The organism is Fibrobacter sp. UWB4 (genome assembly GCF_002210345.1).
Classification (GTDB): Bacteria; Fibrobacterota; Fibrobacteria; order Fibrobacterales; family Fibrobacteraceae; genus Fibrobacter.
On sequence record NZ_MWQI01000004.1, the window covers coordinates 1 to 57,671 of the forward strand.

Genomic DNA, 57,671 nt, shown 5'->3' on the forward strand with positions numbered 1-57,671 from the left:
AAGTTGCTGCACCCGTTTGCCCCGCACATCGCCGAAGAAATGTGGAGCATCCTCGGTCACGAAGGCTCGCTCACGAACGTTGCCTGGCCGGAAGCCGACCACTCCAAGGCTGTGGAAAACACCGTGGAAGTCGTGTTCCAGGTGAACGGCAAGGTCCGCGCGAAGGCCTCTGTCGCGAAGGATATGGACAAGGCTGAACTTGAGAAACTCGCACTTGACAACGATCGTGTCAAGGAGTTTACCAAGGGCATGCAGGTTGTCAAGATAATTGCTGTGCCGGGGAAATTGGTTAACGTCGTTGTCAAGCCTGCGTAATGAACGCATGAAAGATTGCCCCTGAGCCGAGTGAAGCGACCACGCTTGCGTGGGCATTTCCGAGGCGATTGGGCAAGGGTTCGAAGAGCCCAGTTCATGGCAGGTAAGACTGTTGTGAAGTCCATCGTGGTTCCCGGCAAGCTCGTGAACATCGTGGTGAAGTAAGTTGTTGGGAGGGGAAAGCCTTCCCCTCGCTTCAGCCCCGCCCCGCCCTTATAATCACGCCCACTCATTGAGTGGGCGTCTTTTGTTATAACCCCCCCCCCCGGTCGGGTCTTTCGCTACCCTTTCTAACGGGCGCTCAGTCGCCGCGCCCGTAACGCCCGGGCTTTAAAACTTTGAGTAGTGCTTAAACAGGATAAAAGTTGTGATCTGGGTCGAGGAATACAACATAGAATGTATTGCGGTCGTAGTAATACTCTCTTCCGTTTGCTTTGTAAGGACATTTATCTAAAGAATCAGGAATGAAGAAACCTACTAATCTAAAACGACCTTCAAGTCTGAATCTTGCCCATGAGACATCGCTAGGAACATTCTTTGGGTGTTTTGCTTTTGATTTGCCTGGTATGTTGTCATACACGACCAGTAGAGGCCGTTCTCCTCTGCCTGTTGGTTTTGTCTCCCATGTGAATCTGGATTCGGTTGAAAACCATTTCATTTTATCTAGCAGCATTTCACGATCGGAATCAGTAAGATCTTCGAGCGCACAAAATCCAGCGTCTTTTTGATTGACTTCTAAAAATTTCAGATTAAATTTTAATAACGGTGCAATTCCTGCCGTTTCAACGATTGTCTCTGGATAGTCGTTGATATACTGAAGCGTTCGTGAGTTTTGATACTTTTGTTTATTCTTCGTCATACTTTAGGAACTCCCCCGACCTTACCATTTCTGTATGGAGATGAAACTGGTCTATCATTTCTAAGAATGTCGCCAGGGATTTCGTCTAGTCTGTATCCAAAGCTTTCGTTGTTTTCTTTGTTAACCAAATATGTACGATATTTACCTAAACGATCCATGATTGCAGTGTCATGTGTAGAGAAAATCATTTGAGCATTATTTAGATTCTTTTCAGAATCATCAAAGAGATCAATTAACATTGGCAAAAGATTAGGATGTAAATTGATATCAAATTCATCTAGCAGAAGTGTTCCGCCATGATCTAAAACGTCATAATAAAGGGCTAAATCATAGAATAGTTTTCTTGTCCCGCTAGATTCGTGCCAAAAGGGGACTGCATAATCTTTTCCATTGAAATTGTGATAAAAGACTGGGTAATATTGAGTCTCTCCTTTAAGTGACAAGGATCTTGCTATTTTTACATCAACAACGCCTGTATCGGCTCTTTTTAAAATATTTTTCACATTAGCGAATCGTTCGGGATAATTTTTTTTGTAGTTTTCGCAAATTAGCGATTTGTCCAAATGGTAATTACTTAAACCAGAATCCGTTACATTTGTTAAAATATTGTCAAAGAATGCAAAAAAAGGTTCCAGCGAGTCGAACTCGCCTTGCTTTGCCAAATGAATGATAGAAACATTGTTTCTAATTCTTATTTGATTAAGTTCTTCATATTCTTTGTCGACAGAAACAAGTTTGTCTAATTGTCTTTTGAAAATAAAATGCTCCGTTTCGTCGAAGGACAACTCTTCAGATGTAATTTCATTTTTGTTTAGGCTGACTTCGTACAAATAATTTTTTCCATTAATGGTAAAGCGGCAAAAAAGATCTGTAGGGTCGTTATTCCCGAAAAAATTGTCAAAGGGAATTTCTGATTTAGGAGCCGAATTGTAGGAATCTGTGCAAAGATATTTTATAAAGGAAAGTGCTCTGAGCACATTTGTTTTGCCAGATGCGTTGGCTCCTTTTATGCCCATAATGTTGGCTGTTTTTCTTCCTTTTGAAATGCTGTTGGGACAGTTCCCGTTTAATTCAAGGGAAAAGGTGAAGCCTTCTTTAAAAGAAAAGAAATTTCGAGCGCCAAATTCTAAAAGCATGAACTTACTCCGTCAAATTTGTCTAATTTAATGCCAAATATACAATGTTTCGGAATAAAAAACAATGATTTTCGACAATTTTGACGAATATTTATTTTTCGAACTGCTTTTTTTGCCCCAAAAAGGGGTTTTGCCGCTACAAAACATAAGTGATGCCACTATTCCTACGATAATCAAGAAGGGCAAAATAGGCCCCCAATCCCGAGGATGGCAATTTTAGCCAAAATTCAGCATTTTTTGCTGATTATGCCCTTTTTATCCCCTTTTTTAGGCTAAGACATTCTTTGTCATGTACTTTTATTTAAATTAAAAGCACATAGGGTTTTTACTCTTGTTCCTGTAATCGAAATCGGCAAAATTTCAAGTTCAATAGGAACAGGGTGAACGCTCGCGCACATTTGTGCGCGAGCTGTTTGCACTTGTCATTGAACAGGCTTTGCGGAGCCTCGATTACGACATGCAGATGGCTCGCGCTTTTTCTTTTCCCGAAAATCGCAAAATCTGCTGTCGGCATAAGAGTGAAATCTAGTCGAGGTTTTATTGATTGGGCCGACGTTTGTATTGAAATATCAGGTCGAGGTTTTCTTTGCCTCGCGTTTAAGCATATTCGTTCAAAAATACAACGGCTCATATTTCCAGAACATTTCTTATTTCACGTAACGGAGTTCCCATGGCTAAGCGTTCACCAGAACCAGAAACTACCGAAGAAATCGTCTTGAACGATGATCAACTGATTTGCATCCTGATAAACAAGATTGTCAAGGCGACCGAAAAAGAGCGGAACTTGCAATACATGATTCAGATGATGTCAGAAGAATATGGCTTTGACATGTCTGACTTGCAAAGGGATTTCCAGATAGCGTTTGAAAACGATGAAGGAAAGAAACGCCGTGTTAAGATTGACTTGGCCGTTTTTGAGTCGGGTCGTGAACACGATCAGGCGAATTTGATTCGTGCCGTCGTCGTTGCGAAGGATGCTAAAGTAAAATCGAATGATTCTAAAGCCGGAGTCCATGCTGTATTGGACGATATTCTTTCCTATACGAATTGTGACTTTGGGTGCTGGACGAATGGCGAGGATTTGGCGTTTGTCTCAAAGACGGAGGACGCTTTCGGTCAAGTCGAAATCGAGGACATTTCTGATTTCCCGGCGGCAGGGCAAACTCTGGAAGATTTGGAAAAAGCGGGTGACCACGCGATGCCGCGAAAACCCGCCAACGAATCTTTAGTGAAGGCTTTCAAGCGTTGCCACGATTACATCTATGGTAACGAAGGAATGAAGAAGACTGCTTTCTGGGAATTGCTGAATTTGATATTCTGCAAACTCTATGATGAAAAGAGACGCTTTACGGATGCTCGTGAAGGGAAATCTTATCGTCGCCAGTTTTGGGTGGGCGTCAAGGAGCAGAATACCCCTGAAGGGCAAAAGGCTGTCGCGGATAGAATTAAAGGCATTTTCCGCAAATTGAAAGAAGATGGCTTGTATAGCGATGTCTTTGATGGAAACGAGTCTATCAACTTGTCTGATCGTGGCTTGGCCTTTGTTGCGGCGGAACTTTCCAAGTATTCTTTTTTGGACGCAACTGTCGATGTCAAGGGAACCGCTTACGAAACCATCGTTTCGAATACATTAAAGCAAGAAGCGGGGCAGTTCTTTACTCCAAGAAACATCATCAAGTGCATGGTGGAAATGCTTGACCCAGATGAGAACACTCGTGTTCTGGACCCAGCATGCGGCTCTGGTGGATTTATCGTGATGGTGCTGGATCATGTTCGTCACAAGATTGCGAAAAATATTTGGCCGGAATTAGATGATGTTCGCCTGGAAGCGAAATGCAATTCGGAAAAGGTTGAAGAGAAAGTTCGCGAATATGCGCAGAACATGATTTTCGGTTTTGACTTTGACCCCGATTTGAAGAAGGCGGCAAGGATGAACATGGTGATGGCTGGCGACGGTCACGCCAATGTGTTCAATATTAATTCTCTTGACTATCCGAAAGGCTCAAAACCCGATGTTCCTAAGGTTGCAGAAAAAGTTAACGAAAGTATTGCTGTAAGTAAGGATAAAAAGTTCAAGTTTGAAACGGCTGATGATAACGCTCAGGGTAAATTCGATATGATTTTCACAAATCCGCCGTTTGGTTCCAAGGTGGAAGTCGATAAGGAAATCGCCGAACGTTACTATTTAGGCCGTGAATTGGGGAGTAACGCTCCTGAAGTTCTTTTTATCGAAGCCTGTTATAATTTCTTGAAGCCTGGTGGAAAAATGGCGATTGTCTTGCCGGATGGCATTCTTGGCAATCCGAATATGGAAGAAACGCGAATTTGGATTTTGAAACATTTCAAGTTGTTAGCGTCTGTAGATTTGCCGGTGGAGACATTCTTGCCGCAGGTCGGTGTGCAGGCTTCGCTGTTGTTCTTGCAAAAGAAAACTGCTAAGGAACAATTGATTTCTATCGATGATGAAGATTACGATGTGTTTATGGCAATTGTGGAACATGTCGGCAAGGACCGTCGCGGTGTTCCTATTTACAAGAGGGATGATGACGGAGCAGAACTGCTTTTTGACAATGTAAAAAAATGGCTGACTCGCGACGAACGCGGTCGAGAAGTAGTCCGTGAGCGTAAGGAAAGAATCAAAAAACTTGATGACGACCTTCCTGAAGTTGTAAATGCGTATGCAAAATTTAAGGAAGCGCATAAATGAAAATTTCCAAGATAAAAACACGAGTATTCAAATCGAATGGCTTTCGTATTGATGCCTCTTTCCATTTGAGTGATGGTGTTGTTGTTCGCAGAAAGATTGCTGCTTCGCCATACAAAATTATGAAAGTTGGCGATGCTGCTAACCAAATATTCTACGGCAATAGAGCGAAACGTGTATATGTCCAAAAACGTGAAAATGGGATTCCGTTTTTGAGTAGTTCTGATATTTTACAGGCCGATCTTGAAAATGTCAAACTAGCGTCAAAGAAATACACTCCGTGTATTGAACAGATGCGACTGCAAGAAGGGTGGATTCTGATATCTCGTTCTGGAACTATAGGTAATACGGCCTGGGCTACTAAGCAACATGCTCAGAAGCTAGCTTCTGAGGATGTTATTAGGATAGATCCTAATAACATCCTCAGGGCGGGTTTTGTCTATGCGTATCTATCGAGTTCTTATGGACATTCCTTGTTGACGCAGGGAACCTTTGGTGCGGTTATTCAGCATATAGAGCCTGATTTTGTTGCATCTTTGCCTATACCACAGTTTCCTGCAAAGTTTCAAGAAAAAGTAGATAATTTAATTAAGGAAAGTGCCCGTCTCCGCGAAGAAGCGAATAGATTCTTAAACGAGGCTGTATCTGAATTTGAAAAGTGCTTAAATCCTGAATGTTATAAGAGAGAATTTTGCACATCTACTGTTTCTACAAAGCAGATCTTGAAAAAATTTAATCGATTAGATTCACATTATCAAATTGCACAAAAGGAATTTGTTAAAAGACGTAAAAGAGGTCTGAGATACGAAAAAATAGGCCCGAAGGCTGAAAAAATATTTGTAGGCAATCGGGGAAAAAGACTTTATTCTAAAGAGGGGGTTCCTTTTTTGTCTTCGTCTGATATGATGTTGTTTAACGCTTTGCGTTACTCCAAAAATATTAGCGTAAATACCCCTTCACTAAAAATGATGCAAGTTCATAAGAATGAAATATTAATTTCTCGATCTGGAACCGTTGGAAATAGTGTTTTAATTGGTGATTTGTTAAATAAGAAGGCCGTTTCAGAACATGCATTGCGATTGCTGCTAGATGAACAAAAGATAAAGCCATCGTATGTTTTTGCTTATTTGAATACTGAAGAAGGTCGAGAATTGTTGCAATCTCTTGCTTATGGTTCGGTAATCGTTACTTTGGGTGAAGATTTTGTTGCTGATATTGATTTGCCCATTTTAGATGAACAAATTCAAAGAAAAATTATCCAAAAAATTAACGAATATGTTTGGGCTAGTGATTCTGCAGCTGAAAAAGAATCTTTGGCTATTTCTCTAGTTGAAAAAGAAATTGATGGTTGGAAAGTATAACTTCTGTTAGAAAAGGTTTTTATATGGCTCAAGTAAAATTCCCTGTTCATAGCGATGGTTTTGTCAATGCAGGCGAAAAACGCCTGATTGATTATTTGCAGAACAATCTTCCTGCCGATTACTGGATTGTTCCTAACGGAGAATATGCCAATAAAAATCCGCAGGGTCTTGTGGCTAGCAGTGAATACGATTGCATTGTGGTTGCTCCCCATGCCATTTACCATATTGAAAATAAGGATTGGGGTGGCAATCTTCAAGGTGATGATTATGCGTGGTTTGTAAATGGGGCCGAACGAAAAAATCCGTTTGTGGCTGCAGAACGCAAAACACGCATCTTGGCTTCTATGTTAAGGTCTCATAACCATTTGTGGGGCGGGGCCTTCGTACAGACTGCGGTAACGCTGAGTTTTCCGGGTCAGTCAAAAACAGGTATTGACCATTACAGCAAATCGTATGACCAGATTTTTTTGCTAGAAAAACCGCTTATTGATTTTATTAAAGATAACGCAAAAGTCCGTAAGGCTCCAGATGCTATAAAAGCATATCAGAAAGACATTGTCGATTTTTTAACTGGTAGTGCATCGGTTGCACAATATCGTCGAAGAAGAAAAGTCCTTCTGGACTATCAAATCATCGAGGTTTTGCAAGAGACAGATTCGTTTACGGAATACTTGTGTAAGGCAAAGTTCTTTGCAGATAGAAAGTATAAAATTAGAGAGTATCCGCTGGATTACGCGGAAAAGTCCAAACAAGAACTTGATACTATTCGCAGAAAGGCCGAAAATGCCAAGTATGTTCATGAAAAACTTGGTTTCCGCGGAAACATTATTCCGTGTGAAAGTATTCTAAGCGAAGACGGTTGTTTTTATTATGAAAAAAGCCTGTACATGGAAGAATCTACATTACGGGCTCATATAAAAAAGAAGACTTTGACCGACTTGGAAAAAATCCAGATTGTCCTTGATATTGCAAATGCCTTGAAAGAGGCTCATTCTGAAGGAATATTCCATCGTGATGTTTGCCCAGAGAATATCTATGTAACAAACTCTGGGGCAGCCCTTGCGAATTTCAGACTTTCGTGGTTTACCGAACATCAGACAATGGGTTACACTGTCGCAACCGAACTTGTGCCGACGAAAGATTCTCCCTATGTTTCTCCTGAACAAGATGACAATGATGTCTGTGCATCTAGCGACTTGTTCTCTTTAGGAGTAGTCTTTTACGAACTGATGACGGGTAAGTTGCCATTTAATGATTCACAGTCTTTCAGGGTGCATGGAGGAAAACTAGATGAATCGCTGATGCCATCCAAGGTGATTTCTCAATTGCCTCCTTGGTTCGATGAACTGGTGCGAAAGACTGTTGTTGTTGATGTCAATAATCGTTTTGCCTCCGCTGAGGAAATGATTGAGTTTATCAACATCAACTTAAAGCCTGCTGCCCAGGAATCTATTCGCAAAAAACAGGCCGAGTCTCCCATTGCTAATCAAACGCAAAAGAAAATTGAGGATTTGAAACCAGGTGATCAGGTAACTCCGGAGATTGTCTTGTATGAACCGCTGGGGAAAGGTGGTTTTGGCCGTGTTTTTAAGGCTAAGCAGACGTTACAGAACAAATTTTACGCCATCAAAATTTTTGACAGAGATTCTTCTGCACAAGAAACGATAAATGAATATCAGACACTCAATAAATTGTCTCACGATAATATCGTAAAGTTCATTTACAACGGAATAACAACTCAGGGTTTCTTCTATACTTTAATGGAGCTGCTTGAGGGCGACAACTTGAATAAGTTTGTCGAAGGTGATTTGAAGATGACCATGAACGAACTATATAAAATGGTTCGTCAAATCCTTTATGCTCTCAAGTACATGCAGGAACAAAATCCGCCGATGTACCATCGTGATGTCAAGCCCAATAATATTATTTGGGACAAGTCTTCTCGATATGTGCTGATCGACTTTAATATATCATCCCAAATAGACGATAAGGCTTTTGCAGGAACATATCCTTATCTAGCTCCAGACTTGATTCAGGGAAGTTCTGTTATCAACTGGGATTGCTCTGCAGATACTTTTGCTCTTGGAGTATCAATTTATCAGTTAATTGCTCATACATATCCCTGGCTAGGAAAAAATAATCAGCCTATCGTTGGCGTAGAGCCTGCAGATATTGCGCAATATGCAGAAAGACTTTCTCCAGAATTTGCAGCATTTGTCATGCGTTCTATCAAGACTGACAAAGCGGAAAGATTTGCGAATGCGGCGGAAATGCTTGCCGCTCTTGAAAAAATTGGGCTGAACGGAATGCTTAAGGAAACGGAAAAAATAATCCGTTTAGATTCCGATGGCAAAAGAACCGATTATGTAGATTATCTTAATACCCTTTATAGCCAGAGTAGTCATGGCAATAGTGGTGTTGTCGCCAAATCAAAAACGACTAATAGTTTTGATGATTTGACCTATATCGAGACAAAGTTGGATAAACGCCTCATTGACGATATCACGAACTTGAAATACAAACTGGTTGTAATTACCGGTAATGCAGGTGATGGTAAGACTGCGTTTATCAAGCAAATAGAAAGCCGTAATGCTCCCGTGCAGGCTAAAACCGTCGGTAATGGCAGCACGTTCACCATCAATGGCGTGAAGTTTGAAACCAACTATGATGGCTCACAGGATGAAGATACAAAGCTGAACAATGATGTTTTGAATTCTTTCTTTGAGCCGTTCTTTGATTTGGATGATTATACCAAGGCTTCGGAAGGTCGCATTATTGCTATTAATGAAGGCAGACTTGTAGATTTCCTCAGCCAACAACCAAGATTAAAGAAGTTTGAAACAAACATTGAGGAATTCTTCTTCAACGAAGGCCATGTAGAGTTGCTCCCCGGATTAATTGTAATTAATCTCAATTTGAGGTCGATTACAGCAAGAGAAGGTGATTCTCAGAGCTTGTTGGGACAGCAAATTCAAAAGATGGTTGCAAGCGAATTGTGGACAAAATGCGAAGGTTGCCCTGTTGCAGAAAAATGCTTTATCAAGTATAATGCAGACACTTTCAGGGATAGTAGTGTTGGTCTTGAAGTGACGAACCGTCTGGAATGGTTGCTACGCACAATAGTCTATAAGCGCGAATTGCATGTGACAATGCGTGATTTACGTTCAATGATTGCTTATATGCTTACACGTGATTATTCGTGTGAACAAGTGAAAAAGCTTATCGATATTGTGCAAACGGAAGGATTGCGGAGCTATTATTGGCAATACTATTATTTCAATATTACAGCACCGGCAATAAAGCCGAATGTTGCCTCCTTTGATTTACCGACATTGGATTCTAATGACCGTTTAATTCGCATGCTGCGAGAAACGGATATTGCCGAAGTGGCTTGGCCTGCAGTTGACCGCGATTTGTATTATAAGGAGAAAACTCCGGAAAATTACTTACTGTTTAGTGATAGGAAACAGAACCTTATTGATGACTTTAATGGGGTAGGGATGAAGCCGATTTGGCAAATGGATGATGAAAATGAACGTAATGAAATTGAATGCGTACAGAAGGTTTTTGTTCGACATCAATATTTTGAAGGCAACCTCAAATTCAAACGTCGCTTGCCGTATCGCTACATTACAGATTTTTACGAATCTCTACGTGATGAAAGTGCTGACAAGTTGGCTGAATCTAAACTGAATTTGGCAAAGGCTATTTCCATTAGCGAAGGTTGCGAAAATGCGGAATTGTCAAAGGCTCATCTTCTTTTGGCCAGCTCGCAGTCGAATGATCCGATATCAAAAAGTTATCGAAGATTCCCGATTGATGAATTTGAATTGTTTGTGAATAAAACAGACCATTTGACACAATATGTTGAATATGAAAGTGACAGCTTTATTTTTAGGCATAAAGCTGAGAAACATATTCAATTGACGGTTTCACTTGACTTGTACGAAATGCTCAAGTTTATCCAGAATGGTTTTAGCCCGTCTGTAAACGACCTGCAAGGGCGATTTATTGAATTGCAGGTGTTCAAGAATCTGTTGCAGAGTAAGACTTACAAGGAAATTATTGTCACCAAGAATAATCAGAAGTTTACCGTTATTCGTCTTGACGAGAATAAACATATTGTGTTCGAATCCTTAAAGCAGGAGAATAACTAGTATGATGTTGAAATTGAAAAAAGGTACAGTGATATTCCGTAATCCTCAAATTTTTGCTGTTGATACTAAGTTGGTTGTTCTAGAGCGTGTTTTGACAAAATTGTTCATGCTTATTTATACAGATGGAGTTTCTCTAACGCTGAAGGTTAAAAAGGAGCATGATGTAAAAACATTAACTGAATATGTTGAATTGCTGGAAAAAGATGGGTTAGTTTCTAATGCCGAAAAAAATTTTGACGCAGTTGAAGACTGGCTACGTAGCAATCTACTTGAAATGGTTTTCCGAGGCAACGTCATTAAGGAAAAAGTTTGTAGTCTTAAACCAATGCATTTGCTGAGTTTTAGAATTCAAAATCTAAAGTATTGCCGCGACTATAATACATCGGACCAGTTGTATCTTATGTTACGAAGCTGTCCAGAGGTTCTTGCTGGTTTAAAGCAGTATCTTTGTAAAGGGTGGGATGTAAATAGTAATTCTCTTGTAAAATCTGCGGATCTTGATGTGGACACCGCAGGAATTCTTTATCTAGTTAAAGAACTGAAGGAAACGAAAACTCTTAATACAAAGGACACTCCTGAACCATTGCTGAAAAAGCAATCTGATTTATTCAATGATGATGTTCGCCGTCTTCTTGTTTATCAAGAAAAATTGCCAAGATCCGTATTTATTGAATACTTCAAGATTCTTTGTGGATTTCATCTCGCTTTATATACGATGAAATTGGTCTATCTATTGCCTCAAATGGTTGACCAGGGAAGAATCGATGTTGAAGATGATTGGACGATGATTGTTGATGTAACGGATGATTTGAATAGTAGGATTTCAAAATATGCTAAGGATGATTTTGAAAAGAACGAAAATAATTATCGTCGGTATATTAGAGCGACATACTCCATAGATGTTGTTCAAAATTGGCTTTCGAGAAATAATACAAAGGTGACTATCGCTCAGGTTCTTCAAAAGATTAAAGATGGGTTGAGTGAAGAATATTTTAATATCCGATTACAGGATGTGTTGAGCGATTTGCCTGATGTAAGCGAAAAGGAATTTGATAAAAAAGACTATGAAGAACAATTCAAATATTTTAAGGATTACTCTTCTTTCCAGAAATTTGTTTATTTATTAGAGTCTTCGAATTTAGGTTTTTCTCAATACAAATATCTTAGACAGTTTATTGATGCAGCAACAATGAAAAATTCGCCATCAAAATTACTTGCGGATGGCCGTTCCAGAAAATATCCGAGACGTGGAGCCTTAGGTTCAAAACTACTGGAAACGCTGGTTCAAATTTTGGTTCTGGAACCTATTGATGGTGGAAATTATCAGTCCAAATCGTTGTCTATTGATGAATTGGCTCAACTGATTCGTTCTCGGTATGGCTTGATTATCAATGGCGTTGGCGATTCTCGATTCAAGAATGCAGACGTGGAAACATGTTCAGCATTTAAGGAAAATATGGATGCGTTCAAGAATAAGTTGCGGCAAATCGGTTTCTATACAGATTTGAGCGATGCTTGCTTATTGCAAAAAATTCGTCCCCGTTACAATTTTAACTAAGGTGTTGTCATGAGTATTCAGGAATTGTATTACGACAAGTTTCTCAGATTCGTTGTTTCTCGTTATGAGAAGACTATTAAAGAAGTTAAGCCGGGACACCGAATGAAAATTACAGGTTTGTCGCTTGACAAACTTCAAAGGATAATTGCTCCGCTGCGAAAAATAAATCCGTCTGTCAAGACGTTTATTCTTTCGGATTCACTTTCGGGTGATGATTATGTCCATGCTTCGAAATTGATTGAACTCAGAAATGAAAGCCCTGATGCAATTCTTGCCTTGATTCCATCGGATAGTTCAACATCTGCTGAAGATTCCTATGGTGCTGCATTTCAGGAATTGTCTGTGTCGGATTTACAGAAAGAGTTCTTTGCCTTTTTGCTTTCCAAAATTCCCCAAGATAAATCGCATCTCTTCCAGATATTTTATAACGCATTTGCAGAGTTTAAACTATTTGCATCAGATGATTTGAGCAATCTAGTAAACTATTTGCTTTTTGTTGATGCTGAAAATTATTCTTTGGAATCGTGGGGCGATGGTCTCCAATTTATGGGGATGATCCCTGATTCGGATTTGGCGAAAAATGAACAGGACTTAAAACGTTATTTCAAGTTGAATTTTGAGATGTGTACATCTCTGCTCTGTGATTTTTCACTAACAGAGCTCGATCGTGTCAATAAGCTTCCTTTAAGCCCGGATTCCATTCAAAATGAAGTTATTGATTTCTTGACAAAGGAGAAAGATGTTCGTGACAGCATTGAGCTTTGCAAAAGAATTTATGAGAAATACCCTAAGCTTAATTTCTCTAGATGGAAAAGCTATCTCACGGTTGCCGTAAACAAGAAAAATGTTAAGGTCTATGCAGACTTGACACCTGGCAAAAAGGATGGTGAAGAATTAATAAAGGATCCCTCTGGAAATTTAGTGCTAAACATTAAGGATGGAAAGAAAAAAGGGAAAATCTCTTTTACAGTTATTGTTGATCCGGCTCCAGCGCAAAACCCGGATATTATGGCGTTTGAAATATGCTTGATAAGGCGTGAAGACTTTACGTTGGTGGATACGCTAAAGAAAGCGAAACTTGGTGCCAATCGAAAAAGTGCCAAACGCAAAATGTCCGTTAATATTGAAAACGAAGCATACGAATCCGGTGATTATATGCTTCGTGTCAATGCTATTGACGAAAATGATGTCGTGCTTAATGTGGATAACGATTTTAAGGACGAAGAAAAACAAAGTAAATGGGAGGAAGAAAAGGCTGAAAATCCGGAAAAGTCCAAAGAACAATTTCGATTGGATAATCAGGCTGCCTATTGTAATGAAACCGTTGTGTTTACAATAAACAATGCCGTATCTTCTGACGAACTTGAAGAGTCTGAAGAAGTTGAAAAAAGAGCGAAGGTCAATACATTTTTGCAGGGGTTCATCCGTCAACGAGTATCGCTGTTAGTGAGCGATAAAGAAATTGAACTGGATGAATACGATGAACCCAAAAATGGTTGGCAGCATGGTTCCTTGAATGACATTTTCCAGTTTGATTTGTCGTCTAAATTTGCGTTCCAAATACAGTTGCCAAAGAAACTTATTGCCCTAGAAACATCCTTCTTAAAAAATCGAGATACGTTTGGATATATCAATGCTACAGTTGGTGCGAATATAACTGATGTAAATTTGCAAAGTTTACGATTTAGCGCTTTGTCTCAAGATAAAATTCCAGTCGAATTAAAAAAATTAAGGTCTGAATTGTTTGAGGTTATTTCGCAGTCGGCAAAAGAAGATTCTGGCTTGCTTGAAACATTTGATATTGCAAATAACCAAGACTTGATTATAAATTATTTGGCGGAATATAATTCCTGGTTGGCTGATTTGTCGGCTCAGAATCTTTCGGAAAGTGACTCTGTTGCCGTTCAGTTTATTGATATGGTTAAATTGGAGGTGGAACTTCCTAACGGGACTTACACCGATGTTTGCCTTATTTCGCCTTTGCATCCACTTCGTTTGGGTTGGATGGTAAATCTATGGGGTTTGTTCCAAAATTGGGAAAACAGTACAAAAGAGTTTGATGCATACCGGAAATCTTGGACAAAAAAACTGGACCAGCTTTTCTATGGCAAACTGAAAATGGATGTAGCTCCATTAATCTTGGCTGATGAAAAGTTGCAAGACCCGTATCAATATATTGGTGAAATAACATTTGGATGGGGAATTTATTCTCGCCCCGCAATAAGCAAGGATAAGTCTTTGTCTTCTGATGCAAGGCAAATAAAGGCTTATACATCGTCCTTGCTCAATATCTCCAGCGATAAGATTATTGACAGCGATGTTAGTGCTGAATTGGTGGAAAAATACATCAACCGATTTGCCAAATCGCATCCTTATGCGAAAAAATTAGTTCTGAACTTGTTCAATGCGGGTGATGCGATTTCTTTTGTAAATGCCTTGAAGTCAATTGAATTGAAAAACTCTGCATTGACTTATGAAATAAGAATCTTTTCAGAGTCGAATTTGATAAAATCTGGAAGTGCTCTTCGAGAACTTATAAATCCGGAATCCAATGTCGCCGAAGGTGCGGAGGCCTTTTCGCAAGCATCGCGTAATCGACTTTTTCCAAAAATACGTTTCTCCTTGAATGATACGCAGCAATTTATTCAAGACCCAAACCATTATCAAGCCCATATTTCGTTCTTGATAAATCCGTTCCAGATTCAATCATCTTTGGTGCGACCCAATAAATTAGATCGATCTTTCTACTTGAATTCCTTGATTTGCCGTAGCGTAATTGCGTATGAGGAAAATGGTGGCGACTCCACGTGGTATCGCTATATATCTGAAAAAATCTTGCCGAATCCTGTAGAGGAATTTGCTAACACAGAAGTTGATTTGTTAAAAAACATTCAAAATTTGGTGGGTAAGATAATGTCTAATACCATAGACAGTTCGTTGCCTACGACAACATTAGTTTTGAAGGAATCCGACCGTGTTCTCCTTAATTTGGTTCACGATGTTTCTGATTGGGTGGTGACATTCGATAAGAACATGGGGCCTGAATTCTTCGACCTTCCGGCGAGTTCGGGTGAAAACCAAAAGATTCCTTATTTGCTGGATTATATTCCAGGACAAGAATCTGCGGGAACATCGGCTTTCTTGACTTCTAAGCCCACAAGTGAAATTGAGGGGCTAATGAAGCCGATGTTTAGCGAGTATGGAATTGATTTGTCTGGTAATGAGCAGTTCTTAGAATTACTTGAAGATGTGAGAACTGTTAGTAGTTCTCTCATTATGCAAGCTGGAACCACAAGAAACAAGGCTTTTGAAGTTTTAGGGACGACCCTGACAAAGCGGTTCCTGAAGAAGAAAGGTTTGTTAAACGAGGCTTTTATTATCCCTATCGATTTGCATCAAGAACTGTTTGCGGATCTTGATACGGGCGATCGTGAACGTGCTGACAATTTGCTTGTAAATATTGATGTTGAATCCAAGGAAATTGTATTTACCGTTGTTGAAATAAAGTGCAGAAAATCTCTGAGTGAAAGCGAAGAAAATGACTTGAAATGTAAAATACAGGCTCAACTTATCAATACTGTGTCTGCTTTGCAACAACGATTTGGTAAACCGTTAGATGGTAGTCCAGAGAGATTGGATAGAGAACTCCAGATTTTGGAATTAGTTGATTTGTTGAGTTTCTATATCAAGAGGTCTCAGCGCTATGCACAATTAGACCCGATTGTTGCTGAAGAATATTTGGTATTCTTGTCAGAATTGGAAAAGTTGGATTATAACCTAAAGTTCAAGCAAATTGGTGTGATATATAACTTTAGCCAACATGAACGCCAAAAGAAATGTTTTGAAGGCGATAGTTGCATTTTTACGATGGGCGAATCCGTCATTAGTGAAATTCTGGGTGATAATGCGACATTGAATACGGAACGCCTGAAACAACTTGACAATGATAAGGATTTCTGTAACGCTTTTGAACCAAATCGCAAAGAAAGCATTGTGCGGATTAGAACTTTGCGAGATGGTGGTGTTTTGCCTGAAGAACGTCAAGAAGAACCTGAATCTGATGATGTTGAAAATGCCGATAGAAAAGATGTGAATGCTAGTACGGCTGTAACTGAAGTACCTGCAGATTTCATTCCGAAAGAAACAGAATCGGCGACTTTAGAGGAAGAACCGATTCAACCAGAAACCCCTTCAAAGGAAACTCAGGAAAAAACTACTTCGGAATCAAAACCTGTTGTTGATAATTCACCTAAGGATGAAAGATCTAGTGATGTGAAAGTTCTGGAGAATGTAGATAGTGTTTTTGTTCCCCCTGTTTACGATGTTCTTATTGGGAAAACAGATGCTGAAACTCCGCAATATGGCATTATTGGAAAAACTGTAGATAACAAACGATTAATCGGTATTGATTTGAACGAATGCAATACTGTCAGTTTGTTCGGTGTTCAAGGGGCTGGGAAGAGTTATACAATTGGAACTGTTGCAGAAATGACTTTGAAACAGTTTAGTAAAGTGAATAAGTTGCCAGCACCTCTTGCTAGTGTCATTTTCCATTATAGCGAGAGCATGGATTATGCCCCTGAGTTCACATCAATGGTTTATCCAAATGATGACGAAAGACAGCTTGCTCGTTTGAAACAAGAATATGGTGCCGAAGCTGGATCTGTAAAAGATGTTTTGCTCCTTACTCCCAATAGTCAAGTTGAAAAGAGAAAGAGTGAATATCCTGATATTGAAATTGCTCCCATTGGATTTGCTGCCTCGGAATTAAATGTTGCCGATTGGATGTTCCTGCTTGGCGCTATAGGTAATGAATCTACGTATGTGAAAGAATTGAAGCAGATAATGAAAGCGTGTCGCTATGATATGACTCTAACAAACATTAGGATGGGTGTTAATCAGAATGCATTCCTGTCAAATTCTCAAAAGAATTTGGCTTTGCAAAAATTGAAATTTGCAGAAGATTATATTTTGAATGATTGCTCTCTAAAAAAATATATGCGTCCTGGTCGCTTGATTATTGTGGATTTGCGTGATGAATTTATTGAAAAAAATGAAGCGTTAGGATTGTTTGTTGTGATGCTCAATATTTTTGCAAGTGTTAAAGATATTGACGGCAAACAGTTTAACAAGTTCATTGTTTTTGATGAAGCTCATAAATACATGAACGATAAAGATCTTGTCGGTTCTATTACTACCGCAATTCGTGAAATGAGGCATAAAGGCGTTTCGATTATGATTGCTAGCCAGGATCCGATGAGCTTGCCAAGCGAAATTATTGAACTGAGCTCTATTGTCATAATGCACAAGTTTAGTTCGCCTGCGTGGGTAAAACATGTTCAAAAAGCTATTACCGCTTTGCAAACTTTGACGCCTATGGCAATGTCTTCGCTTACATCTGGTGAAGCTTTCTTGTGGGCGAATAAGGCTACGGATAGAATGTTTACGCAAAGACCTGTGAAAATATCGATTCGCCCACGTGTCACCAAGCATGGCGGCGATACGATAAATGCGGTAAAGTAAAGAATTTATGAAAAAAGAGAAAGCCTATGTCTAAATCCCTAGAAAAATTTAATGTATCCATCCAAGATTCAAAGAATCTTTTAGATATGTTTGACAAACAGAGTAAATCAAATCCTGAAAATGCTGAGGTGTTGAAACGTGCCGGACTTGTTATGGCTTTTACGGCATGGGAAACATACGTGGAGGATCGCTTGACGGAGTCCTTGTCGCTGCAGATGAAGTTGATAAAAGGATGCTCGCTAGGAGATTTTTTCCAAAAGAAACTAGATGAAGAATTAAAACGATTCAATACGCCGACATCCGACAAAACAAAGAAATTATACAAGGATTTCTTGGGAATTGAAGATGTTACGGAAGGCTGGAAATGGAGTAATTATGAACCAGCTAAATCGCGAGAACAATTGAACAAATGGATTGCCTTGCGTGGTGAGATTGTGCACCATGCAAAAGGTGTTTCGACAAATCCGCAACCTCACATTGTAAAGAAAGATGATTTGTCCAAATGCATTACCTTTTTAGAAGGACTTGTAAAAACTTTTGATGCATATGTAGAAAAGGTCCTTTGATATATATGGATAAAGAAAAACTTATAAAGGCAATCAATCAAAAGGGTCTCCACAATAGCCTAATCTCTATCTATTACAACATAGGAAGAGCATTGCCGTTTCGTGCACAGAGATTTCCTGATGGGCGTATTTCTGATTGGTACCGCTCACAGTTTGTAGAAGTTCATGTGGTAAAGCCTGGTGGTAAAGGCGGAAAGTACGGTTACGCCTATGGATTCTATTTCAGGAATGGAGAACGTGCGGATGCCACGGAAAATAACCCCGAGCAAAGTTGGTGCAAAATGAGTGATACCGAGCCGCAGGGGATTCCGTGTGCTGCTTGTGGTTCATGGGTGCTTCTAGACATTCTGGGAGAATCGACGGCGGAGCCGACAAAAATTTATGGTGTAAACGATGTCTTGGAGGTCGGCAAGCATAAGGGAAAGACTTTGGCCGAAGTTATCCGCTCTGATTGGGGGTGGGTAAAGTGGGCTAAAGAAAATGCGGAGCATATCTTTTTTGATATGGATGAAGTGATGGAGGAAAGAAATAAGAGCATTAAGCCTCTTCATCCAAACGATGTGTTGACCTATGGAAAATATAAAGGGCAAAGCATTAAAGAAATCGCAGAGATTGATATGAACTATCTTAGATGGCTTTCTGCGAATAATGATGATTTTGTCTTTGATTTTAAGGAATTGTCGTAATACATTTTGATGTTCGCTTCTGCGTTAGGGATAGTGACCCCTTGGGGAGGCACTGTGGTGCCGTTTTAGGAGGTGGGCGGCGAGCAAAGCGGAGACGATTGCCCCTAAAATATAGCCCGACCCACGCCAGTGGGCGGACAGCACTTAACGATTTGTTGTTTAGTGCGCATGGCCACCAAGGTGGGGAACGCCCAAATGCAAAGGGGCGAACCGTGCGAAACCTTCGTCAAGTTGCTGCACCCGTTTGCCCCGCACATCGCCGAAGAAATGTGGAGCATCCTCGGTCACGAAGGTTCTCTCACGAACGTCGCCTGGCCGGAAGCCGACCACTCCAAGGCCGTGGAAAACACCGTGGAAGTCGTATTCCAGGTGAACGGCAAGGTCCGCGCGAAGGCATCCGTCGCTAAGGATATGGACAAGGCCGCCCTCGAAAAGCTCGCCATGGAAAATGACAGAATGAAGGAGTTCATGGCAGGTAAGACTGTTGTGAAGTCCATTGTCGTTCCGGGCAAGCTCGTGAACATCGTGGTGAAGTGACGCGACCAAGGGTCGCGTCATCCTGAGCGGAGCCCGTAAGGGCGAAGTCGAAGGATCTAGACCTGAACGTCATCCTGACGCCGAAGGCGGAAGGATCCAGTGATTTAAAAAATCCTAAATATTAGAAAAAGCTCTGAAGTCCATCTTCAGGGCTTTCTTTTTGCTGTTTTTATATATTTTGTAAAACGAAAAATATTGTCACTTAATGGATTTGCCTTATGGAATGGAATGCTTCGGTCAAGAAAGAAATTGAATCCCGCTTGATGGAAAAGGAAAACTCGCTTGCTGAATACGCCTGCAAGTCTGCGGCTGCGATTCGCTATCACGAAGCGCAAGAAGATATCCGTCCGAACTTTTCTCGTGATGCAGACCGGATTATCAATTCCTATTGCTATAGCCGATACATTGACAAGACTCAGGCTTTTTACCTTGTTGAAAATGACCACATTACGCATCGTGTGTTGCACGTGCAGCTGGTCGCGAAAATTGCAAGGACCATTGGGCGTTTTTTGAACCTGAACGAAGACTTGATAGAGGCGATTTCGCTAGGGCACGATGTGGGCCATACGCCTTTTGGACACGATGGTGAAAGGATTGTCTCGGAGTTTTTGCAAGAGAATGGTGAAGGAATTTTTGAACACAATGTTCAAAGCTTTAGGCTGTTCCATGACCTTGAAGCGCACGGCAAAGGGCTGAACCTTACCGCACAAGTGCTCGATGGAATCATTTGTCACAACGGCGAAATCCTGAAAAACGAATATGGCTGCAATCGTAGCAAGACTCCAGAAAAACTGCTGGAAGAATACAGAAACAGCTTGAATGGAACGCTGAAATCGAAAGAGATGGTTCCGATGACATTGGAAGGATGCGTCATGCGAATCTCGGACGTGATTGCGTACGTTGGCCGTGATATCGAAGACGCCATCATCTTGAAATTGGTGAAACGCGAAGACATCCCCCAAGAAATCACAAAAATTCTCGGTAACAAAAACAGCGAAATTGTAAACACGCTTATTACAGACCTTGTCAACAATAGTCTAGACAAAGAAACGCTCGTCTTTTCGCCGGAAGTTTTCGATGCGCTTAACCAACTGAAAAACTGGAACTACAAAAACATCTATTTGAACCCGAAAAAGTCAACCCAGGACGAAAAAATCAGGATGATGTTCCGTACCGTCTTGGAAGAATGCCTTGATGAACTCCAGTCTGGCGTGAAAAAGGCAACAGGAATCAATCACTGGTGCGAATCGCTGGGCGAAAAGTACAGAGAAACGACACCCCTCCCGCGCATTGTCGCCGACTACGTCTCTGGAATGACCGATGACTACCTGATGAGCGCCTATAAGGAAATCGTGCTGCCGAAATCGTTTGGCGTGAGCTTTGGGGAAAAGTAATGTGCAAAAAAATACCCAGCCGGCTTGGCTGGGTTTTTAATTAAAATTTGTTTAATGGTTATTTCGCTTCTGCGGCTTTTTCTTCCTTGTCCTTGGGCAATACCAGGTTCAAAAGGACGGCGAGGATGAATACAACGGCGACGCAGTTTTCAGCGAAAATGGTCTGGATAATCTGCGGGAAGATTTTGAACATCTGCGATGCGGATGTGAATCCGAGACCGGTGCTTAAGGACAAGCTAACGATAATCATGTTGCGCTGCGAGAAGCCGCTTTTTGCGATCATGCCGAAGCCTGCGAAGAGGATGGAGCCGAACATCATGATGGTGCAGCCTCCGAGAACGGCTTGCGGGATGGTTGTGAGGAGGGTGCCTACGGGCGGGAAGAGACCGCCGAGGAGCATGATGCCTGCGCTTGTCGCGATGGCGAAGCGGTTCACGACGCCGGAGAGCGAGGCGAGTCCGACGTTCTGGCTGAACGATGTAATCGGGGTGCAGCCGAAAAGCCCGGAAATGGAACTCACAAAGCCGTCGCAGCTGATGGCTCCGCCCATTTCGGCTTTGTGGATTTGGCGTTTGAGGGCGCCGCTGCAAAGGGCGCTGGAGTCACCGACGGTTTCCGTGGCGGACACGAGATAGATGGCGATGACGGAGAGGATGGCGCCCAAGTTAAATTCAGGAGTGAACGGGAGAAGCTTGGGGAGTGCGAAAAAGCCATTGCTTGAAATGCCCGAGAAATCGACCATGCCCATGAAGAGCGCGAGGATGTAACCGACGATGAGGCCGACGAGTACGGAGAGCGAGCGGAGGAATCCCTTGGCGAAAACTTGCGTGAGCAAGCAGGTGAGGAGCGTGACGCTTCCGACAATCCAGTTCTGTGCAGAACCAAAGTCAGCGGCGCCTTGACCGCCCGCGAATGAATTCGCGCCAATGGGCAAAAGCGAAAATCCGATGGAGGTCACGACGGTAGCCGCGACGATGTGCGGGATGAGTTTGAGCCAGTATTTGGCGCAGAGACCGAGAAGTCCTTCGACGATGCCGCCAACGATGACGGCGCCCATGAGCGTTCCCATGCCTTGCGATGCTCCGATTGAAATGGAGACGGAGAGGAATGTGAAGCTGATGCCCATGACAATGGGGAGGCGGGAGCCGATTTTCCAGACGGGGTAGAGCTGGATGAGTGTGCCGATGCTTGCGATAATCATGCAATTCTGGATGAGCGAGGCGGTGAGGCCTTTTTCAATCCCGACGACGTTTGCAAGGATGATGATCGGCGTAATGTTACTCACGAACATGGCGAGCACATGCTGCAAACCGAATGGAATTGCCTGTAAAAGCGGAACGCGTCCGTCAAGCTGGTAGATGTTGTCCGAAGTCTTCATGCTTTACCTTAGATGCTGTGTTTCGTCATTGCGAACTTTGAATGTTTTATTACGTCATTGCGAGTCCCGCAAGGGGCGAAGCAATCTATGATTATTGTTCGCGGAACTTGATGAATCCGGTTTCGGGGTCCATGCTATCGACGATGGCGATGGATTCCAGGCGTACGCCTGCAGCGCGGAGCTTTGCGCCACCGGGCTGCATGCCCTTTTCGATGGCGATGCCGACACCGACGAGTTCAGCGCCTGCTTGCTTCACGAGGTCGATGAGCGCCTTGCTGGCTTCACCGTCGGCGAGGAAGTCGTCCACGATGAGGATCTTGTCGGTCGGCTTGAGGTAGGGGCGTGAAACGAAAATATCGTTGAACTTTTTGTGCGTGAAGGAATATGCCTTGGCGACGTACTTGTCGTCGGTGCTGTTGACGGTCTGGCCCTTCTTGGCAAAAACTACAGGCACGTCGTTCAGGTAGGCGATGAATGCCGCGATGGCAATGCCGCTTGCCTCGATGGTGAGCACCTTATTGAACTGGACGTCGGCAAAACGGCGTTTGAACTCTTCGCCGATTTTTTGCATCAGGCGGATGTCAATCTGGTGGTTTAGGAAACTGTCAACTTTAAGGACGTTGCCGGGTTTGACTACGCCATCGGCAAGGATTTTTTGCTCAAGGAAGTTCATATATGAAATCTAGCAAAAGGCAAAATTTTTGCAAAGACCGCGTGTTCAGAAGGGTATGCCCAAATTTCCTTAGAAATGGTCAAATTCTCTATATATATGTAAAAGATAAGGATTTGCTTAAAATACGGAGATGCCCTCCCCATACGCGGATCATGCTCACATAAGTGCTAAAGCACTAAGTGATCAAAGAGCTCGGGGGCGGGCATGACAAGAGTGGTATTTTACTGTTATAGCGGTGCTTTTGCTAGGGTAATAGTAAAAAAGTATAAAAGTTTAGCCTTGACTAATTAGCCTGGGCTTATTAAATTTAGTCATGTCTAATTAAATTAGACGACGTTAACGTAAAAGGATCATCATATGGAACACAATCACGTGAAGCTCAGCCAGAGTCTCGAAGACTATCTTGAGATGGTGCACATGCTTCGTTTAGCGAACGGAATTGCCCGTGTCAAGGACATTGCGGCGGCACTATCCGTCAAGATGCCTTCTGTGGCTAAGGCAATTCTCGAACTCAAGAAACTCGGGCTTGTGACGCAGGAACCTTATAGCGGTGTGGAACTCACGGAAGAGGGCCGAAAGGCTGCCGCCGATGTGTTGAACCGCCACATTCTCCTCAAGGGGTTTTTGATTCGTCTGGGGGTTTCCGAAGCGATTGCGGACAAAGATGCTTGCAGTATGGAACACATTCTTTCGGCTGAAACGCTTGCAACTATTGAAGAATTCATGAAGAAGAATAACGCAAGTGCTGTCGTGAAGAAGGCTCCCAAAAGTGAAAAAAGGAAATAACAATGGGTTGTAATTGCGGTTGCGGCGGCAAGTCGCAAACTAAAAAGTGGGATTTGGAACCGAAATTTTCGGATCTCAAGAAGGGCGACAAGGTTGAAATTGTCGGCTACAATGAGGGCGATGCCCGCTATAAGTCCAAGCTTTTGTCGATGGGACTTGTTCGTGGTGTGACGCTTGAAGTCTTGCAGATTGCACCTCTCGGGGATCCGATTGAGGTGAGTGTTCTTTCTTACCGTTTGTCGCTTCGCAAGCAAGAAGCGAACGTTCTTAAATTGAAGAGGGTCTAATGGCTCCGAAGCTTTTTACTATTGCTATTGCCGGTAACCCGAACTGCGGTAAAACGGCTCTTTTTAATGCTCTTACGGGTGCTCGCCAGCATGTTGGTAACTGGCCGGGCGTGACTGTCGAAAAGAAGGAAGGCTATTTCGAACTCGGTGATCAGCACATCCGCGTGGTGGACTTGCCGGGTACTTACGCTCTCTTTGCCAATGCCGAAGACGAACGCGCCGCTGTGGACTACTTGCTCACTCGCGAAGCGGACCTCATCATCAATATTATTGATGCCTCGAACATCGAACGTAACTTGTTCTTGACCTCTCAGCTTGTCGATATGCAAATCCCGATGGTGATTGCTGCAAATATGATCGACATTGCTGAACAGCGTGGTTTGCACTTGGATTTGGATATCATTGCCGAACGCTTTGGTGTGCCGGTGATTCCTCTTTCTGCCGTGAGCGACAAGAGCATCACGAATTTCATTAGCCAAATGGCTCATGTTATCGCTGGCAAGAAGATGACTCCCAAGGCCATTGACTATGGTGAAAATGTCGAAAAGACCGTGAAGTACTTGGAACCACAGGTTGAACCGGTTGCTAAAATTCTGGGAACGGATGCCCGCTGGGTTTCGCTCATGTACTTGGGCAACGAAAAGAGCTATGCAGACAAGTTTGCAGAAGCGAAGGTCCAGATCAACAAGGCCGAAGTGACCAAGATGCTGAACGAAGAAAGCGAATTTGCGATGGCTGACGTGCGCTACAGCTTGGCTCACGATATTGCAAACAAAACGATCCTTTCGAACCGTTCCAAGAGAACCTGGTCTGATAAGCTCGACTCCGTGCTTTTGAACCGCTGGGCTTCGCTCCCGATTTTCCTCTTGGTCATGTACCTGGTCTTCTGGGTTGCAGTGACGATCGGTTCTGCTTTCATTGATTTCTTTGACGTGCTGTTTGGCGCTATCTTTGTGGATGGCCTTGGCTACTTGCTCACGGATGTGTTCCATGCGCCGGGCTTTGTGTCTGCAATCCTCGCCGATGGTATCGGTGCCGGTATCCAGACGGTCTCGACTTTCATTCCGGTCATCTTCTTCATGTTCCTCTGCCTTTCTTTCTTGGAAGACTCTGGTTACATGGCTCGTGCCGCTTTTGTCGCGGACCGCTTTATGCGATTCCTCGGACTCCCGGGCCGTGCATTTGTGCCGATGATGGTTGGCTTTGGTTGCGGGGTGCCGGGCATTATGGGTTCTCGTGTGCTCGAATCCAAGCGTGAACGTTTCCTTACGATTTTCCTTGTACCGTTCATGAGCTGCGGCGCTCGCCTTCCGGTGTATGCGTTGTTTGCGGCTGCATTCTTCGGAACGCAGGCAGGGACAGTCGTGTTTGCCCTCTACCTTGCGGGCGTTCTCTTTGCGATCGTGTACGGCTTGATTCTTCGCCGCTCCTTGTTCGTGGGTGAGGCTAGCAACTTTGTGATGGAGCTGCCGCCTTATCATTTGCCGAAGTTCAAGTCGCTCATGATCCACTCCTGGCTCCGTTTGCGTGACTACGTGATTCGTGCCGGTAAGGTGATTACGATTGCGGTTGCAATTCTCGGCTTCCTCAACAGCTTTGGCTTTGTGGACAAGCTCTACACTGAAATCAATGGCGAAAAGACCGAAATCGTGAAGAGCGAAGAAGGCTACGCCATGGTGCAGGACGAAAAGGAAGTTCCGCTCCCCGAAGGTGTCGTGATTGACGAATCTAAGGTCCAGGCGGAAAGTGAATTCACTGCTGGTAACGGCGATTCCGAAAACAGCTTGCTTTCTGTGATTGGTAAGGCGATTACCCCGATTTTTGAACCGTTCGGTGTTGAATCCAACAACTGGCCGGCTTCAGTGTCCCTCTTCACGGGTCTCCTTGCTAAGGAAGCTGTGATCGGTACGATGAACTCGTTGTACTCCATGGCTGGCCCTGGCGATGCTGCTGAAGTCGCATCTCGTCATCCTGAGCAGAGCGAAGAATCCAGTGAAGTCTCGACTGAAGCCCCGGCGCCTGCTGCAGAACCTGTCGCTGTTGCCGATAGTGCTGACGCTCGTCATCCTGAGCAGAGCGAAGGATCCAGTGAAGTCGCTGTTGCTGATTCCGCAGTCGCTGATAGCGCAGTTGTCGCAGACAGTGCTGTTGCTGAAGCTCCTGCCGAAGAAAAGCCCCTTATCGCAGGCGTGGACGAATGCCTTGCCGAAGAAGAGGATGAAGGCGGTGCTCCGGATATTCTCGGTGCATTCAAGGAAGCCCTTGGCACGGTTCCTGAGAACTTGAGTGAAGTCTTCGGCTCTCTCACGGACATTCTCGGAACATCTGGTGAACTCGAAGCGCAGAATGCCGCAGAACTCAAGAAGGTCACGCTTGATAAGATTCTTGATGCGAAGGCAATTACTTGCGAAGAATACGCTTCTATCGAAACCTTCAGCGAAGAAGAAGGTGCCGACAAGGCCCGCGAGGCTGTGTTTGCAAAGCTCGCTGCTGCAGGCCTTACGCTGAGCGAAGATGAAATCGGCGCTCTCGAAGAAGGCGACTTGAGCGAAACGGCTGACATCTATGCCAACCTCCGCTCTTACTTCCACAACCCAGACAAGAACGGAAACCCGGTCGATGGATTTAACTGGCAGGTGTTTGCATTCTTGATCTTTATCTTGCTCTATGTGCCGTGTCTTGCTGCGATGGGTGTCGTGGTTCGCGAAATCGGCCTTGGACTCGGTGTGCTGATGGCTGTGGTGCAGACAATCCTTGCTTGGGCTGTCGCGGTGCTCCTCTACCAGGTGCCGGTCGGTGGCAATGTGTTCTGGATTGTAAGCTCGATCATCGTGCTTGTGGCAACATTCGTGTTCCTTAAGCTCTTTGGTATGAGCGCAAATAAGAAAGGGCGTTTCGAAGACTAATTGTATTTGAGTCAAGAATCATTATTAAGGGCTGGTAGGCCCGAAACCTGCCAGCCCTTAATTAAACGCCTTGAATTAGACTAAACTAACAAAGATAGGAGAAACTAACATATGGGCGCTGAAAAAAATGATTCTGAATGGAATGAACTGAAAAATAATTGGCACGCTCTTTGCTTTAAGAAGAGTAAAAAGGGCGAAAAGCCAAGGATTTTGTAACACAAAATGTAAAATACTTGACGGAGTGTTACAAAAGCGAATAAAATATCCGTCATGGGAGTGATTTATGAAGACTCGTTTAACATCCAACCTCTTGTTTGGTCTTACTGCTGCATCTATCCTTGCCGTTCCGGCTATGGCTCAGGAAGCTGAAGCCGCATCTAAAGGCCCGGAAGTCAAGTTCTCTGGCGAAGTAGAATTTGATGCATACACAGGTGACGTAGTTAATGAAGACAAAAAGAGCCATAACTACGCTTCTACTTTTGATTTGAACGTTGATGTTAAATTTAATGAAAAGTGGTCTGCATCTGTGCAGCTTGAAGCTGATGGTGAAACGACGGATCCGACCGCTATTTACAATGGCGCATTTGTCCAGTACACGCATAGCGATAAGTTTGCCGTGAAGTTTGGCGACCTCACCTTCTCGGAAGGCGCGTTCCTGAACTTCTACGATTATGACGATCCGGCTGATAACGCCGCCGGTATGGCAGAACACGATATCCGCGGTTTCGAAATCGACTATGACGGCCTTGTGTTTGGCCTTGGCTTTGGCCGCGGTGGCAACGACAATCAGGTTTGCGTTGAAGAAGATGGTGAAGAAAAATGTGTAGGCGTTGCATACGACTTGCACCTCGCTTACGAACTTGGCCTTGGCGAACAGGTGCTGCGTCCGTTTGTAGATTACAAGTCTTATCAGGAAGCTGAACACAACGAATTGCATGCGGGCCTTGATGCAAACTTGAAAGCAGATGTATTCACTTTCCACTTTGTGTATGGCTTGCATATGGATAATCTTGGTGAAGATACTCCGAAAGCAACGCATGCATTCCTGGCTGAACCTGCTGTAGAACTTGGCAAGGTGAATATTAAGGGATCTGTGTTCTATGCTATTATCGATAAGGACGATCCGACTGATCACGGCGAAGAAATTCCTGAATATTTCTTTGCCTATGGTGAACCGAGTGTGAAGATAAACGATGCTATCGCCCTTGGACTTCCGTTGGAATATCATACAAATACGACGGATAAGGACGAAGATGTTTCTGTGTTCAACATAGGCCTTCGCGCATACTTCACTCCTATTGAAGGTCTTGACGTGACTGGCTTTGCCAAGGTGAATATCCCTGTTGGTGATGATGCTGATGACGCTGGTCTCAAGTTTGGTCTCGAAACAGTATTCGCATTCTAAGATTTTGCCATAGGATGAAAATCCCCCGCCTCGATGAATGTCGTGGCGGGACTTTTTGTATAGATAAATTTTATTAGATTAATCTAACATTTAGGATTGTTTTGAGTCTATTTGGAGTTGAGATAGGGAAAGAAAAATTCTAAAATACATCTCAGAGACTATTGCCATAGAAGCTCGGCTAGCATATAGATTTCGTTACCTCATATATGCTAGATAGGTTATCCCGCCGTGGCGAAGGCTAACGGCGGGATTTTTGACTTTATACTAAATGCTTAGGTTGTTCATGGATAGAAACCTTGATTCTTGCTTGGTTCGACAATGCGCCCCGACACTTGCGGGCCATAAGTTGGGCAATCTCTTTTGTGTCGATGTTGCTGATGGTGTTTTGTTTTGCAATATCCTTGCGCGTTGGAATCAGGCCTTGAACCCTAAGGGCGTTGCTGCTCGCGTAATTGCTGAACGCTGTGGGCGCTATTTCATTTATGTCTACCGGAATAGCGCTTTACAAAATTTGGGATGCTCTTGCGAAGTTCGTAATTTTTTGAAAGGTTTTGGCTACAACTGCTTTGACGCGGAATCGCTTTTGAACTTTTTTCAGGTTCGCATGACGCGCTCGGTGTGCTTTCCGCATGAAGTGGGCGTGTTTTTAGGCTACCCACTTGACGACGTGAAAGATTTTATTACGTATGGCGGAAAAAATTACAAGCTGATTGGCTGCTGGAAGGTCTATAACGACGTGCCGAATTCCATGCACATTTTTGAAGTATACAAAAAATGTCAAAAGATTTTACGAGAACGATTTGAATTGGGTGAGACTTTAGAGCAGTTGACTGTTGCAAGTTGATAGTAGAGAAAACTAACCGATAACAAAAGGAACATAAAATGAATAAAATTGCTGTTATTTTCTGGACAGGTACGGGTAACACCGAAGTTATGGCGAATGAAGTGGTTGCTGGCGCAAAGGAAGCTGGCGCCGATGTGACGCTTTTCAATACGTCTGCTTTTTCTGCCGATAAGGCCCAGGAATTTGACAAGTTTGCTTTGGGCTGCCCGGCAATGGGTGCCGAAGAACTTGAAGATAGCGAATTCCAGCCGCTTTATGATCAGCTGAAGGCTCAGATTTCGGGCAAGAAGGTCGTGCTTTTCGGTTCGTACGGCTGGGGTGGCGGCGAATGGATGAATCCGTGGAAAGAAGATGCTGCAAATGCGGGCCTCGTGCTTGCTGATGAGCCGCTCGCGATTGAAGGCGCTCCGGATGATGCTGGCAAGGAAAAGTGCCGTGAACTCGGCAAAGTTCTTGCTCTGTCGTAATTGTTGAGTTTCGATGATCCATGAAATGTTAGACTCTCTAACAAAATTAGAGAGTCTAACATTGTTAGAAAATCACTAACAATGTTAGCGTCAATCTCGTGAAACTCAACTGCGGTGCGGGGTTGCGAGAGTTATGTATTTAATTTATTTGTAATTTGCAATTGGAGGGGAGAGTATCTAATTTTTTAAGGCGGGCAAGTTGCTCCGCTGATTTTTCTTTAATAAGGAGAAACATATGTCTATATTCAAAAACGAAAAATTCTGGCTTGTCATTGCTGGTGCTGTGGGTTCCGCAGTTGCAAAGAAAGTGCTCAAGGCCAAGAAAACTCGCGAACTTGCTGTTCAGGGACTTGCTCATGGCATGAAGTTCACGGCTGACGCCAAGGCTGCTTTCCAGGACATGAAGGACGAAGCTAGCGACATTTGCAACGACGCTAAGGCAGAAGCAGGGATTAAGTAGGCTTTGAGCGATGGGGTCGGAGCTAAAGCTCCTCTCAGTACGCTTCGCTTTGAGGTCGCTACGCTTGGGCTATTCCATTATATTAAGCCCATGGCCCAAAGTGTGCCGAAGACGAACGAGTCCATACCCCATAGCCTACAGTTTATTTTTGCAGGTTTTTAATCGCTATGAAATTCAAAATCGTTTACGATAAGCCGGGTCGCCTTCGCTTGCGTGCTGGGGCGTACGCTTTTGAACGTGATTATGAAGCGCGCATTCACAAGGCTTGCTTGAATGAGCCTTGCGTTAAAAGTGTTGTGGTGCGTAGCGTCAATGGCGGCCTTCTTTTTGAATATTCCGCCAAGGCGGGCGATTTCGAGACGAGCCGTAAGCAGATTCTTGATTTTGTAAGTGCGCTCAACCCCAAAGAATTGCCTGAATGCGACGGTGAAACGGAATACCAGTTGCAAGCATTGGACGATGGCTTTAAAAACAACCTAGCGATGATGATTGCAAGGCGCTATTTGTCGCGTTGGTTTTTGCCGCTTCCGATTCGCACGGCGATTACGGTTGCTCGTGGGTTGCGTTATGTGGCTCGCGGAATTTCGACGCTCATGAGCGGAAGCCTCACCGTCGATGTTTTGGACGGTGCTGCAATTGGCGCTTCGCTGTTGCAACGCAATTACGAATCTGCCGGGACGGTCATGTTTCTTTTGGGCGTTTCGGGCTTGCTCGAAGATTACACCAAGGCGCGTACGCGTACGGCTTTGACGGGAAGCCTCGCTGTAAAAGTCGATAAAGTCTGGGTCGTGAAAGACGGTGTGGATGCATTGGTGGATATGAAGGATGTCCAAGTCAATGACCTTGTTCGCATTCGTTCCGGTAGCATGATTCCTGTGGATGGCCGCGTCATGGAAGGCGAAGCCTTTGTGAACGAATCGACGATGACGGGTGAATCCAAGGCGGTGATGAAGACTGCTGGCAGAATCGTTTTTGCCGGGACTGTTCTTGAAGAAGGTGCCATTCTCGTGAAGGTGCATGCGGTCAACAGCAATACGAAAATCCAGAAAATCGTGGAACTGATCGACCGTAGCGAAGACTTGAAGGCAAGCGTGCAGAGCCGTGCGGAACATTTGGCGGATAGCATTGTGCCGTTCAGCTTCCTTGGCTTTGGGCTTACGCTCTTGTTGACGCAGAATATCTCGCGCGCGGTTTCCATCTTGATGGTGGATTACTCTTGCGCGATAAAGCTTTCGACTCCGATTTCCGTGATTTCTGCACTGCGTGAAGCGGCGGATATGGATATGACGGTGAAGGGCGGCAAGTACTTGGAAGAGCTTGCGCTTGCTGATACGATTGTGTTCGACAAGACGGGAACGCTCACGAAGGCAGAACCGCGACTCGAAAAGATTATTCCGTTCGGCGAGTATTCCGAAAAGCGGATCTTGAAAATCGCGGCATGCATCGAAGAACATTTCCCGCATAGCATGGCTCGTGCGATTGTGAAGGCCGCGCTGGAACGCAATATCAACCACGTCGAAGAACATGCCGATGTGCAGTACATCGTGGCGCACGGTATCGCGACTTCGCTCAAGGGCAAGCGTGTGGTCATTGGAAGCAAGCACTTTGTCATTGAAGATGAAAAGGTCAATGTTTCTGAAGCGAACCAGGCGATTATTGACGAACAGGCGGGTGCTGCGTCCGTGATTTACCTCGGCATTGGCGGAGAGTTGGCGGGTGCCATTTGCATTGGCGACCCTCCGCGTGAAGAAGCTGCGGATGCCATTCGCGGACTGCGTGAAAGTGGAATCAAGAATGTGGTGATGCTGACGGGCGATAGCTTGAATGCTGCAGAACGCGTTGCGGAACATTTGGGAATCGATACATTCTACGCGCAGGTCTTGCCAGAAGACAAGCACCATTATATGGAACGCATGAAGGCTGAAGGCAAGCGCGTGATTATGGTGGGTGACGGCATCAACGATGCTCCTGCTCTTGCTACAGCGAATGTCTCTGTCGCCATGAGCGATGCTTCGGACATTGCCCGCGAAACGGCTGACGTGACGCTCCGCCGCGAGAATCTCGAAGACCTCGTGGAACTGCGCCTCTTGAGTCAGAAACTTATGGAACGCATCATGAAGAACTACCGCTTTATCATCACATTCAATACAAGTTTGCTTGTAGGCGGATTCTTCGGCCTGCTTTCTCCGACAACGTCTGCTTTTTTGCACAACGTATCGACCATGGGCATTTGCGCAAAAAGCATGACGAAACTGAAGGTGGAGTAAACGTCATCCTGACGCCGAAGGCGGAAGACAACCTCAAAAGGCGAGTGTTGCAGCCTTGCTTGCATGGATATAACCGAGCCTAAGAGGTTGGGGCTTGCCCCATCCAGTTATTTCTTGTTTTAAGTATTCCCTTTGCTTTAGGGAATACTTTTTTGATTTTACTCGGTTATAATTATTGAGGAATGTTGATTCTTGCGTTGTTTGTCGCTTTGTATGTACAAAGATGATGTAAAGAATCTATATTACTATTTTTTTTTAGTCAAGAAAATGCTTGTTCAGTACGTTGCGTGAAAGGTTAAATAGATGCTTAGTGCAAATGAAAAAGACAAAGAAGGTTGGATTGCGGATGATAATGCTGCTTTTTTATCATTAAAAACGGCTTTGCATGCCTATTTTGAAACCTATAGAGTTTCGTTTGAAGAATCTCAAAATCCAATTAAAATTTCCAAATTGGCCAAACCAGGAAAGTTTGATAGTAATCTATACAAGTCACTCTATTTTACAACAATAACTCAATTTCAAAATTTTTTCGAATTGATTTTGAAAGATGCTCTTAGAAAAATAGATGAATTATTTGCTGTGAAATGGAATGAAAAGTTTACAGCATCTTTGTACAGGAAAATAAAAAGTAAAGAACTTTGTTCTGATGTCTTTTGTCAATCAATTGAGTTTTCTGAGGCGTTGAAAAGATTAAAAATTATTCAAAAAGAAAATCCGAAGGATGATGTTATCAAAAAAATAGAGTTTCTTTTGGTTAAAGAAAATGATGAAACTCTGGATTTTTTGAATGATTTAAGAAATCGTATATGGCATAGGGGGTTGTATTATCTTTTTTATCCAAAATTAGATTGTTTTATTTGCGGGAAAATTCTTCCCCTTGTTAAACAGGTAACGGACTTAGATTGGTATTCGGAAAATAAAGAGTGGATTTATAAGAATCTTGCATGTGATATTGATCCGATTAATTCTTTAATTAGTGAAATTAGTAAACGTCCTATAAATTACGAAAAAATAGCTCTGTTGAAGGAAATGGGGCGTGCTGCTTATCATAATCCAATAATTCAATTAGATGATAATTGTTCTCCTTTAGAAAGGGGGCTCAAAGTAAATTGTAATCGTGAAAAAATGAAGTATGTGAATGTGAAAGTAGCGGCTGTTCGTAATGAGCTTTTATCAGGAGTTTATATTTGTCCTGTTTGTGGACAGGAAACTTTATTGAAATATGAATTAGATGATACATCTTACGATGGACGTGCGTACTATCCTCATTTTATTCCTGAAAAACTTAAATGTGAAACATGTTCTTTTGAAATTAGATCAAATATAGAGGACTTAAGCCTTTGTAATATTAACTGCAAAAATTTTTGGAGTGACCATACATAGTTAAGAGTATTTGGTCAAATCGATGGTACGATGAATACGTGCCAAGAGCCTTCTTCTTTCCCTTTTTCGATGTAATGTTTGTTGAGGAGGTGCTGAACGAGTTTATTGACTGCTGAAATTTGAATACCCAATTTACGCTGTATATCTGCTAGTGACAATACGGGCTCGCTTTGCATCAATTCCAAAATTTTGCTGTAGTTCGGCGAACGGAACTCAATGCATTCTCCGTCATACCACCAGATGCTTTCTCCGTGTTTGATGAGAAAACGGACATCTGCGTCGATTTCTTGTGCAACCATGTTGCGGAAATATTTGAGGAACGGAGCGATGGCTTTGATGGATGCGTTTGCGCCAGAACTAGGTGCTGCCCCCACCGCTAAATCAGCGGCGTGCAGTGCTTCTAGGTATTCTTCTTTTTTTCGGCTACGGACCACGACCATGGGGATGTCGTGTTTTGCCAAAATGTAATTGACGAGTAGTCGAGCAATTCGACCGTTGCCATCTTCGAACGGATGAATTCTGATGTAGCGATAGTGAAATAGCGCCGCTAATTCTACAGGCGACAACTTGCCTTCTTTTTCGGCGTTATTGTACCAATCGACTAGATCTGTCATCATCGCGGGTGTTTCTTCTGGGGAGGCGTAGTCGAACCGGTCTCCATATCGTGTGATGACGCTGTTTGGGCGAGTTTTGTATTGCCCTGCATGAACGACATACCCGACTTGCATTCCTCCAGGAAGTTCGCGATGGACGGCATAGTCTTCGCGCAACAGAGTGTGATGTAAGCCTCTTATGAAATTTTGCGTGAGAGGGGTTTCCTTGACGCGAGACTCCGCTACCATCATCTTGAGCGAAACTTCGCTAGCGACCATCTCCTGCACGCTTCGCACATTCGCTTCGCCGATGACCTTCCCAAAAAGCAGAAGAATTTCCGTCTGTCCGTAAGTGAGCGTGTTGCCTTCAATGTGGTTGCTGTTGTAGTTGAAATCAACCGAAAAACGGCGGGCAAGACGGGTCTTGTCCTCTTCCGAAATCGGCTGGAGTGCTTTCCATGCGTTAAGGGCTTTTTCTAGGGTCAGGTATCGCATAATTTTAAATATAATTAAAATATTTGCGAAAAGGTAGCTGAATGACTACCTTTTTAGCAAAATTTATGAAATGTAAAGCTGAAAAAAGTGGTATTTTACCACTTTTGCAAAAAAAATGTTCTTAGCACGAGATGGCGATCCCCGAACTAGTCGGGGATGACATCGTTAGCTGACTTGCTTATTTGCGTTTCTCTCTCCCATACGGCTTGGTGACGTACACGAGGGCGGTGGTGAGCGTGTAGTCGGCGACGAGGGCGGCGGCAAGGCCGATGATGGAAAGTAATCCGACGTTGTGCAGTGCGCCCATGGGGCTGAAGATGAACACGAAGAACATCGCGCAGAGAATGAATGTCGTCATGCCCATCGTCTTTCCGATTTCGCGGTAAGAAAGCAACAGCGCTTTTTTGTAGCTGCCCGTGCGTTCGTAACCGTATTTGATGTGGTTATTCATGTGGATGGTATCGTCAACGGCGATGCCCAAAATCATCGGCATTACAATCATTGTTATCATGTCAAGCGGCATCCCCGAATAGCCCATGACGCCACCGATCAAAAGCACGGGGGCCACGTTTGGAATCATGCCGATGAGGCCCGCCTTGATGCTCCCGAATGCGAGAATCATCATGATAGCGATGATGACAAATGAACCTCCGAACGAACGTAACAGTCCATTGACGAGCTTGCCGTTCATTTCGGCATAGTTTACGACTTCACCGACGATTGAAGTTTTGGCGTCCGGGAAGATTTGGGCGGCGTACGATTTGGCGGAATCGAGATCCTCGACGATTTTCTTGGCGTCGTACCCGGAGAGTTCTATGTGGATAAATGTTGTTTTATAGTCTTCGTCCATGCGTTCAAAGAGCGCGTCGGCATCTGAAATTTCGTAGAGGAACAGCAGCTGCGTGAGCATGTCCTGCGCATCGGGAATTTTGTAGTATTCCGTGCTGTCAGCGTTAAGTGTGCGGTTCATTTCTTTTACGAGTCGCGTGACGGATTGAACGCGGGGCTTGTCGCCTGAAATTTTTGTGAGCTGGAGCGTACCGAGCTTTTGTTCTAGCGTTTCGATGCGCTTCATGTTGACGGGATTTTTCAGCGCGTCGCTTTCGTTGAATTCAACCATCACGTTGAAATCGTAAAGGCTTCCGAGCTTGCCGCTGAGCATGTCCATAAGCCTTGTGACGAACGGAATTTTTTCGCCCATCGTTTTTGTGTAGTCCATGTTTACATCGATGTTCATCACGCCTGGAATTTGCGCTAGCATTATGGCGGCAGAAATGGTGGCGATGATGCCGCTATGCCTGCAAACTTTGCGTCCGAAAAATTCAAAGAGAATGTCTGCCTTGGTTGCGCCAGCGGCTTTTACTTCTGTCGGGTCGGGCTTTGCGTTTTTGCCGAAGCTCATAAGAATCGGAATTAAGATGATGACGTACAGGTAAACCATGAAGACGATGCCTGCCGAAATGCCGCCAATCCAGCGAATCGGGCGGATGCCTGCGAACAGGAACGAAATCAGCGAGGCAACGGTGGTGATGACAGTAAAGAGGATCGGCCAGCCAGTTTCTTCGACGGCGTTTATCACAGATTCGCGGCGGTTGCCCGTGCGCCTAAAGTGCATGCGGAACGAATTGATGTAATGGATGGAATAGCCGACCGAAAGTGCCATGCCTAAAAGTATAGGAAGCGCGACCATGCTTTCGTCGCCGACGATACCGAGCCAAGCGTTTACGCCGAGTACGGATGCGATGCCTCCGACGGTTGCAATGGCAGGGACGATGACTCCGCGCAAAGAGCGTACGAATAAAATAAGGCATGCAAGCATGACGGCGAAGCCGAAGATAATGCGCATAGCGCATTCACGCGAGATGACTTCGTTTTCTTCCATTTCGGTGTAGCTCATGCCGGTCGGCAAGAACTGGAATTTATCGCTTTGGAATTCTTCGGAGAGGATGACGTTGCGAGCGAATGGAGCAATGCTGTCTTTACCGAAATCAACGCCGCCTTCGTACGATTTTAACGAGAGAATAACCCATGTTTCTTTGGCGTCGTCAGAGACGATGTTGTTTACCAGCGATTCACGGCTCATGATGAGCGATTTCTTGGCGGCGAGTTGTGCTGAATCTGTCGGGATGCCGCTTTCGAACGGGTCAATGACTTCAAAGCCCTCATCGTTCGCGATAGGGATGGATAAGTTGTGCGTGAGCGAAACGACGCGGTCGGCGTAAGGGACTTCGTTTTCGAGGCGCTTGGAAAGTCGGTCAATGGCGCTTAAAACTTCGGGTGCAAAAACATCGTTAGCACGGACCATCACCATATAGCCGTCATCGCTGCCGAAAACGTCATTGAAGTGCGCTTGGTCGATTTTGACTTTGTCCCAGTCGTCGAACCATTCTTCTTCGCTGGCTGTCATTTGCAGTTGTGGAAGTCCGAGGCATGCGGCGAGAGTCACGAGAATTGTTACAAGTAAAATCAGCCAACGGAATTTGATTTGAAAACGCCCCAGACGGGCGAAAACTTTATTAACGCGAGAAACTTGCATGTTTCCTCCCCAAAATTTTGCGCGAAAATAATATAACGAGTTGAGTTTTTCTACTCCATTCGGACGCGGAAAAAACTGCAATGCTTATATATCTGTGCTAAAAGTTAAGCAAGGCTAAATTACGTCTAAATGGAGTAGATTTTTATAAAGAAATTTCTCTATTTTCGCTCAAAAAAGCATCCGCAATCGGAACAGTGTAAGGAGATGCCCTCCCCATACGCGGATCATGATCACATAAGTGCTGAAGCACTAAGTGATCAAAGGGCTCTGAGGCGGGTATGACAATTTCGAAAGCGTAACAGGATCTTGAAAATGAGAACTACTGGTAAAAAATCTTCGAATACGCTGGTGCGTGACCTCGTGAACGTGGGCATTTTTGGTGCACTTTACCTTGTTCTTTCTGGACTTGGAGCGAGTATCGGTTTTATTCCTGCGTTTATTGTGGTTTCCACATGCGTAGTGAGCTTGGTGACGAGCGTCCCGCTATTCCTTTTCTTTTCGAAAGTCGAAAGACCTTTACTTTGCTGTGTGCTACTTTGTACGCTTTTCGGAATTGTCATGATAATCTCTGGTCACGGAATTTCTTTTGGTTTGCTTTGCGTGGTGTATGGCGTTTTGGCGGGCCTTTGCTTAAAGCTGTTCCATAAAAATTTTGTCGGTTGCCTGCTTGCTAATGTGATGATAAGTTTTGTACCTTCTTCGATGATGATTCCGCTTTGGTCTTCGACCGAAGAATATTTGGCATATTGCAGTTCTATTTGTGATAAGGCTTATATTGCTCATTTGGCGGAGCTTTCTAGCAGCTATTGGCCTTTGATTGGTCTTTTTGGATTTGGTGCCGCAGGTGGTGTGGTGGGTGGCTTTATTGCTCGTCGCATGATGAAAAAGCATTTTGAACGCATCGGACTTGCAAAATAGCGTCATTGCGAGGAACGAAGTGACGAAGCAATCTAGGAATCTTGCGTTTGCATTAGACCCGCGCACAAAACTGTTTTTAGCTGTGGTGGCAAATGGGATGATTTTTTCCGCTCCGCTAGTTTATAGTTTATTAATGGTTGTTGTTGCATCTATTTTACTTTTGCTTGAGGGAAAGTGGAAATTTGTTTGCACTTTCTTTTTTGTTTATTTGACTGCTGGCTTTTTCTTTGATTTTGTGAAAAATTTGGATATTGGTACCTCGGGTACGATAATTCTTGCGTCGTTGTTTTTGATGTACCGTATTATGCCGGCCTGCGCTGTGCTTTATTATGTGATAACAACTACCAAGGTCAATGAATTTTTGGCATGCATGTCGCGAATGCATGTTTCGAACAAGGTGACGATACCCTTGATTGTGATGATTCGATTTTTCCCGACGGTGTATGATGAATCCCGTGCGATTGGCAATGCCATGAGAATGCGCGGAATTCGCTTGTTCAGTTTGCGGACGCTGAAAAATCCGGTGGCGTTTCTTGAATATCGACTAGTTCCACTTTTGGTTTCTATTACGAAAATTGGTGATGAACTTTCGATTGCCGCAGTAACGCGTGGACTCTCGACAGAAACAAAACGCACCTGCGTTGCAAAAATTGGGTTCCGCTGGGCGGATGCTGTTGTAATTGCATATTGCATTGCTGTTGTTTTGTTTTATGTCATTCCCGGTTTAACCGGGAATCTCCCTTCCGTATAGCATTGAAAAGAAGATGCCCGCTTACTTCGACATTGCTCAGCACAGGCTCTAGCGGGCATGACAAGGTGGAAAAATGAACATCTCCCTAAAAAATATTTCCTTTTCTTACTCTGATTCCCTTGACGATGCGATTCTCAAAAACTTGAATCTGGAAATTCGTTCGGGCGAGTGTGTTGTGCTGGCGGGGGAGTCGGGCTGCGGGAAGACGACGATTTCAAAACTCATTAACGGTTTGATTCCGCATTACCATTCGGGAACGATGGATGGCGATGTATTGCTCGGTGGCAAGAATACCTCCGATATGACGCTTGCTGAAATTTCAAGAGTCGTGGGTTCTGTTTTCCAAAATCCGCGTTCGCAGTTTTTCAACATTGATACGGATTGCGAACTTGCTTTTGGCTGCGAAAATTTGGGAATCGATCCCGAAGAAATCAAGCAGCGTGTGGAGAATGTTGTTCAGGAATTTCATTTAGAGCATTTGCTTGGCCGTAGCATTTTTAACCTTTCGGGCGGTGAAAAACAGAAAATCGCGTGTGCGTCTGTTTCGGCAACGGGCCCTGAAATTTTTGTGCTGGATGAACCTTCTGCAAATCTGGATCTCAAGACGATTGTGGATTTGAAGGAAATTGTTTCGCGATGGAAAAAGGCGGGGAAGACGGTCGTTATTGTGGAACATCGCCTTTATTATTTGCGTGATGTCGCCGATAGAATTTGCTATGTGAAGGACGGACAAATTGCGTACGAATGGACTCCGGCAGAACTTGAAGCAAAAGGCGCTGCATACGCATCGAGCCTTGGACTCCGATGCATGAATCTAGGGATGTTGAGTGAAAATGGAGATGCCCGTTTTCACGGGCATGACAAGCTTGTGATGGATGTTCAAAATTGTCATTCCCGGCTCGACCGGGAATCTCCTTCTTCGACCGAATCTATAACATTCGCCAATCTCACTTTCTCTTACCATCGCAAGCATCCAATTCTCGATATTGACCGTCTTGAACTCCCGTGTGGGCAAATTACGGCGCTGATTGGTCATAACGGTGCTGGCAAATCGACGCTTGCGCAAGTATTGTGCGGATTGCAGGGCTCCTGGCGTCAAAAACGTGCGGCTCGCAAGCGTGGCACATACTTGATTATGCAAGATGTGAACCACCAGCTTTTTACCGAAAGTGTTCTGGACGAGGTTTTGCTGGGCATGAAACCGCAAAATGAAAAACTTGCTCTTGAAATTCTTGATGGACTCAATCTTCAGCAATATGCGGACAATCATCCGATGGCACTTTCGGGCGGGCAAAAACAGCGTGTCGCTGTAGCGAGCGGAATTTCGAGCGGGTGCGATGTCGTTGTGTTTGATGAACCCACAAGCGGTCTTGACTATCGGCAAATGCTTGCTGTTTCTGCAACGCTTAAAAATCTTGCCACCAGCGGAAAAACGCTACTCGTGATTACGCATGACCCTGAATTTATTTTAAACAGTTGCCAATCCGTGATTCGTTTGGAACACGGAAAAATCGTGGAACAGTATCCGCTGTTAGGGAACGAAAAGCAGTTTATCAAGACGATGACGGAGTTGTAATCGTATCAGATGCCGAAAATTATGTATAATTCCTAAAAAAGGAATTGTGCATGAAACAAGTTTTTGACATTGCCGAATTGAAATGGACTCGCGAGCCTGCAACTTACAAAGTTGGCAAGGATGAAATTTGCGTCATGACCGAGCCTCACACGGATCTTTGGCAAAGGACATATTACCATTTTCGCAATGACAATGCGTCGGTTCTTCAGATTGAAACGGATGAAAAATTTTTCTCATTTGTCGTGAAGACGGATTTTTCCGAAAGCCATCATCGCTTTGATCAATGCGGAATCGCTATGTATCTTGATTCTGAAAATTGGTTGAAAGCATCTGTTGAATACGAAAATGAAAAATTCCAGCATCTTGGTTCGGTTGTTACCAATCACGGCTATTCCGATTGGGCTACGACCGCCATTAGTGCTGAAGTTAAAACAATGTGGTTCCGCTTTAGCCGTCGAGAAAGTGACTATTGCATAGAATGTTCGCAAGATGGAAAAAACTTCACGCAAATGCGCATTTGCCATATGTGGGAAGGTGCTGGTAAAATCCGCTTTGGTATTTACGCTTGCAGCCCTGAGGATTCCTCGTTCATGGCAAAATTTTCAGACTTTGCATTGACAGAATGTCTGTGGAAGGCTCACGACGGGCAACAACCGGATTGTCCTTAATTTTAGAAACAGCTTATTCTTTTTTCTCGCGGAAGGCTTTGGGCGTCATTCCTGTCATACGTTTGAAAAATTTCCCGAAGAAGCCAACGTCACTAAAGTTCAGTTCGTTGGAAATTTCTTGAATGTCCTTTTGCGATGATTGCAAAAGAACTTTCGCGTCTAGGGCTATATATTCGTCAATCCATTGCTTTGCGCCTTTGCCGCTCATTTCTTCAACGACTGTAGAAAGATATTTTGGGGTGACGAAAAGTTCGTCGGCGTAATGTTTGACGCTGTGATGCTCGCGGTGTTCTTCTTCGACTTTTTGCAAGAAAGCGTTGAATAAAGCTTTCTTGCGGTTGGATCCTTGCGGTTCGTAGTTCTTTTGCTTTACAAAGTCCATGCATTCAAAGACGATGGAAATGACTAGGCTTTTGATAATTTGGTAGTGGTATGGATTATTTTTTGTAACTTTGATTTTTTCTTGCAGATGCCTGAAAGATTTTTTTATTTGATCGAAATCTTCTCCGTCCCTTTGCTGGATGGGCGCTTGCTTTGCGGCCTGAAAAAGTTGCAAACTGTCTTTGACTTGTGACATTAAATCGTTCATCGTGTCTATAGAACATGCGATACATAACGGTTTTATATCATCGCTTGTTTGAATGACATGAATGATTTGCCCGGGGAATGTAACAAAAATACAGCCTTTTTCAAGCTCGTATGTTGTTGTATTCACTTCGATTGTGCTGTGGCCTTTTTCAATCAAAAATAATGCGATACCTTGTAGGTGAAAATAGCCGGATGTATCAAACCCTTCAATGTTTTCAAAAAAGACAATTTTCCCTGGAACAGTGTTGGACTGCTTTAAAAAATCTAATAGGGAAAGGTCTGCTTTTTTTATGTTGTTTACATTTGTGGGTTTTCTTTTCATAAAAACTAAAAACGATGATTTGAAATTTCTCCTTGTAAAAATTACCTCAAATTTGACCAAACAGGCGCGTTAAAGTAAAATAAATGGTAAAAATTTCTGTTTTTGGCGAAATTTTAACCTAAAAATTGGCGAGCCTAAATCATATTTTTAAAGTATGAATACAAAATTGTACATACTTCCCTTTTTGATTTTGTCTCTTGTTGCTTGCGAAAGTGACTTCAATTTTCGCAACGATAAGAAAATCGCTCAGAAAAAAACGCCGATAGTTAAAGTCGAGACTATTGTCGCTAAAAATTCGAATGTCGGCAGCTCGTTGCGTTACGCGGGTTCTATAGCCGAAGTCGCGACAACGATGGTGAGCTTTTCTTCGCCGGGGACGGTGAAGTCTGTGCGTGTGACCGAAGGCAAAAAGGTGAACAAGGGTGCGCTTGTGGCGACCTTGGATGATACATCTGCAAAGAGTGCCTTGGAGATTGCCTCTGCTTTGAAAAATCAGGCGGAAGATGCGCGCGCCCGTATGGAAAAGTTGCACGAGAACAAGACCATCTCTGAAATCCAGTGGATGGATGTCGAAAGTAAGTATAGGCAGGCGATTGCGGCTGAAAAGCTTGCGCAAAAGGCGCTGGATGATTGCAAACTTTACGCCCCTGCAACGGGAATTGTGGCGGGCAAATCGCTTGAAGTCGGGCAGAATGTGGTGCCGAGCGCTCCTGCGTTTCGCATCGTGAATATCGCGACGGTTAAGGCGGTCGTTGCCGTTCCTGAAAAAGATGTGGCTTCGCTTAATGTGGGCGATAAGGTTGAAGTTCGCGTCGGTGCGCTTGGCGATAAAGCTTTTGAAGGGAAGATTACAAATAAGGGGATTTCTGCAAACCCGCTTTCGCGTTCTTACCAAATCGAAGCTGAGCTGAAAAATAAGAGCGGCGAACTTTTGCCGGGAATGCTTTTGGAAATGACCATTGATAGCAAAAATTCTGTGACGGGTGTTGAACTCCCTGCATCCGCTGTACTTTTGGATGAATACAATCGCTCTTTTGTTTGGGTTGTCCGTGGTGGAAAAACGACAAGAAAAAATGTTGAAACCTCTCTAGGAAATGGTTCGCAGCTTTTGGTGCAAGGAATTGACGATGGTGATTCCGTTGTGGTAAAGGGTATGTCTAAGGTGGGCGAGGGTGACCGCGTCCAGACGGCTAATCAGACTGTTGTTCAATAGGGGGATTCTATGAAAAAGAAACGTTCCTTTGTTGAAATAGCCATGCGCTATCGCGGCATTGTGTTTATGCTTTGCTGCTTTTTGGTGCTGTTTGGCATTTATGGCCTTTCCGCCAACCGAAAAAATGAGTTCCCTGAATTTACGGTGCGTCAGGGCGTTGTGATTGCAGTTTATCCAGGTGCCACTGTAAAAGAAGTTGAAGACCGTGTTACGAAACCGCTTGAAGACTACATCTTTACTTACGGCGATGTCAAAAAGAGTAAAACGACTTCTATGACTCGCGATGGCATGGTGATTGTTCAGGTGGCGCTCGAAGATTACGTGTATGACAAAGATGGGTTTTGGAGTCGCTTTAAGCATGGTGTTTCGCAGTTCAAGTCGAGTTTGCCTGCTGGAGTCCTTGCGATTATTGTGATGGATGATTTTGGCGATGCTTCGTCGATGCTCTTGGCGATAGAAAGCAAGAATAAAACTTATCGTGAATTGGGTGAATATCTGGATGGGCTTGCGGATAACTTAAGACCGCTTGAAAGTGTCGGCCGCATTACGCGTTTTGGCGAACAGAAAGACCAGATTTCTATTTATCTGGACAACGATAAACTTTCCCAGTACGGGTTGGGTTACAAGTCGGTGGCGGCGTTCCTTTCGGGGCAAGGCCTTGTGAATATTGCGGGAACTTTGAGGGACGGCGAATACAATCATCCGATTTATGTGGAAAGTGGCGTGAATTCCTTAGAAAGTGTCCGCGAAACGATTGTCTTTAGTGCGCCTGATGGAAGTGTGGTTCGCTTGAAAGATGTAGCCCGTGTAGAACGCGAATATCCTGATCGTACGGCCTACATCGAGGTGAACGGCAACAAGTGCGTGATGCTTAGCGTCGAAATGAAAAAAGGCCATGACATTGTGAAAATGGGCAAGGAAATCAAGCATGTGCTTTCGGAATTTGAAAGCAGCTTGCCTGAAGAAGTCAAGATGTTCCGCATTACGGACCAGACGGAAGTTGTTGGCAAAAGCATCGAAGACTTTTTGAGAGAAATCTTGGTTGCCGTATTGGCGGTTATTATTGTGGTCGTTCTGCTGCAGCCCTTCAAGGTGGCGCTGATTGCTGCCTCGACTATTCCCATATCCATCTTCATTTCGCTGGGACTTTTCTTTGGCCTCGGCTACGAAATCAATGGTGTGACGCTTGCAGCCTTGATGGTGTCGCTGGGGATGATTGTGGATAATTCCATCGTGATATTGGATGATTATCAGGAACGAATTTATGGGCCTGGTTCTCGTTGGAGAGCGGCGGAACATAGCGCTGTGCATTTCTTGAAATCGATTTTTTCGGCAACGCTTGCCATAAGCATTACCTTCTTCCCGTTCTTGGTGACGATGAATGGAATGTTTAGTGATTTTGTGACGACATTCCCGTGGGCGGTAACGATTGTCCTTACGATTTCTTTGCTCGTGGCGATATTTATTGTTCCCTATTTGCAATTTGCTTTTGTAAAGCCGAAAACGAAAAAGAAGAGCAAGTATTCTTTTGAGAGTATCTCGAACTTTATCTATGAACGCGTTTTGAGAACTTGTTTCAGGTTTCCCAAATTGACCATTCTCGTGGCGATTATTTGTGTGGTTTTGGGAGCTGTTATGATTCTTTCTCGCCCAATAAAGCTCATGCCGATTGCAGAACGCAACCAGTTCTCAGTAGAATTCTATTTGCCGAACGGGACTTCGATTAATCAGACTTCTGCCGTGGCAGATAGCGTGAAGCGTATCTTGGAAAAGGATCCAAGAGTCACCTACATTACGACATTCAAGGGAATGTCTTCGCCGCGTTTCCACATGACTTATGCGCCACAATTTGCGGGTGAAAATTTTGCGCAGTTCATTGTAAATACCGAAAGTGAACAAGCTACTGATGAAATTATCAAGGAGTATTCGGAAAAGTATGTGGACCATTTTGCAAATGTATTTGTGCGCTTTAAACAGCTCAGCTTTAGCGATGCCGCTTCGCCAATAGAAATTAGAATTTCTGATGGAACGGATGAAAGTCGTAAAGTTGCAAGCGAAAAGGTGAAAAATTATTTGCGGAGTCTCCCGGGAGTTTATCTTGTTCGCAGTTCTTATGGAGAACCCTTGAGCGGCATTAAGGTTTCGCTTGATGAGAACGCTTCAAAGCTTGGGGTGAATCAGTTCTCTCTCGAAGCGCTGCTAGCTTCTCGCTACAATGCGGGGTTCCCGATTGCCACTCTTTGGGAAGGCAATAAAAATGTGCCTGTTGTGCTTAAAGGAACTCATGCCGATTCTGCTAGTTTCTCGGATCTTGAAAATGAAAAGATTGCAACTTATGGTGGACTATCCAATGCACCGCTCCGCCAGATTGCAAAGTTCTCGCCTGTGTTTAACGAGGGCGCGCGCGATAGAAGAAACGGCCTCCCGACGGTGACGATTTCTGCCGAAGTTTCGTCTGGCGTCAGTGCGAATGACCTTGCTTTAAAGCATTTTGAATCGCTGAAAAAGTTGACTGCTAGCGAAGGTGTTAAATTGGAGCTTGGCGGCGAAGCTGCCTCTGTTATCGAAACGCTCCCTGGACTCCTTAAAGGTCTCGTCGTTGCGGTTGCCATGATGTTCCTTATTATGGTGTGGCACTTCCGTAGAATTCGTACGGCTCTTATGCTCTTCTCGTTATTGTCGCTTTCCACTTTCGGCACGGGCGTTGCTATGTGGATTATGGATTTGGACTTTACAATTACGGGTGTTCTTGGTATGGTGAGTCTGCTTGGAATTATGGTGCGTAACGGAATTATCATGATTGACTATGCTGAGGAATTGAAGCGTGATGAGCATTTGGATTCTAAAAATGCCATCTACAATTCGGCACTTAGGCGTATGCGCCCGATATTCCTGACTTCGGCGGCGGCCTCTGCGGGCGTTTTGCCGATGATGCTGAGTGGTGATGGCCTTTGGGTGCCTATGGCAATCATTATTTTCTGGGGGACGCTTGTAACGATGTGCTTGATTTTGACGGTGCTGCCCGTTGCTTATTGGGGCGTAAGTTGTATGAAGTTCAGACGCAGGAAAGTGGGTTAGTAGGAAGTAGGCTGTAGACAGTAGGAAGTAGACGGTGGGAAGAATACGCTCTTTTTACGTCATTCTGAGGACCGAAGGGACGAAGAATCCAGGGAGTTTATAAAATGAATAAATTGAATAACATAATGGTTGCTCTTGTTTTTGGCTTGGCTGCCTCGTTTGCGGCGGATGTGTATACGCTTGATGATTGTTTGCGTATTGCCCGCGAAAATAATGCGACTTTGAAGAGTGCGAAAGTGAATCGTCAAATGGCCGAAGAAACTGAAGGAAGTGCCTTCCCGGCGTATTTCCCGAAAGTGTTTGCCGGTGGTTTTGCCTTTATCTCAAATGATTTCTTGGTAAAGCAAAAAATGGACTTGTCCAAAGAAATGGAAGGTTTCGGACAGCAAGTTGCACCAGCCATGATGCAGGCGGGAATTGACCCGTCCATGTTGGCGGGGCTTCCGACAACGTTTAATATGGGAATGGTCGATAAAGGAATTATTGGACATTTGACTTTGATTCAGCCGATTTTTGTGGGCGGGCAAATTTACAACGGCAACCAGCTTGCCAAAATTGGAACTCGTGCTGCGAAGTTGCAAGAGACTCTTGCTGAAACGGAAATCCGCAAGAATACGGAAACTTATTACTGGCTCATTGTTTCGCTTAAGGAAAAGTTGAAAACGCTTGCCGAAGCCGAAAAACAGGTGGATGCAATTTATAGCGATGTTCAAGTTGCTGTGGATGCTGGAGTCGCTGTGAAAAACGATTTGCTCCGTGTAGAACTTGAAAAGAAAAAACTGCAAAGCAATCGTTTAAAACTTGAAAACGGAATCTCGGTTGCAAAGTTGATGTTGGCTCGGCAAATGAATCGCGACAATGCTGACTTTGACCTTGCCGATGCTGATCTTTCACAAGTTACGCCGCCTGAATCTTATGCAATTTCTGCTGATGACGCCGTTGAACGCCGTGCCGAAAGCAAGTTGCTTGCCATCAGTCGCGAAGCTGCTGAAAAGGAACGCTCAATGGAGCGCGGCAAGGTGCTGCCTACGGTTGCTGTGGGCGCGAGCCTTTTGTATCAAAACTTGCTTGATGACGATGCTGTAAATGGTGTGCTTTTTGCATCGCTTACAGTGCCGATTTCGGATTGGTGGAGCAATAGTTATTCTACCGCCAAGCTTGATTTGAAGGCGAAAAAGGCGGCGATTGATGAAGTCGAAAACAAGAACTTGATCAAGGTGGATATTGACGCCAAATGGAATACGCTGAATGAATCTTTTAAGCAAATTGAAATCAGCCGTGATGCCATTGCCCAAGCCGAAGAAAACCTCCGCATTCAACGTGAATATTACAATGCGGGCACGGCGACGCTCAGCAATCTGCTTGAAGCTGAAACTTTGCGGCAGCAGGCTGCGGACTCCTACACCGAAGCCGTTACGGGGTATTACACCGCTGTCTGTGCGTACTTGACGGCGACAGGCCGGTAAGCAGAACGGTTGCGGAAAAATGAAAACGGATGCCGAGTTTTCGACATCCGATTTAGCGTGAATGCGTAATGTTTTTTTTGTTACGCCGCCCAATAATTTTATTTCTTGAAATACACCGTATTCACAAGGTGTCCTTGAATCTTTCTACGTACAACATAGTGCCCTTGCGGAAGTCCTTGCGTGGTGACGCCCAAATAATGACCGTTCATGTCAAAAATCCCAACGGTGGTTGCGGTCCCGGCTATGCGTGGCATGGTTGCGATACTGGTGGTACTTGTGTCAGGCTTGGTTATTGCTATGTACTTGTCCCAACCTGGCATGTCTTCGAGAGTAATGATACGCTCGTCATTCATGTTGCTTTTCCATACACCATCTTTTGTTTGGCCGGGCCAAGTTCCGCTCCAAGTGCTGTACCACGGCATCCACCAACTCCATACGGCTTCGTCGGTATGCATGTTGTTCACATCGGGAATGGGGCCGTTTTCGCTGAGAGCTATAATTTTCGTGCTTTTCGATGCGCCTTTGAATTTGTCGAAGGCGCTTGCATTACTGGAATGGTCGTTTGCGCTGTTGTAGATGTCAATGGAGAGTACATCGTAGTATTCGCTGCCTGGATCCCAAGAGGTTACGGTACTTCCTTCAGGGTTATAGACCCAAATCATGTTTTTTACCCCCTTGACTTTGACCATGCGATCATAGACGAGTCGATAAAGGGCTGCAAACTGTTCACCGGAATTGATGCTCCACCAGAACCACTTTCCACCCGCTTCATGCAAAGGACGGAAGATTCCCGCTACACCATCTTTCTGCAATTCAAGGAAATAATCGGCGATGTGGTCAATGTCTGCGATGATTCCTTTGTAAGCTGCGCTTTCGGTATTCCATTCGGTGGTGCCTGGCTTGAAACCTGTAGAGAAATCGAAATCAGTGTATTCGCCACCGTTTGCCGCACTCTGGATATAGAAGGCGTCTTTTTTATCCAGCGGGTCTTTCCAGTGCCAAGTGAATGCTGGGATGCCTCCCGCTTTCCAGAGGCCTTTCGCGATTGAAATAGCTTTGTCCGTGTATTCCTTGTTCCAGCTTTCGTTTGCTTTCGGACCGCTTGCAAACAAGAAATCTAAACCGACAAGAGCCGGGTACTTTCCCGTACGAGTGAATGTGTATTTTACATCGTCGTGCGTCTTAAAATCGGCTCCCATGGTGTAACCGCTCATGTCGCCGGTCATCATACCGCTAATCGTCTTTTTGCCAAAGTTCTCGCGCAAAAAGCTGTAGAGCTTGACTGCACTTTCGGTGGCGTTCGGGGTAACTGGCGTTGCGGAGATTTTGAAAGGAGACGACTGGTAAGGTTCGACTTCAATATAGTCCACACTAATCCAGCCCCAGTATTTCTCAATAGAGATTGTGTTTGTCCCAGCTTTAAGTGTTGCTACAGTCGTGACATCCGCCCATGAAGTGGTGGCGTTAAAGTCGATGGTGCCTGCTGTTGCGCCGTTTACTTTCAAGTAGTTTGCTTTGAAATCTCCGGCCTTGTAATGGATGGTCACTTGGTACTTGCCCGCACTCTCTGCGGTGACACCATTAAAAGAAATATTTCCTTCTTGCAAGTCGGCATAACCCGTTCCCGAAACTCCGGATGCGTTGACATTTTTTGCTCCTCCGGAAAGAGTCGCTGCTTCAGCTTCGTACTTAGTTGCAAATGCCATACTCGAAAGAGCAAGAATCAAAAAAAGGAAGTTTTTTCTTTTAATCATAGGGGTTCCTCCATTTCACGAAATTATATTCCCCAAGTATATTTATCAATTATTTTTTTTGAATGGTGTGGACAAAAATGTCCACGAATTGTATATTTTTTTTACGAGACGCCAGGAAATGAAACGATTTTTCAAATAGGGTCATTTTATATCCGGCGAGAGCTTTATGTTTGCAAAAAACAAAATCAACATTTACGACTATTCGGACTACCGCAAGTTCTTGCAGGAGTTCTATGAACTCGAGAAATCACTGGATTCCTCGTTCAGTTATCGAGTGTTTGCTGCGGCGGTTGGCATGGACGCAAGCCTGCTTTTGAAAATATTGCAGGGTAAACGCCACATTTCTCCGAAATGCATAGATGTTTTCGTTAATTTTTTCCATTTCAAGGATGCCAAGGCGGAATACTTCCGCGAAATGATTGCTTACGGCAAGGCGAAAAACGATGAGGATGTGCGTAGCCATTTTGAAACGCTTCAAAAAATGCGACCTGCAGCTTGCCGAGAACTCGACGAAGCCCGGTACCGCTATTTTCAGCAATGGTATTATCCGATGATCCGCTCGGCGCTCGATGTATTCAATTATCGCGGTACACAAGATGCTGCCGCCCTTGGGGAATGCTGCATTCCAAAGCTTTCCGCTTCGCAAGTAGAAAACGCTGTCGATGCTTTGTTGCAGCTCGGACTTGCTCGCGCCAACAAGGATGGTCGTGTGGTTCCGACCGACGCTCATCTTAAGACTATGGAACACTGGCTGAGTGCCTGTATCAGCGATTACCAAAGCAGCATTGCGGAACTGGCCGGCAAATCCATCCAGAATACTCCCAAAGAAAAACGCGACATCAGCACGCTCACGATGGCTCTTGATTCGCAACAAATTGATAAAATTCGTGAAATCCTCGCCAAAACGAGAAAAGCCATCGTAAACGTAGTCAATGCGATGCCTCCGCAAATTTGCGATAGCGTTTATCAGTTAAACTTTCAGTTGTTTCCGATGATGAAAAAGGAAGAACAATGAAAAAAGGTATGAAAACTTCGTTTTGTGCTTCGTTTTGCGCCTTGCTTTGCCTGTCGCTGTTTTTAGGTTGTTCAGAAAGTGACACCGCAGGTGCCACAAGTGAAACGACAAATGGAATTGCCTTCAAAGTCGTTGACAGTTTAAACAAGCCGTTCGCTTGCGCACAAATGAAGGTGTATTCAAAAGATGCCTTCTCGGTCATTGATAGCGCCCTTTCGGATTCAAGCGGACGAGTTTCTTTTAATGACAAACTCGGCATCTGCACAGACCAAGGCTGTTTTGTAGAAGCCCTTGCGGGCGAAGATTCCGCATTCATGAGTTGGTCGCCGGTCGATTTTGCAGATACCTCGGTTCAGAAAATTGCATTGTTGCCTTCGGCTTCGCTCATTGTACGTACTGGCGTTTCGACCCAAGAAATCGAAGGCCTGTTAGAAAATGTTCAACTGGAATCGACCCCCTATTTTGCAAACCGCTTCGGTAGCGAGTATGTGTTTGCGCATGTGCCGGCAGGGTCCTTTACTATTGTTGCTGGAGATTCGACCGTCGCAGAAGTGGCGCTTGCGCCAAACGAATCCGCAGATACGCTCGTTCCTGTTCCAGGAAAGTCTGTTGAGTATGTTTTCGAAGACTTTGACGATGGAGATAGTTTGAATAACCTCGCCAAAACTTATCCTAACTACGGATGGTATTTTAATGCTGTTGGCAAAGCGAATTTTGCAATACCTGATAGTGCTGAAAGCTTCTCATCCGTATTAAAAGAAGATAACGATCATGGAAAGTATCTCGCTGTTAAATTCGCAATAGATACAGGCTTCGTTTTGCTCGGAACTCATCTAGGACTTGATACAGGATTTTTCGACCTGAGCAATCTCACGGCGATTCGCCTTACGGTAAGAGGCGACTGTGAATTGAATATCGCTTTGGAACATTACCGTGAAGTTGGAGAAAATACCTTTAAAAAATCGTTATGGAAGGTCAAAGCGGCTGAAAACTGGAATGAAATCATTCTGCACCCCGGCAAGGAAGTTCTTGAAGAAAGCTCCTATCAAGTGGAATGGAAGGAGATTTCCCACGAAATCGGTCTGTTTAGCATTTTTATGAGAAGCGGAACTTATCTAGAAGTTGACAAAATTGTATTTGAAGGAATTGATTTCAAATAAGCGATTATTGCGATTGGTTATGCTATAGCGGCATCGGCATCAAAGCCCCCTCGTTTTTCCGAGGGAGCCTTTTTGACTATACGTCCGTTTATTTCACGAAAGCGGCGAGAAGTTTATGCGCCTCGTCGCCTTCGGCAAATCGGATTTCACCTAGTGTATGGTATTCAAATCTCGAAAACTGCTGCAAGTGCAGTGCCACAAATTCGTGATCCTGCGAGTAGCAAAGGTTCAGGCGGAAGTTTCCGTTGTCGCTTGTTTTGGGGCACCCCTCTCTTTGGATTGTTGCATCCAGAGATTCCAAAGACGCTTCGACAATCGCCTGGATTTTTTTTCCTTCCGTAGGGCTAAACTCCAGGCAAGTTCCCACTACGGGCGAATTCGTCCTGGTGTAGGTGACGTTGGTCTTGAATCCGAAAAACTTCTTTTCGGTCTTGATATAGGGCTTATTGAAGAGGGCGTTAGCCATCTCCATCTGGGAAATGTTTTCCATGTTCTTTCTCTTTTTTAAAATGAATGATGTCGCGCACCCGGTAAGAGCCGCGGCCATTTACTAGTGTTTAAGGCTTGGAGAAAGAACTTGCTAACAGAGCATTCGCTCTAGCGTGTAAACGTAATATTCTTTAGGTTTTTGATAAACTAGCGGTAAAGGGAAACCGCAATGGATGCAAATAGTTGACCGCGCGATTTTAGTCGCAAACGGTGCAGCCTGTTTGAACGTTGCCGAACTGCGCCCGCCATAGCCTTGAAGGCTACCGCTTCGCGATGTCCGCAATGAAACCTGCCGGCCCGACCTGCGCGTAAGCAGTATAGCATCCGCTGTTGATTCGCGTGACAGGTATAACGGATTATCGGCAAAATCGTGAGCAGTGAAAACTTTCTCACTTTCTGCAACCTGACCAAGTTCAGCGCCGTAATCGTAAACAAAAGAACCCTCGACAATAGCAGAAAGAATCGCGAATAACGCGACTGCAATCATCGAAAGAATGTTTTGTTTAATACGCTTCATTGTACTAATAATGTACAAATCTACGCCTTCATGAGTTTCGCCACATAATGCACCGCAACGGCGAGCAGCACGACGATGGCGATGTAGTCTGCGAAAAAGAGGGCGTAGCCGCGTTCCGCATCAAAGAAAAAGAAGGGCTGTTGCAGGAACATGTATTTCCAAAGCCCGCGAATGGCGATGGCGTAAATTCCGTAACCCGCCACGAGAACGGCAACCATGCGAGTTGCAACAAGTGCAGCCTTTGACTTGAATACGCCCGCAATTCCCAAGCGGTTTGCAATCAAGCTTACATGCAGCCCGATGTGGAGCGACATGAACACGTAATACCAGTGGCTGGCGAGCAGGTGCGCCGTGCGGGCGAAACTTGCACCCGATTCAATTCTGAGCCAGGCAAACACGTGGTTCGAAAGCATAACGCCGCTCACCATCAAGAAAAATGCGCACAAAAGGATCCCGCAATTCACGACCGCCTGCAAAATGCGGAATGCATTGTAGCGTCCCTTGAACAGCGAAAGGAAGAATCGCCGGTTCAGCGAGATGTGCACCGCCCACAGAACAAGCAGCACCACGCCTAGAATCTCGTGAACGGCAGTCGATTCAAAGAAGTAATTCCCACCCATCAGCACGAGCGTCGCGACCGTCATCGCGATATCAAGCGGCATACGGATTTTGGCGGAAATTGGCATATCAGGGAATATACATTATTTCGTCTTCACGCCGTTTTTCTCGAGCCACTTGGCCACATCTTTCGAGAGACTCGAACCGCCGGAGTAATGCACCGAAAGGCCTTCGCCGATTTTTGCGTTGGGCGCGAGTTTCGCAATCGCGGTGATGCTCTGGCCAAAGCGCCCGCCACCGTGGGAGCAGAACGGCAGAATCCGCTTGCCCGTAAAGTCGTAACTTTCGAGCAAAGTCGCAATAGGCATCGGGATACTCGCCCACCAGTTGGGGTAACCGATGATAATCGTTTCGTAACCGGCCCACTTCTTTGCGTCTGGCTTTTTCTTGAGCGCAGGGCGCGCCTGTTTGTGCTGGTCGTTCTGCGCCTGCTTCAAGACGGTATTGTAGTCGTCGGAATAGGGCTTCACGAGTTCAAGTTCCACCATGTCGAAACCGGTCTGCTTCTTGATTTCGCGGGCGACACCGCGGGTATTCCCGCTCCAGGAATAGAAAACAATCAGCGCACGGGAAGCCCCTTTCGGGTTCAACGCCGCTTGCGCCTTTTCGCCCTTAAAGCCCGCCGCTTCCTGGGTCACAAATGTCCCCTTGACGCCTGCACCCGCATTCATGGCGAGCCTGAGCCCCACATTGTAACTCTTGCTGGATTGCTGCATGGCCCCGCGATAGGCGCTGCGGAGGTTTTTGCCGAAATCGTTCCAGCCGCCACCGCGATGCACGCGCCTCGTGCCCGAAGGCTTGCCCGCCGGATCGACCGTCACGCTTGTCGAGCCCGCAGAAACACCGTAATCGCCGTAAAAGTCAAAGCACCATTCGCCAACGTTCCCGTAAATGTCGTAAAGCCCGAAGGGATTGGGCTTGAATTTGCCCACGGGGAGCGTGTTCCCGCGGTAAACGCCGGGGCGTGTTTCCAGAACCTCGTCGTTGAAATAGTTCTGCTCGATTTGATACGGATAATGCCCGTAAAAATTCACGTCGTCGGCACCGGGAGCCTTCTTTGTGTAGAACGGCGTGGTCGTGCCGCCTCGGGCCGCGTATTCCCATTCCGCTTCGGTGGGGAGCCTGTAGCCGTTCGCCTCGCGATTCCAGCTGACCGCATCGCCTTCGATAGCGTAAACGGGAGTGCGTCCGTCGCGTTCGCTTAACTTGTTGCAAAAACGAGCCGCATCGAGCCATGTGATGTTTTCGACGGGCAAGTCGTCACCCTTAAAACTGGAGGGATTTTCGCCCGTCACTTCGCGGTAAAGCTTTTGCGTCACCTCGTATTTACCCAGATAAAAATCGGAGACCTTCACCTTATGCAGCGTCTCGTCGTTGACGCGCCAGTCCTCGTTTGCGGGGCTTCCCATGTTGAAAGTCCCGCCCTTGATAAGCACGAAGCCATCGGGCGCAGGTGCCGCCGCAAGCGACACCGCCGAGAACCACAAAATTGCACAAGATAAAAGTTTAGCGAACTTCATAAATTTTCTCCATTATACACCATTTTTATTGCGGATAAAAAGTCGCAGGCTGTATGAATTCTCCTTTGGAGAATGACTCATGTGAAAATTATTTTATTTCAACTTCCCGTAGTCTTCGTCGCTCACGGACTCGAGCCATTCATTGCTCGTTCCTTCACCGGGAACTTCAATCGCCAAATGCTGGAACCAGGAATTTGGAGCCGCCCCGTGCCAATGCTTGACGCCAGCCGGAATGTTCACCACGTCGCCGGGCTTCAGTTCCACCGCCGGCTTACCCCATTCCTGGTAGTAGCCGCGGCCCGCCGTCGCGATGAGAATCTGGCCACCGCCCTTCTTTGCATGATGGATATGCCAGTTGTTGCGGCATGCCGGTTCAAAAGTCACGTTCCCGACACCCACCTGTTCCTTGCTGATCATGTCGAGATAACTCTTGCCCACGAAATACTTGGCGTGGGCGTCGTTCGGCTTGCCCACCGGGAACACACTCCAGTCCTTGCCTGGCACACTTCGACCTTGCTCAGCGACCTTTGCGTCCGACGCGTTTACTGCACCAGCCGCGTTCAATGTCCCAGATAAGGTTGGTGAGCCTGTCGAACCAGCCGAAGGGCCTTGCTGGCTTCCAGCTTCCGCCACCGCTTCCTTGAGCAGTCGCAACGCGTTCAGCGTGCGCGGGTAACCGCAATACGGCAAGCAGTTGTAAATCGCCTGTTCCACGTATTCGGCCGTGCGAATCTTGAGGTTCGCGCCGATATGCGCCTTGAGCTGCGGCTCCGTTCCCAGGTTCACGAGAATCGCCATCGTCAAGAGTTCGCGAGTATTCAGGTCGAGTCCCTTGCGGGTGTAGTAATCGCCAAAGCAGTTGCTCGCCAAGAAGTAATTGATAGTCGGCATACCGCTCTTGCCGTTCTTCGCCATGTCGCGGAAAGTCTGGCCGAACAGCGTCCCCTGCGCGTCGGCACCCGCCTGCAAGCGGGACTGCGCTGTCACCGTCGCACGGTTTTCATCTACCTTCACGTTCTTCGCCTTGAACACGCCGCGGGCAATTTCAACCGCATCCACCGTCCGCGGGATCCCGGTGTAGGGAGCGCACTGGTAAATCGCCTCGAGAATTTCTTCGGGAGCAAGCCCCTGCGCAAGCGCCGTCGCCACTTCTTCTTGCAAAAGAGCGCCCGACTGCTGCGTCACAAGCGACACCAGGCGAATCAACTCCACCTCGCGCTTTTCCACAAGCGGAGTCGCCGCCGGAACCTCGTTCTGCGTGAAGTTGTCCATCACGGCACGCAGTTCCTTGTCCTGCGAAAGCGCCTTCGCCCCGTCTTGCGGACAGCAGTCACATGCGGCAAGCACCGCACCCATACCAAGCATCGTCATAATCGTCCCTAGTTTCATGGTTTGTTCCTTTGTCTAATTACATCTTTAATATAAATAATTGCACAAGCCCCGCAAAATACCAAGTTTTCATGCTCAGTATGCGCGAAACGCATAGTGAAGCCTGCCAAGGGGATTGATTCCCCTAAAAAGAAAAGACTGCCAAGAGTTTCCTGGCAATCTTTCTAAAACATTCCGCCCATAAGGCACAAGCCTACTTCACCCACTTGTCGACTTCTTTCTGGGCCTTGTCGCGTTCGTTCTGGGCCACGTGTCCGTAGATGGCAAGGCCGGGGGTCACATTCGCGCCGGTCACCTTCTTGAGGCGCGCAACACCCGAAAGGCCGCTACCTTCGTGGGTCACGAACGGATGAATCGTCTTGCCCTTCAAATTATACTTCTCGAAGAAAGTGAACATGGGCATGGGCATTTCGCCCCACCACACCGGATAACCGACGTAAATTTCGTCGAATTCTTCGGGGTTCACGTTCACCGGCTTGATGGCCGGGCGCGCGTCCTGCGCAAGTTCCTTCTTGGCCACGTTGATGCAGTCATCGTATTTCTTGGGGTATTCCTTCGCGGGTTCCACGTGCAAAAGCGTGCCGCCCGTCTTTTTCGCAATCATCTCGGCAATGATTTCAGTATTGCCCTTAGTGATTGTTCCGACTTCATAATTTTCGTCGGCACGGGAATAGTATGCGACGAGGATTTTCTTTTCTGCTGCCATAGAGACTCCTAGAAGAAGTGATAAAAGAATCAAGGTGATTTTTTTCATGGAATCCGCCTTTTCTGTTAAAAATTTCCTTGAACCGGTTGCCTTTAATATAAATAATTTCAGGACGGTCGCGTAATGCGTAATTTTTATGCCCACTATGCGCGTAGTGCATAGTAGAAGCGGCCACCTGCACTTGAAAGAAAATCCATTATTGGACTAAATTCGGCAAAAATCAGCAAGTATTGTTCGTTTCTGTCCGCAAACAAACTTGAAATTGCGGGTCTTTTCTGCTCATTGCAAATATGCATCCTTGCAATGTCATATTATGACAATTTGTAAAAAAATGAGAAATTTAGGCTTCCCCCCCCGCATCGTCAGTTTGCGCTTTTCAACTATTCTTCGGAAGGAATCGTCATACCGCTGACTTTTTCCTTGATTGAAATCAACAAAATTCCAGAAATCTATTCATTTTTTCTGATTTTTTCAGCGTCAAAACGCTTGCGAACCCGCATAAAATAAGGTATATTCAGAAAGCGGGTCTTATAGGGGATCTTTATGAGCTGAGGAAAAACAAAAACATTTTTGTCTTACGAAACGTGAAAATTCTTCTCATTAAGGATGCGTCGTTATACTCGACAAATTGAGATAAAAACAAATTA

The 57,671-nt window shown here is 44.9% G+C and carries 42 protein-coding genes and 2 pseudogenes; 29 read left to right on the forward strand and 15 right to left on the reverse strand.

Annotation, left to right across the window (positions count from 1 at the left end; genetic code table 11):
- The coding region (locus B7990_RS08205; RefSeq protein WP_141099242.1) for a class I tRNA ligase family protein at positions 1-315 on the forward strand (315 nt) is incomplete at its 5' end.
- 30 nt (positions 316-345) lie between these two features.
- Positions 346-480 carry a hypothetical protein gene (locus B7990_RS15105; protein ID WP_254917405.1) on the forward strand — a complete coding sequence of 45 codons (135 nt, stop codon included), beginning with the start codon at positions 346-348 and terminating at the stop codon, positions 478-480.
- A gap of 184 nt (positions 481-664) precedes the next feature.
- On the opposite strand, the gene B7990_RS08210 is transcribed toward B7990_RS15105, so the two are convergent.
- Complete coding sequence (locus tag B7990_RS08210) at positions 665-1,174, reverse strand: hypothetical protein (protein ID WP_088640505.1); 510 nt, start codon at positions 1,172-1,174, stop codon at positions 665-667.
- The gene (locus tag B7990_RS08215; protein WP_088640506.1) at positions 1,171-2,310 is read right to left on the reverse strand and encodes an ATP/GTP-binding protein; all 1,140 of its coding nucleotides are present in this window, start codon (positions 2,308-2,310) and stop codon (positions 1,171-1,173) included. The genes B7990_RS08210 and B7990_RS08215 overlap by 4 nt, the downstream gene beginning before the upstream one ends.
- A 670-nt stretch (positions 2,311-2,980) precedes the next feature.
- Here B7990_RS08215 and B7990_RS08220 point away from each other — a divergent pair.
- From B7990_RS08220 to B7990_RS08260, 9 genes and pseudogenes are all read left to right on the forward strand, one after another.
- The gene (locus B7990_RS08220) at positions 2,981-5,017 is read left to right on the forward strand and encodes a class I SAM-dependent DNA methyltransferase (RefSeq protein ID WP_088640507.1); all 2,037 of its coding nucleotides are present in this window, start codon (positions 2,981-2,983) and stop codon (positions 5,015-5,017) included.
- A complete protein-coding gene (locus tag B7990_RS08225) occupies positions 5,014-6,375 on the forward strand; it encodes a restriction endonuclease subunit S (protein ID WP_088640508.1) in 1,362 nt (453 codons plus the stop codon). The genes B7990_RS08220 and B7990_RS08225 overlap by 4 nt, the downstream gene beginning before the upstream one ends.
- Positions 6,376-6,398: 23 nt before the next feature.
- Entirely contained in the window at positions 6,399-10,532 is a 4,134-nt protein-coding gene (locus B7990_RS08230; RefSeq protein ID WP_088640509.1) for a protein kinase, read from the forward strand.
- A gap of 1 nt (position 10,533) precedes the next feature.
- Positions 10,534-12,090: a hypothetical protein gene (locus tag B7990_RS08235; RefSeq protein WP_088640510.1), complete on the forward strand. Its 1,557-nt coding sequence runs from the start codon at positions 10,534-10,536 to the stop codon at positions 12,088-12,090.
- 9 nt (positions 12,091-12,099) lie between these two features.
- On the forward strand, positions 12,100-17,613 hold the full coding sequence (locus B7990_RS08240; protein WP_088640511.1) for an ATP-binding protein: 5,514 nt from the start codon (positions 12,100-12,102) through the stop codon (positions 17,611-17,613).
- Between the two features lie 26 nt (positions 17,614-17,639).
- Positions 17,640-18,179 (forward strand): HEPN domain-containing protein, encoded by a 540-nt coding sequence (locus B7990_RS08245; RefSeq protein WP_088637352.1) that lies wholly within the window; start codon positions 17,640-17,642, stop codon positions 18,177-18,179.
- Between the two features lie 5 nt (positions 18,180-18,184).
- Positions 18,185-18,865, forward strand: coding sequence for a hypothetical protein (locus B7990_RS08250; protein ID WP_088640646.1), 681 nt, complete (start codon positions 18,185-18,187; stop codon positions 18,863-18,865).
- A gap of 216 nt (positions 18,866-19,081) precedes the next feature.
- Positions 19,082-19,402 (forward strand): annotated as a pseudogene (locus tag B7990_RS08255) (class I tRNA ligase family protein); the annotation flags it as partial.
- Between the two features lie 218 nt (positions 19,403-19,620).
- Positions 19,621-20,796 (forward strand): deoxyguanosinetriphosphate triphosphohydrolase family protein, encoded by a 1,176-nt coding sequence (locus tag B7990_RS08260; RefSeq protein WP_088640512.1) that lies wholly within the window; start codon positions 19,621-19,623, stop codon positions 20,794-20,796.
- 58 nt (positions 20,797-20,854) lie between these two features.
- On the opposite strand, the gene B7990_RS08265 is transcribed toward B7990_RS08260, so the two are convergent.
- Both B7990_RS08265 and B7990_RS08270 read right to left on the reverse strand, forming a co-directional pair.
- Positions 20,855-22,174: a nucleobase:cation symporter-2 family protein gene (locus B7990_RS08265; RefSeq protein WP_088640513.1), complete on the reverse strand. Its 1,320-nt coding sequence runs from the start codon at positions 22,172-22,174 to the stop codon at positions 20,855-20,857.
- Between the two features lie 91 nt (positions 22,175-22,265).
- Entirely contained in the window at positions 22,266-22,847 is a 582-nt protein-coding gene (locus B7990_RS08270; protein WP_014546335.1) for a xanthine phosphoribosyltransferase, read from the reverse strand.
- A 357-nt stretch (positions 22,848-23,204) separates the two neighbouring features.
- Between B7990_RS08270 and B7990_RS08275 the strand changes: the two genes are divergently transcribed.
- The 9 genes from B7990_RS08275 (at position 23,205) to B7990_RS08315 (ending at position 33,652) form a co-directional block, all read left to right on the forward strand.
- Entirely contained in the window at positions 23,205-23,633 is a 429-nt protein-coding gene (locus B7990_RS08275) for a metal-dependent transcriptional regulator (RefSeq protein WP_088640514.1), read from the forward strand.
- 2 nt (positions 23,634-23,635) lie between these two features.
- Positions 23,636-23,920, forward strand: a complete 285-nt coding sequence (locus B7990_RS08280; RefSeq protein WP_088640515.1) for a FeoA family protein — start codon at positions 23,636-23,638, stop codon at positions 23,918-23,920.
- Positions 23,920-26,826, forward strand: a complete 2,907-nt coding sequence (gene feoB / locus B7990_RS08285; RefSeq protein ID WP_088640516.1) for a ferrous iron transport protein B — start codon at positions 23,920-23,922, stop codon at positions 26,824-26,826. Before B7990_RS08280 ends, feoB begins: the two co-directional genes overlap by 1 nt.
- 283 nt (positions 26,827-27,109) lie before the next feature.
- Positions 27,110-28,231: a hypothetical protein gene (locus tag B7990_RS08290; protein WP_088640517.1), complete on the forward strand. Its 1,122-nt coding sequence runs from the start codon at positions 27,110-27,112 to the stop codon at positions 28,229-28,231.
- A gap of 283 nt (positions 28,232-28,514) precedes the next feature.
- Positions 28,515-29,075, forward strand: a complete 561-nt coding sequence (locus B7990_RS08295; RefSeq protein WP_088640647.1) for a DUF3793 family protein — start codon at positions 28,515-28,517, stop codon at positions 29,073-29,075.
- Between the two features lie 38 nt (positions 29,076-29,113).
- Complete coding sequence (locus B7990_RS08300; RefSeq protein WP_015732085.1) at positions 29,114-29,542, forward strand: flavodoxin; 429 nt, start codon at positions 29,114-29,116, stop codon at positions 29,540-29,542.
- Positions 29,543-29,777: 235 nt separating this feature from the next.
- Positions 29,778-30,002: a DUF1490 domain-containing protein gene (locus B7990_RS08305; RefSeq protein ID WP_088640518.1), complete on the forward strand. Its 225-nt coding sequence runs from the start codon at positions 29,778-29,780 to the stop codon at positions 30,000-30,002.
- A 167-nt stretch (positions 30,003-30,169) separates the two neighbouring features.
- Complete coding sequence (locus B7990_RS08310; protein ID WP_088640519.1) at positions 30,170-32,269, forward strand: heavy metal translocating P-type ATPase; 2,100 nt, start codon at positions 30,170-30,172, stop codon at positions 32,267-32,269.
- 303 nt (positions 32,270-32,572) lie between these two features.
- Positions 32,573-33,652, forward strand: coding sequence for a hypothetical protein (locus tag B7990_RS08315; protein ID WP_088640520.1), 1,080 nt, complete (start codon positions 32,573-32,575; stop codon positions 33,650-33,652).
- Between the two features lie 14 nt (positions 33,653-33,666).
- On the opposite strand, the gene B7990_RS08320 is transcribed toward B7990_RS08315, so the two are convergent.
- Together B7990_RS08320 and B7990_RS08325 are read right to left on the reverse strand one after the other, a co-directional pair.
- Positions 33,667-34,740, reverse strand: a complete 1,074-nt coding sequence (locus tag B7990_RS08320) for a Fic family protein (protein WP_088640521.1) — start codon at positions 34,738-34,740, stop codon at positions 33,667-33,669.
- 178 nt (positions 34,741-34,918) lie between these two features.
- The gene (locus tag B7990_RS08325; protein WP_088640522.1) at positions 34,919-37,276 is read right to left on the reverse strand and encodes an RND family transporter; all 2,358 of its coding nucleotides are present in this window, start codon (positions 37,274-37,276) and stop codon (positions 34,919-34,921) included.
- Positions 37,277-37,588: 312 nt separating this feature from the next.
- Between B7990_RS08325 and B7990_RS08330 the strand changes: the two genes are divergently transcribed.
- The 4 genes from B7990_RS08330 to B7990_RS08345 all read left to right on the forward strand — a co-directional run bounded on the left by B7990_RS08330 (position 37,589) and on the right by B7990_RS08345 (position 41,189).
- Positions 37,589-38,194: an MptD family putative ECF transporter S component gene (locus B7990_RS08330; protein ID WP_088640523.1), complete on the forward strand. Its 606-nt coding sequence runs from the start codon at positions 37,589-37,591 to the stop codon at positions 38,192-38,194.
- Between the two features lie 19 nt (positions 38,195-38,213).
- On the forward strand, positions 38,214-38,945 hold the full coding sequence (locus B7990_RS08335; RefSeq protein ID WP_088640648.1) for an energy-coupling factor transporter transmembrane component T: 732 nt from the start codon (positions 38,214-38,216) through the stop codon (positions 38,943-38,945).
- Positions 38,946-39,018: 73 nt separating this feature from the next.
- Positions 39,019-40,521, forward strand: coding sequence for an ABC transporter ATP-binding protein (locus B7990_RS08340; RefSeq protein ID WP_088640524.1), 1,503 nt, complete (start codon positions 39,019-39,021; stop codon positions 40,519-40,521).
- A gap of 50 nt (positions 40,522-40,571) precedes the next feature.
- On the forward strand, positions 40,572-41,189 hold the full coding sequence (locus B7990_RS08345) for a DUF1349 domain-containing protein (protein ID WP_088640525.1): 618 nt from the start codon (positions 40,572-40,574) through the stop codon (positions 41,187-41,189).
- A gap of 13 nt (positions 41,190-41,202) precedes the next feature.
- Here B7990_RS08345 and B7990_RS08350 read toward each other — a convergent pair whose 3' ends face one another.
- Positions 41,203-42,099, reverse strand: a complete 897-nt coding sequence (locus B7990_RS08350) for an AraC family transcriptional regulator (RefSeq protein WP_088640526.1) — start codon at positions 42,097-42,099, stop codon at positions 41,203-41,205.
- A 154-nt stretch (positions 42,100-42,253) separates the two neighbouring features.
- On the opposite strand from B7990_RS08350, the gene B7990_RS08355 reads away from it, so the two are divergent.
- From B7990_RS08355 to B7990_RS08365, 3 genes are all read left to right on the forward strand, one after another.
- The gene (locus B7990_RS08355) at positions 42,254-43,312 is read left to right on the forward strand and encodes an efflux RND transporter periplasmic adaptor subunit (protein ID WP_088640527.1); all 1,059 of its coding nucleotides are present in this window, start codon (positions 42,254-42,256) and stop codon (positions 43,310-43,312) included.
- Between the two features lie 9 nt (positions 43,313-43,321).
- A complete protein-coding gene (locus B7990_RS08360) occupies positions 43,322-46,390 on the forward strand; it encodes an efflux RND transporter permease subunit (RefSeq protein ID WP_088640528.1) in 3,069 nt (1,022 codons plus the stop codon).
- 104 nt (positions 46,391-46,494) lie between these two features.
- Complete coding sequence (locus tag B7990_RS08365) at positions 46,495-47,856, forward strand: TolC family protein (protein ID WP_088640529.1); 1,362 nt, start codon at positions 46,495-46,497, stop codon at positions 47,854-47,856.
- Positions 47,857-47,954: 98 nt separating this feature from the next.
- Here the strand turns inward: B7990_RS08365 and B7990_RS08370 are convergent, their stop codons facing one another.
- Positions 47,955-49,610 carry a glycosyl hydrolase gene (locus tag B7990_RS08370; protein ID WP_088640530.1) on the reverse strand — a complete coding sequence of 552 codons (1,656 nt, stop codon included), beginning with the start codon at positions 49,608-49,610 and terminating at the stop codon, positions 47,955-47,957.
- A 166-nt stretch (positions 49,611-49,776) separates the two neighbouring features.
- On the opposite strand from B7990_RS08370, the gene B7990_RS08375 reads away from it, so the two are divergent.
- Together B7990_RS08375 and B7990_RS08380 are read left to right on the forward strand one after the other, a co-directional pair.
- Positions 49,777-50,625 carry a TIGR02147 family protein gene (locus B7990_RS08375; RefSeq protein WP_088640531.1) on the forward strand — a complete coding sequence of 283 codons (849 nt, stop codon included), beginning with the start codon at positions 49,777-49,779 and terminating at the stop codon, positions 50,623-50,625.
- Positions 50,622-51,785, forward strand: a complete 1,164-nt coding sequence (locus B7990_RS08380; RefSeq protein ID WP_088640532.1) for a hypothetical protein — start codon at positions 50,622-50,624, stop codon at positions 51,783-51,785. Before B7990_RS08375 ends, B7990_RS08380 begins: the two co-directional genes overlap by 4 nt.
- Before the next feature lie 88 nt (positions 51,786-51,873).
- Here B7990_RS08380 and B7990_RS08385 read toward each other — a convergent pair whose 3' ends face one another.
- From B7990_RS08385 to B7990_RS08410, 7 genes and pseudogenes are all read right to left on the reverse strand, one after another.
- On the reverse strand, positions 51,874-52,275 hold the full coding sequence (locus B7990_RS08385) for a hypothetical protein (protein ID WP_088640533.1): 402 nt from the start codon (positions 52,273-52,275) through the stop codon (positions 51,874-51,876).
- Between the two features lie 90 nt (positions 52,276-52,365).
- Positions 52,366-52,791 carry a hypothetical protein gene (locus tag B7990_RS08390; RefSeq protein WP_141099243.1) on the reverse strand — a complete coding sequence of 142 codons (426 nt, stop codon included), beginning with the start codon at positions 52,789-52,791 and terminating at the stop codon, positions 52,366-52,368.
- Between the two features lie 20 nt (positions 52,792-52,811).
- Positions 52,812-53,477, reverse strand: coding sequence for a DUF4405 domain-containing protein (locus B7990_RS08395; RefSeq protein ID WP_088640535.1), 666 nt, complete (start codon positions 53,475-53,477; stop codon positions 52,812-52,814).
- A 15-nt stretch (positions 53,478-53,492) separates the two neighbouring features.
- Positions 53,493-54,929 (reverse strand): flavodoxin, encoded by a 1,437-nt coding sequence (locus B7990_RS08400; protein WP_088640536.1) that lies wholly within the window; start codon positions 54,927-54,929, stop codon positions 53,493-53,495.
- Positions 54,930-55,022: 93 nt separating this feature from the next.
- On the reverse strand, positions 55,023-55,844 hold the full coding sequence (locus B7990_RS15225; protein WP_368668117.1) for a carboxymuconolactone decarboxylase family protein: 822 nt from the start codon (positions 55,842-55,844) through the stop codon (positions 55,023-55,025).
- A 132-nt stretch (positions 55,845-55,976) separates the two neighbouring features.
- Positions 55,977-56,318 (reverse strand): annotated as a pseudogene (locus tag B7990_RS15230) (carboxymuconolactone decarboxylase family protein); the annotation flags it as partial.
- 193 nt (positions 56,319-56,511) lie between these two features.
- Positions 56,512-57,024, reverse strand: coding sequence for a flavodoxin (locus tag B7990_RS08410; protein ID WP_088640538.1), 513 nt, complete (start codon positions 57,022-57,024; stop codon positions 56,512-56,514).
- Positions 57,025-57,671: the final 647 nt, after the last annotated feature.

What these genes read in the sequence shown, in the direction of transcription:
- B7990_RS08210 (WP_088640505.1), bottom strand. Translation starts at nt 1,174, where the DNA reads ATGACGAAGAATAAACAAAAGTATCAAAACTCACGAACGCTTCAGTAT.
- B7990_RS08215 (WP_088640506.1), bottom strand. Translation starts at nt 2,310, where the DNA reads ATGCTTTTAGAATTTGGCGCTCGAAATTTCTTTTCTTTTAAAGAAGGC.
- B7990_RS08220 (WP_088640507.1), top strand. Translation starts at nt 2,981, where the DNA reads ATGGCTAAGCGTTCACCAGAACCAGAAACTACCGAAGAAATCGTCTTG.
- B7990_RS08225 (WP_088640508.1), top strand. Translation starts at nt 5,014, where the DNA reads ATGAAAATTTCCAAGATAAAAACACGAGTATTCAAATCGAATGGCTTT.
- B7990_RS08230 (WP_088640509.1), top strand. Translation starts at nt 6,399, where the DNA reads ATGGCTCAAGTAAAATTCCCTGTTCATAGCGATGGTTTTGTCAATGCA.
- B7990_RS08235 (WP_088640510.1), top strand. Translation starts at nt 10,534, where the DNA reads ATGATGTTGAAATTGAAAAAAGGTACAGTGATATTCCGTAATCCTCAA.
- B7990_RS08240 (WP_088640511.1), top strand. Translation starts at nt 12,100, where the DNA reads ATGAGTATTCAGGAATTGTATTACGACAAGTTTCTCAGATTCGTTGTT.
- B7990_RS08245 (WP_088637352.1), top strand. Translation starts at nt 17,640, where the DNA reads ATGTCTAAATCCCTAGAAAAATTTAATGTATCCATCCAAGATTCAAAG.
- B7990_RS08250 (WP_088640646.1), top strand. Translation starts at nt 18,185, where the DNA reads ATGGATAAAGAAAAACTTATAAAGGCAATCAATCAAAAGGGTCTCCAC.
- B7990_RS08260 (WP_088640512.1), top strand. Translation starts at nt 19,621, where the DNA reads ATGGAATGGAATGCTTCGGTCAAGAAAGAAATTGAATCCCGCTTGATG.
- B7990_RS08265 (WP_088640513.1), bottom strand. Translation starts at nt 22,174, where the DNA reads ATGAAGACTTCGGACAACATCTACCAGCTTGACGGACGCGTTCCGCTT.
- B7990_RS08270 (WP_014546335.1), bottom strand. Translation starts at nt 22,847, where the DNA reads ATGAACTTCCTTGAGCAAAAAATCCTTGCCGATGGCGTAGTCAAACCC.
- B7990_RS08275 (WP_088640514.1), top strand. Translation starts at nt 23,205, where the DNA reads ATGGAACACAATCACGTGAAGCTCAGCCAGAGTCTCGAAGACTATCTT.
- B7990_RS08280 (WP_088640515.1), top strand. Translation starts at nt 23,636, where the DNA reads ATGGGTTGTAATTGCGGTTGCGGCGGCAAGTCGCAAACTAAAAAGTGG.
- feoB (WP_088640516.1), top strand. Translation starts at nt 23,920, where the DNA reads ATGGCTCCGAAGCTTTTTACTATTGCTATTGCCGGTAACCCGAACTGC.
- B7990_RS08290 (WP_088640517.1), top strand. Translation starts at nt 27,110, where the DNA reads ATGAAGACTCGTTTAACATCCAACCTCTTGTTTGGTCTTACTGCTGCA.
- B7990_RS08295 (WP_088640647.1), top strand. Translation starts at nt 28,515, where the DNA reads ATGGATAGAAACCTTGATTCTTGCTTGGTTCGACAATGCGCCCCGACA.
- B7990_RS08300 (WP_015732085.1), top strand. Translation starts at nt 29,114, where the DNA reads ATGAATAAAATTGCTGTTATTTTCTGGACAGGTACGGGTAACACCGAA.
- B7990_RS08305 (WP_088640518.1), top strand. Translation starts at nt 29,778, where the DNA reads ATGTCTATATTCAAAAACGAAAAATTCTGGCTTGTCATTGCTGGTGCT.
- B7990_RS08310 (WP_088640519.1), top strand. Translation starts at nt 30,170, where the DNA reads ATGAAATTCAAAATCGTTTACGATAAGCCGGGTCGCCTTCGCTTGCGT.
- B7990_RS08315 (WP_088640520.1), top strand. Translation starts at nt 32,573, where the DNA reads ATGCTTAGTGCAAATGAAAAAGACAAAGAAGGTTGGATTGCGGATGAT.
- B7990_RS08320 (WP_088640521.1), bottom strand. Translation starts at nt 34,740, where the DNA reads ATGCGATACCTGACCCTAGAAAAAGCCCTTAACGCATGGAAAGCACTC.
- B7990_RS08325 (WP_088640522.1), bottom strand. Translation starts at nt 37,276, where the DNA reads ATGCAAGTTTCTCGCGTTAATAAAGTTTTCGCCCGTCTGGGGCGTTTT.
- B7990_RS08330 (WP_088640523.1), top strand. Translation starts at nt 37,589, where the DNA reads ATGAGAACTACTGGTAAAAAATCTTCGAATACGCTGGTGCGTGACCTC.
- B7990_RS08340 (WP_088640524.1), top strand. Translation starts at nt 39,019, where the DNA reads ATGAACATCTCCCTAAAAAATATTTCCTTTTCTTACTCTGATTCCCTT.
- B7990_RS08345 (WP_088640525.1), top strand. Translation starts at nt 40,572, where the DNA reads ATGAAACAAGTTTTTGACATTGCCGAATTGAAATGGACTCGCGAGCCT.
- B7990_RS08350 (WP_088640526.1), bottom strand. Translation starts at nt 42,099, where the DNA reads ATGAAAAGAAAACCCACAAATGTAAACAACATAAAAAAAGCAGACCTT.
- B7990_RS08355 (WP_088640527.1), top strand. Translation starts at nt 42,254, where the DNA reads ATGAATACAAAATTGTACATACTTCCCTTTTTGATTTTGTCTCTTGTT.
- B7990_RS08360 (WP_088640528.1), top strand. Translation starts at nt 43,322, where the DNA reads ATGAAAAAGAAACGTTCCTTTGTTGAAATAGCCATGCGCTATCGCGGC.
- B7990_RS08365 (WP_088640529.1), top strand. Translation starts at nt 46,495, where the DNA reads ATGAATAAATTGAATAACATAATGGTTGCTCTTGTTTTTGGCTTGGCT.
- B7990_RS08370 (WP_088640530.1), bottom strand. Translation starts at nt 49,610, where the DNA reads ATGATTAAAAGAAAAAACTTCCTTTTTTTGATTCTTGCTCTTTCGAGT.
- B7990_RS08375 (WP_088640531.1), top strand. Translation starts at nt 49,777, where the DNA reads ATGTTTGCAAAAAACAAAATCAACATTTACGACTATTCGGACTACCGC.
- B7990_RS08380 (WP_088640532.1), top strand. Translation starts at nt 50,622, where the DNA reads ATGAAAAAAGGTATGAAAACTTCGTTTTGTGCTTCGTTTTGCGCCTTG.
- B7990_RS08385 (WP_088640533.1), bottom strand. Translation starts at nt 52,275, where the DNA reads ATGGAAAACATTTCCCAGATGGAGATGGCTAACGCCCTCTTCAATAAG.
- B7990_RS08390 (WP_141099243.1), bottom strand. Translation starts at nt 52,791, where the DNA reads ATGAAGCGTATTAAACAAAACATTCTTTCGATGATTGCAGTCGCGTTA.
- B7990_RS08395 (WP_088640535.1), bottom strand. Translation starts at nt 53,477, where the DNA reads ATGCCAATTTCCGCCAAAATCCGTATGCCGCTTGATATCGCGATGACG.
- B7990_RS08400 (WP_088640536.1), bottom strand. Translation starts at nt 54,929, where the DNA reads ATGAAGTTCGCTAAACTTTTATCTTGTGCAATTTTGTGGTTCTCGGCG.
- B7990_RS15225 (WP_368668117.1), bottom strand. Translation starts at nt 55,844, where the DNA reads ATGGCGAAGAACGGCAAGAGCGGTATGCCGACTATCAATTACTTCTTG.
- B7990_RS08410 (WP_088640538.1), bottom strand. Translation starts at nt 57,024, where the DNA reads ATGGCAGCAGAAAAGAAAATCCTCGTCGCATACTATTCCCGTGCCGAC.